General features: G+C 48.5%; 65 protein-coding genes and 1 tRNA gene (1 of these 66 only partly in view). 48 read left to right on the top strand and 18 right to left on the bottom strand.

Annotated elements, in window-relative coordinates; all coding sequences use genetic code 11:
• Positions 1–408, top strand: partial view of an FKBP-type peptidyl-prolyl cis-trans isomerase gene (locus HF324_RS27490; RefSeq protein ID WP_168806266.1) — the 3' portion only. Its footprint begins 21 nt before the window's first position; only the last 408 of its 429 coding nucleotides appear in the window; its start codon lies off the left edge, out of view; the stop codon is at positions 406–408.
• A gap of 126 nt (positions 409–534) precedes the next feature.
• Here HF324_RS27490 and HF324_RS27485 read toward each other — a convergent pair whose 3' ends face one another.
• Genes HF324_RS27485 through metE form a run of 3 tightly spaced genes read right to left on the bottom strand, consistent with a single transcriptional unit; the run spans position 535 to position 3,467 of the window.
• Positions 535–927, bottom strand: coding sequence for an acyl-CoA thioesterase (locus HF324_RS27485; protein ID WP_168806265.1), 393 nt, complete (start codon positions 925–927; stop codon positions 535–537).
• 8 nt (positions 928–935) lie between these two features.
• Positions 936–1,145, bottom strand: a complete 210-nt coding sequence (locus tag HF324_RS27480; RefSeq protein ID WP_168806263.1) for a cysteine-rich CWC family protein — start codon at positions 1,143–1,145, stop codon at positions 936–938.
• 33 nt (positions 1,146–1,178) lie between these two features.
• Entirely contained in the window at positions 1,179–3,467 is a 2,289-nt protein-coding gene (gene metE / locus HF324_RS27475) for a 5-methyltetrahydropteroyltriglutamate--homocysteine S-methyltransferase (RefSeq protein WP_168861361.1), read from the bottom strand.
• A gap of 196 nt (positions 3,468–3,663) precedes the next feature.
• Here metE and pepT point away from each other — a divergent pair, with 196 nt between their 5' ends.
• From pepT to HF324_RS27460, 3 genes are all read left to right on the top strand, one after another.
• The gene (gene pepT, locus HF324_RS27470; RefSeq protein WP_168806258.1) at positions 3,664–4,911 is read left to right on the top strand and encodes a peptidase T; all 1,248 of its coding nucleotides are present in this window, start codon (positions 3,664–3,666) and stop codon (positions 4,909–4,911) included.
• 157 nt (positions 4,912–5,068) lie between these two features.
• Complete coding sequence (locus HF324_RS27465) at positions 5,069–5,782, top strand: MotA/TolQ/ExbB proton channel family protein (protein WP_078667352.1); 714 nt, start codon at positions 5,069–5,071, stop codon at positions 5,780–5,782.
• An 11-nt stretch (positions 5,783–5,793) separates the two neighbouring features.
• Positions 5,794–6,189, top strand: a complete 396-nt coding sequence (locus HF324_RS27460) for an ExbD/TolR family protein (RefSeq protein ID WP_168861360.1) — start codon at positions 5,794–5,796, stop codon at positions 6,187–6,189.
• Between the two features lie 129 nt (positions 6,190–6,318).
• Here HF324_RS27460 and prmC read toward each other — a convergent pair whose 3' ends face one another.
• Positions 6,319–7,206: a peptide chain release factor N(5)-glutamine methyltransferase gene (gene prmC, locus HF324_RS27455; RefSeq protein ID WP_220100630.1), complete on the bottom strand. Its 888-nt coding sequence runs from the start codon at positions 7,204–7,206 to the stop codon at positions 6,319–6,321.
• A 106-nt stretch (positions 7,207–7,312) separates the two neighbouring features.
• Between prmC and ribD the strand changes: the two genes are divergently transcribed.
• Positions 7,313–8,353 carry a bifunctional diaminohydroxyphosphoribosylaminopyrimidine deaminase/5-amino-6-(5-phosphoribosylamino)uracil reductase RibD gene (gene ribD / locus HF324_RS27450; protein WP_168806254.1) on the top strand — a complete coding sequence of 347 codons (1,041 nt, stop codon included), beginning with the start codon at positions 7,313–7,315 and terminating at the stop codon, positions 8,351–8,353.
• Positions 8,354–8,386: 33 nt separating this feature from the next.
• The gene (locus tag HF324_RS27445; RefSeq protein WP_168806251.1) at positions 8,387–8,986 is read left to right on the top strand and encodes an IMPACT family protein; all 600 of its coding nucleotides are present in this window, start codon (positions 8,387–8,389) and stop codon (positions 8,984–8,986) included.
• Between the two features lie 408 nt (positions 8,987–9,394).
• Here HF324_RS27445 and HF324_RS27440 read toward each other — a convergent pair whose 3' ends face one another.
• Both HF324_RS27440 and HF324_RS27435 read right to left on the bottom strand, forming a co-directional pair.
• Positions 9,395–10,279 (bottom strand): 3-hydroxyacyl-CoA dehydrogenase family protein, encoded by an 885-nt coding sequence (locus HF324_RS27440; RefSeq protein ID WP_168806249.1) that lies wholly within the window; start codon positions 10,277–10,279, stop codon positions 9,395–9,397.
• 153 nt (positions 10,280–10,432) lie between these two features.
• Entirely contained in the window at positions 10,433–11,089 is a 657-nt protein-coding gene (locus tag HF324_RS27435; protein ID WP_168806247.1) for a carboxypeptidase-like regulatory domain-containing protein, read from the bottom strand.
• A 127-nt stretch (positions 11,090–11,216) separates the two neighbouring features.
• On the opposite strand from HF324_RS27435, the gene HF324_RS27430 reads away from it, so the two are divergent.
• Positions 11,217–12,314: an Mrp/NBP35 family ATP-binding protein gene (locus tag HF324_RS27430; protein ID WP_168806246.1), complete on the top strand. Its 1,098-nt coding sequence runs from the start codon at positions 11,217–11,219 to the stop codon at positions 12,312–12,314.
• A gap of 306 nt (positions 12,315–12,620) precedes the next feature.
• Entirely contained in the window at positions 12,621–13,442 is an 822-nt protein-coding gene (gene pyrF / locus HF324_RS27425; protein ID WP_078667360.1) for an orotidine-5'-phosphate decarboxylase, read from the top strand.
• Between the two features lie 83 nt (positions 13,443–13,525).
• Here pyrF and HF324_RS27420 read toward each other — a convergent pair whose 3' ends face one another.
• The gene (locus tag HF324_RS27420; protein ID WP_168861359.1) at positions 13,526–13,963 is read right to left on the bottom strand and encodes a YciI family protein; all 438 of its coding nucleotides are present in this window, start codon (positions 13,961–13,963) and stop codon (positions 13,526–13,528) included.
• A gap of 234 nt (positions 13,964–14,197) precedes the next feature.
• Here HF324_RS27420 and HF324_RS27415 point away from each other — a divergent pair, with 234 nt between their 5' ends.
• From HF324_RS27415 to HF324_RS27405, 3 genes are all read left to right on the top strand, one after another.
• Positions 14,198–15,376 (top strand): acyl-CoA dehydrogenase family protein, encoded by a 1,179-nt coding sequence (locus HF324_RS27415; RefSeq protein WP_168861358.1) that lies wholly within the window; start codon positions 14,198–14,200, stop codon positions 15,374–15,376.
• Positions 15,377–15,406: 30 nt separating this feature from the next.
• Complete coding sequence (locus HF324_RS27410) at positions 15,407–16,588, top strand: MFS transporter (protein WP_168861357.1); 1,182 nt, start codon at positions 15,407–15,409, stop codon at positions 16,586–16,588.
• Between the two features lie 68 nt (positions 16,589–16,656).
• Positions 16,657–17,673: an FAD:protein FMN transferase gene (locus tag HF324_RS27405; protein WP_168861356.1), complete on the top strand. Its 1,017-nt coding sequence runs from the start codon at positions 16,657–16,659 to the stop codon at positions 17,671–17,673.
• 178 nt (positions 17,674–17,851) lie between these two features.
• On the opposite strand, the gene HF324_RS27400 is transcribed toward HF324_RS27405, so the two are convergent.
• From HF324_RS27400 to HF324_RS27385, 4 genes are all read right to left on the bottom strand, one after another.
• On the bottom strand, positions 17,852–18,472 hold the full coding sequence (locus HF324_RS27400) for an outer membrane beta-barrel protein (protein WP_168806235.1): 621 nt from the start codon (positions 18,470–18,472) through the stop codon (positions 17,852–17,854).
• A 33-nt stretch (positions 18,473–18,505) separates the two neighbouring features.
• Positions 18,506–19,147, bottom strand: a complete 642-nt coding sequence (locus HF324_RS27395) for a DUF4136 domain-containing protein (protein WP_168806233.1) — start codon at positions 19,145–19,147, stop codon at positions 18,506–18,508.
• Between the two features lie 231 nt (positions 19,148–19,378).
• Positions 19,379–20,008, bottom strand: coding sequence for an HAD family hydrolase (locus HF324_RS27390; RefSeq protein ID WP_168861355.1), 630 nt, complete (start codon positions 20,006–20,008; stop codon positions 19,379–19,381).
• 32 nt (positions 20,009–20,040) lie between these two features.
• On the bottom strand, positions 20,041–21,294 hold the full coding sequence (locus HF324_RS27385) for a DUF2130 domain-containing protein (RefSeq protein WP_246269303.1): 1,254 nt from the start codon (positions 21,292–21,294) through the stop codon (positions 20,041–20,043).
• A 551-nt stretch (positions 21,295–21,845) separates the two neighbouring features.
• On the opposite strand from HF324_RS27385, the gene HF324_RS27380 reads away from it, so the two are divergent.
• Positions 21,846–22,583, top strand: a complete 738-nt coding sequence (locus HF324_RS27380; protein WP_168806226.1) for a hypothetical protein — start codon at positions 21,846–21,848, stop codon at positions 22,581–22,583.
• A gap of 164 nt (positions 22,584–22,747) precedes the next feature.
• On the opposite strand, the gene HF324_RS27375 is transcribed toward HF324_RS27380, so the two are convergent.
• The 3 genes from HF324_RS27375 to HF324_RS27365 are packed head-to-tail and all read right to left on the bottom strand — an operon-like array spanning position 22,748 to position 24,281.
• Positions 22,748–23,125 (bottom strand): helix-turn-helix domain-containing protein, encoded by a 378-nt coding sequence (locus HF324_RS27375; protein WP_168861354.1) that lies wholly within the window; start codon positions 23,123–23,125, stop codon positions 22,748–22,750.
• The gene (locus tag HF324_RS27370; RefSeq protein ID WP_168861353.1) at positions 23,125–23,634 is read right to left on the bottom strand and encodes a hypothetical protein; all 510 of its coding nucleotides are present in this window, start codon (positions 23,632–23,634) and stop codon (positions 23,125–23,127) included. Before HF324_RS27370 ends, HF324_RS27375 begins: the two co-directional genes overlap by 1 nt.
• 11 nt (positions 23,635–23,645) lie before the next feature.
• Positions 23,646–24,281, bottom strand: coding sequence for a S24 family peptidase (locus HF324_RS27365; protein ID WP_168861352.1), 636 nt, complete (start codon positions 24,279–24,281; stop codon positions 23,646–23,648).
• Between the two features lie 137 nt (positions 24,282–24,418).
• Between HF324_RS27365 and HF324_RS27360 the strand changes: the two genes are divergently transcribed.
• The 9 genes from HF324_RS27360 to HF324_RS27320 all read left to right on the top strand — a co-directional run bounded on the left by HF324_RS27360 (position 24,419) and on the right by HF324_RS27320 (position 28,788).
• Complete coding sequence (locus HF324_RS27360) at positions 24,419–24,664, top strand: hypothetical protein (protein ID WP_168861351.1); 246 nt, start codon at positions 24,419–24,421, stop codon at positions 24,662–24,664.
• Positions 24,665–24,915: 251 nt separating this feature from the next.
• The gene (locus HF324_RS27355) at positions 24,916–25,059 is read left to right on the top strand and encodes a hypothetical protein (RefSeq protein ID WP_168861350.1); all 144 of its coding nucleotides are present in this window, start codon (positions 24,916–24,918) and stop codon (positions 25,057–25,059) included.
• 519 nt (positions 25,060–25,578) lie between these two features.
• Positions 25,579–25,661: transfer RNA gene (locus HF324_RS27350), tRNA-Ser, on the top strand.
• Positions 25,662–25,810: 149 nt separating this feature from the next.
• Positions 25,811–26,098 carry a hypothetical protein gene (locus tag HF324_RS27345; RefSeq protein ID WP_168861349.1) on the top strand — a complete coding sequence of 96 codons (288 nt, stop codon included), beginning with the start codon at positions 25,811–25,813 and terminating at the stop codon, positions 26,096–26,098.
• 173 nt (positions 26,099–26,271) lie between these two features.
• Positions 26,272–26,763 carry a hypothetical protein gene (locus HF324_RS27340; protein WP_168861348.1) on the top strand — a complete coding sequence of 164 codons (492 nt, stop codon included), beginning with the start codon at positions 26,272–26,274 and terminating at the stop codon, positions 26,761–26,763.
• 3 nt (positions 26,764–26,766) lie between these two features.
• Positions 26,767–27,879 carry a PD-(D/E)XK nuclease-like domain-containing protein gene (locus HF324_RS27335; protein WP_168861347.1) on the top strand — a complete coding sequence of 371 codons (1,113 nt, stop codon included), beginning with the start codon at positions 26,767–26,769 and terminating at the stop codon, positions 27,877–27,879.
• A 10-nt stretch (positions 27,880–27,889) separates the two neighbouring features.
• Positions 27,890–28,195 carry a hypothetical protein gene (locus HF324_RS27330; protein WP_168861346.1) on the top strand — a complete coding sequence of 102 codons (306 nt, stop codon included), beginning with the start codon at positions 27,890–27,892 and terminating at the stop codon, positions 28,193–28,195.
• Positions 28,173–28,352: a hypothetical protein gene (locus HF324_RS27325; RefSeq protein WP_168861345.1), complete on the top strand. Its 180-nt coding sequence runs from the start codon at positions 28,173–28,175 to the stop codon at positions 28,350–28,352. The genes HF324_RS27330 and HF324_RS27325 overlap by 23 nt, the downstream gene beginning before the upstream one ends.
• Positions 28,353–28,365: 13 nt before the next feature.
• Positions 28,366–28,788 carry a recombination protein NinG gene (locus HF324_RS27320; protein ID WP_168861344.1) on the top strand — a complete coding sequence of 141 codons (423 nt, stop codon included), beginning with the start codon at positions 28,366–28,368 and terminating at the stop codon, positions 28,786–28,788.
• Here HF324_RS27320 and HF324_RS27315 read toward each other — a convergent pair.
• On the bottom strand, positions 28,779–29,024 hold the full coding sequence (locus HF324_RS27315) for a hypothetical protein (protein ID WP_168861343.1): 246 nt from the start codon (positions 29,022–29,024) through the stop codon (positions 28,779–28,781). The genes HF324_RS27320 and HF324_RS27315 overlap by 10 nt on opposite strands.
• 82 nt (positions 29,025–29,106) lie before the next feature.
• Positions 29,107–29,340 (bottom strand): hypothetical protein, encoded by a 234-nt coding sequence (locus HF324_RS27310; protein ID WP_168861342.1) that lies wholly within the window; start codon positions 29,338–29,340, stop codon positions 29,107–29,109.
• 113 nt (positions 29,341–29,453) lie between these two features.
• Here HF324_RS27310 and HF324_RS27305 point away from each other — a divergent pair, with 113 nt between their 5' ends.
• From HF324_RS27305 to HF324_RS27265, 9 genes are all read left to right on the top strand, one after another.
• Positions 29,454–29,870: a hypothetical protein gene (locus HF324_RS27305; RefSeq protein ID WP_168861341.1), complete on the top strand. Its 417-nt coding sequence runs from the start codon at positions 29,454–29,456 to the stop codon at positions 29,868–29,870.
• Positions 29,871–29,890: 20 nt separating this feature from the next.
• Positions 29,891–30,742: a hypothetical protein gene (locus HF324_RS27300; RefSeq protein ID WP_168861340.1), complete on the top strand. Its 852-nt coding sequence runs from the start codon at positions 29,891–29,893 to the stop codon at positions 30,740–30,742.
• Positions 30,660–31,472, top strand: coding sequence for a P-loop NTPase family protein (locus tag HF324_RS27295; protein WP_168861339.1), 813 nt, complete (start codon positions 30,660–30,662; stop codon positions 31,470–31,472). Before HF324_RS27300 ends, HF324_RS27295 begins: the two co-directional genes overlap by 83 nt.
• A 2,137-nt stretch (positions 31,473–33,609) precedes the next feature.
• The gene (locus HF324_RS27290) at positions 33,610–33,819 is read left to right on the top strand and encodes a hypothetical protein (protein ID WP_168861338.1); all 210 of its coding nucleotides are present in this window, start codon (positions 33,610–33,612) and stop codon (positions 33,817–33,819) included.
• Positions 33,803–34,291: a hypothetical protein gene (locus HF324_RS27285; protein ID WP_168861337.1), complete on the top strand. Its 489-nt coding sequence runs from the start codon at positions 33,803–33,805 to the stop codon at positions 34,289–34,291. The genes HF324_RS27290 and HF324_RS27285 overlap by 17 nt, the downstream gene beginning before the upstream one ends.
• Positions 34,224–35,648 carry a hypothetical protein gene (locus HF324_RS27280; RefSeq protein WP_168861336.1) on the top strand — a complete coding sequence of 475 codons (1,425 nt, stop codon included), beginning with the start codon at positions 34,224–34,226 and terminating at the stop codon, positions 35,646–35,648. Before HF324_RS27285 ends, HF324_RS27280 begins: the two co-directional genes overlap by 68 nt.
• The gene (locus HF324_RS27275) at positions 35,648–37,051 is read left to right on the top strand and encodes a phage portal protein (protein ID WP_168861335.1); all 1,404 of its coding nucleotides are present in this window, start codon (positions 35,648–35,650) and stop codon (positions 37,049–37,051) included. The genes HF324_RS27280 and HF324_RS27275 overlap by 1 nt, the downstream gene beginning before the upstream one ends.
• A 9-nt stretch (positions 37,052–37,060) precedes the next feature.
• The gene (locus tag HF324_RS27270) at positions 37,061–37,861 is read left to right on the top strand and encodes a phage minor head protein (RefSeq protein WP_168861334.1); all 801 of its coding nucleotides are present in this window, start codon (positions 37,061–37,063) and stop codon (positions 37,859–37,861) included.
• Positions 37,862–37,871: 10 nt separating this feature from the next.
• A complete protein-coding gene (locus tag HF324_RS27265; RefSeq protein ID WP_168861333.1) occupies positions 37,872–38,057 on the top strand; it encodes a hypothetical protein in 186 nt (61 codons plus the stop codon).
• 112 nt (positions 38,058–38,169) lie between these two features.
• Here HF324_RS27265 and HF324_RS33730 read toward each other — a convergent pair whose 3' ends face one another.
• Positions 38,170–38,418, bottom strand: coding sequence for a hypothetical protein (locus HF324_RS33730; protein WP_258539566.1), 249 nt, complete (start codon positions 38,416–38,418; stop codon positions 38,170–38,172).
• Between HF324_RS33730 and HF324_RS27260 the strand changes: the two genes are divergently transcribed.
• The 18 genes from HF324_RS27260 to HF324_RS27175 all read left to right on the top strand — a co-directional run bounded on the left by HF324_RS27260 (position 38,299) and on the right by HF324_RS27175 (position 54,503).
• The gene (locus HF324_RS27260; protein ID WP_258539561.1) at positions 38,299–38,955 is read left to right on the top strand and encodes an HK97 family phage prohead protease; all 657 of its coding nucleotides are present in this window, start codon (positions 38,299–38,301) and stop codon (positions 38,953–38,955) included. The genes HF324_RS33730 and HF324_RS27260 overlap by 120 nt on opposite strands.
• Before the next feature lie 3 nt (positions 38,956–38,958).
• Positions 38,959–40,188, top strand: a complete 1,230-nt coding sequence (locus HF324_RS27255) for a phage major capsid protein (RefSeq protein ID WP_168861331.1) — start codon at positions 38,959–38,961, stop codon at positions 40,186–40,188.
• Positions 40,189–40,229: 41 nt separating this feature from the next.
• Positions 40,230–40,763: a head-tail connector protein gene (locus HF324_RS27250; RefSeq protein WP_168861330.1), complete on the top strand. Its 534-nt coding sequence runs from the start codon at positions 40,230–40,232 to the stop codon at positions 40,761–40,763.
• Positions 40,760–41,092 carry a phage head closure protein gene (locus HF324_RS27245; RefSeq protein WP_168861329.1) on the top strand — a complete coding sequence of 111 codons (333 nt, stop codon included), beginning with the start codon at positions 40,760–40,762 and terminating at the stop codon, positions 41,090–41,092. Before HF324_RS27250 ends, HF324_RS27245 begins: the two co-directional genes overlap by 4 nt.
• Positions 41,085–41,657 (top strand): hypothetical protein, encoded by a 573-nt coding sequence (locus HF324_RS27240; protein WP_168861328.1) that lies wholly within the window; start codon positions 41,085–41,087, stop codon positions 41,655–41,657. The genes HF324_RS27245 and HF324_RS27240 overlap by 8 nt, the downstream gene beginning before the upstream one ends.
• Positions 41,654–42,103: a hypothetical protein gene (locus tag HF324_RS27235; protein WP_168861327.1), complete on the top strand. Its 450-nt coding sequence runs from the start codon at positions 41,654–41,656 to the stop codon at positions 42,101–42,103. The genes HF324_RS27240 and HF324_RS27235 overlap by 4 nt, the downstream gene beginning before the upstream one ends.
• Positions 42,104–42,553: a phage tail protein gene (locus HF324_RS27230; protein ID WP_168861326.1), complete on the top strand. Its 450-nt coding sequence runs from the start codon at positions 42,104–42,106 to the stop codon at positions 42,551–42,553.
• Between the two features lie 5 nt (positions 42,554–42,558).
• On the top strand, positions 42,559–42,942 hold the full coding sequence (locus tag HF324_RS27225) for a hypothetical protein (RefSeq protein WP_168861325.1): 384 nt from the start codon (positions 42,559–42,561) through the stop codon (positions 42,940–42,942).
• A gap of 64 nt (positions 42,943–43,006) precedes the next feature.
• Positions 43,007–43,264: a hypothetical protein gene (locus HF324_RS27220; RefSeq protein WP_168861324.1), complete on the top strand. Its 258-nt coding sequence runs from the start codon at positions 43,007–43,009 to the stop codon at positions 43,262–43,264.
• A gap of 2 nt (positions 43,265–43,266) precedes the next feature.
• On the top strand, positions 43,267–45,345 hold the full coding sequence (locus HF324_RS27215; protein WP_168861323.1) for a methyl-accepting chemotaxis protein: 2,079 nt from the start codon (positions 43,267–43,269) through the stop codon (positions 45,343–45,345).
• Positions 45,346–45,377: 32 nt separating this feature from the next.
• The gene (locus tag HF324_RS27210) at positions 45,378–47,282 is read left to right on the top strand and encodes a hypothetical protein (protein WP_168861322.1); all 1,905 of its coding nucleotides are present in this window, start codon (positions 45,378–45,380) and stop codon (positions 47,280–47,282) included.
• Positions 47,283–47,288: 6 nt separating this feature from the next.
• Entirely contained in the window at positions 47,289–48,035 is a 747-nt protein-coding gene (locus HF324_RS27205; RefSeq protein WP_168861321.1) for a phage tail protein, read from the top strand.
• Position 48,036: 1 nt separating this feature from the next.
• The gene (locus HF324_RS27200) at positions 48,037–49,416 is read left to right on the top strand and encodes a hypothetical protein (RefSeq protein ID WP_168861320.1); all 1,380 of its coding nucleotides are present in this window, start codon (positions 48,037–48,039) and stop codon (positions 49,414–49,416) included.
• A gap of 9 nt (positions 49,417–49,425) precedes the next feature.
• The gene (locus tag HF324_RS27195; protein ID WP_168861319.1) at positions 49,426–52,524 is read left to right on the top strand and encodes a beta strand repeat-containing protein; all 3,099 of its coding nucleotides are present in this window, start codon (positions 49,426–49,428) and stop codon (positions 52,522–52,524) included.
• A gap of 40 nt (positions 52,525–52,564) precedes the next feature.
• Positions 52,565–53,020: a phage holin family protein gene (locus HF324_RS27190; RefSeq protein WP_168861318.1), complete on the top strand. Its 456-nt coding sequence runs from the start codon at positions 52,565–52,567 to the stop codon at positions 53,018–53,020.
• Between the two features lie 103 nt (positions 53,021–53,123).
• A complete protein-coding gene (locus HF324_RS27185; protein WP_168861317.1) occupies positions 53,124–53,585 on the top strand; it encodes a hypothetical protein in 462 nt (153 codons plus the stop codon).
• Positions 53,566–54,096 (top strand): glycoside hydrolase family 73 protein, encoded by a 531-nt coding sequence (locus HF324_RS27180; RefSeq protein WP_168861316.1) that lies wholly within the window; start codon positions 53,566–53,568, stop codon positions 54,094–54,096. Before HF324_RS27185 ends, HF324_RS27180 begins: the two co-directional genes overlap by 20 nt.
• Before the next feature lie 140 nt (positions 54,097–54,236).
• Positions 54,237–54,503, top strand: a complete 267-nt coding sequence (locus HF324_RS27175) for a hypothetical protein (protein ID WP_168861315.1) — start codon at positions 54,237–54,239, stop codon at positions 54,501–54,503.
• Between the two features lie 522 nt (positions 54,504–55,025).
• On the opposite strand, the gene HF324_RS33910 is transcribed toward HF324_RS27175, so the two are convergent.
• Positions 55,026–55,358, bottom strand: coding sequence for a response regulator (locus HF324_RS33910; protein WP_373997310.1), 333 nt, complete (start codon positions 55,356–55,358; stop codon positions 55,026–55,028).
• Positions 55,359–55,565 lie beyond the last annotated feature (207 nt).

Raw genomic sequence — 55,565 nt, 5'->3', positions numbered from 1 at the left:
GATACTGTGAAGGTGCACTATCAGGGCCGTTTGACCGATGGTACCATGTTTGATTCCTCTGAGGGCAGAGCGCCGCTGGAGTTCAAAGTTGGTGCACACATGGTGATCAAAGGCTTTGAGAACGGTGTACTGGATATGAAGCCGGGCGATAAGAAAACAATTCATATCCCTGTTGATCAGGCATATGGTCCGAAGAATGATGAAATGATCATGGAATTTCCTAAAGCAAATATTCCTCCTGACCTGAACCCTGAAGTGGGCATGGAACTGCAGATGAGCAATCCTGAAGGCCAGGTTTTCCAGGTGAGGGTAGCTGCCGTAGGTACTGAGTTTATCACCCTGGATGCTAACCACCCGCTGGCTGGTCAGGACCTGGTGTTTGACCTGGAACTGGTGGAAATCGTATAGGATATTTACGGATTTTTTGATTTACGGATGTAGAAATTTATTTTTTGATTTTTGTCAATTGGCAATCACCAATGGTAAAATAACTACATAAATCCCAACATCCGTAAATCAAAAATTTATAAATTTTTAAGCCGGTACTTTAATAGGTATCGGCTTTTTATTTTCGTCTATCGCCACAAAGGTGAAAATACCGCTGATCGCATGTTCCCGGTGATCGACGTACATCTGCTCCACATAGATATCCACTCTTACTTTCAGACTGGTGTTGCCTACATGTATTACTGTACCGATCAATTCCACGATGGTGCCGTGCGGAATAGGTTTTTTGAAATCGATTCTGTCTGATGATACGGTGACGGTGCGCATTTTCGTGAAGCGGGTAGCAGTGATAAAGGCTACTTCGTCCATCATATGCATGGCGGTGCCGCCGAAAAGTGTGTCGTAATGGTTTACCGTGTTAGGAAATACCGCTTTGAAAATTCTGGTAACGGATTTCCCGATCTGTTCTTCGTATGCCATGGTTTGATTTATAGTGGAGCATCAGGCTGTTTTTGCAATGCAGCCCGTAATTCGCGTAAACAATTTTCGCAGAGGCAGCCCTGGTATTTTTCGCTTATTTTGAAACGTTCTTCCAGTGTGAGCGGTACCCCGCTGCACTGGCAGCGATGAATACTGTTGACCCGGCATTCAAAAGTCCGGTTGCAGCGGGGACAGGAGACGATTTCATGTTTCAGCATGTACCAAATGTACGAAATGCTGAAAGAATGAAATCACACCAGTTGTTTCCTCACTTCGCGGGCTGCCTGCACCATATTGCGCAACGACATTTCCGTTTCCGGCCATTTCCTTGTTTTAAGGCCGCAGTCGGGGTTTACCCAGAGATTGCGGGCAGGCAGCAGTTCAGCTGCACGCTGCAGCAATTTGCCCATTTCCGCTACGCCCGGCACACGGGGGGAGTGGATATCATATACGCCCGGCCCTGTCTCATTAGGATAACGGAACTGTGCAAAGGCTTCCAGCAGTTCCATCTGTGAGCGGGATGTTTCCATGGTGATCACATCTGCGTCCATAGCGGCGATGTGGGCAATGATATCATTGAACTCTGCGTAACACATGTGCGTGTGTATCTGTGTGGTGTCCTGCACTGGTGCTACCGACAGGCGGAAGGCGTCGACTGCCTGCTGCAGGTAGGCGTCCTGCTGACTTTTACGCAGGGGCAGTCCTTCGCGCAGCGCCGGTTCATCTACCTGTATGATGGCAATACCGGCATCTTCCAGGTCTTTCACTTCATCGCGGATGGCCAGCGCTATCTGGAGCGCTGTGTCCATGCGGGGTTGATCGTTTCTCACAAATGACCATTGCAGGATGGTGACAGGACCGGTCAGCATTCCTTTCACCGGCTTGCCGGTGAGTGATTGTGCATACCGGCTCCAGGCAACGGTCATCGGCTGCGGGCGCCATACATCGCCATAGATAACAGGCGGTTTTACACAGCGGGAGCCATAGCTCTGCACCCAGCCGTTTTGTGTGAAAGCGAAACCTTCCAGCTGTTCCCCGAAATATTCCACCATGTCGTTGCGCTCAAACTCGCCGTGCACCAGCACATCGAGGCCGAGTGATTCCTGCCACGAGATGGCTTCCCGGATGGCGGCGCTGATGTCCTGGTCATATTGCTCCGCGGTGATATGCCCCTTTTTGAGATTGGAGCGCAGTTGCCGTATTTCCACCGTCTGTGGGAACGAGCCGATGGTAGTGGTAGGCAGCAGCGGCAGTTGCAGCTTTTCCTGCTGCAGGGGCTGACGTTCGGTAAAGCTGTGCGCACGGGAAAAATCATCCGGGGTAACGCCTGCCAGCCGGGCTTTTACAGCAGATACGTGAATACCGGGCGCTGTTTTTCGTTGCTCCATTACCTGTTGATTCGCTGCCAGCAGCGCGGTATCCCCGGCAAGAATTTTTTTCAGGGAGATGACCTCCTGTACTTTCTGCCGTGCGAAGGCCATCCACTGTTTGACATCGGCGTTGAGGGCTGTTTCATCTTCCAGGTTGTAAGGCACATGCAGCAGCGAACAGGAAGTAGCCAGCATTACACGATCTGCACCCAGCGCCGCGGTGGCCCGGTTGATCAGCGCCAGCGAGGCGGCGTAGTCGTTTTTCCAGATGTTGCGGCCGTCTATCACGCCAAGTGACAACTGCATATTGTCAGGAAGCGCTTTCAGGATGCTGTCCAATTGTTCCGGTGCGCGGACGAGGTCTATATGCAATGCATTGACCGGTAGCTGTAAAGCCAGCTCTGTATTGTCTTCCAGCGCTCCGAAGTAGGTGGTGAGCAACAGTTTCAGGTCCGGGAACGCTTCGCGGATGGCGGTGTAGGCCAGCTGGTACAGTATTTTGTCAGCAGGTTCCAGGTCGGTCACCAGGGAAGGTTCATCGAGCTGTATCCAGTCGGCGCCGGCATCGCGGAGGGCGGCCAGCAGTTCAAGGTAGGCGGGCAACAGCTGTTGCAGTAAGGTCGCGCGGGTAACGCCGGCGCTCTTTATTTTGCCACAGAGGATATAAGTAACCGGGCCTATCAGCACGGGTTTGGTGCGGGTGCCCTGCTGCAGCGCCTCCTGGAACTCCTGTACGCTCTTGCGGGACTGCAGGCTGTAGGCCTGGCTGTGGTCAAATTCAGGTACCAGGTAGTGATAGTTGGTATCAAACCATTTGGTCATTTCCACCGCCGTGAGATCGAAGCCGTTCTTCTGGTAACCTCTTGCCATGGCGAAATACAGCTCCAGGCAGTGTGGGTTGGCGAAAGAGCGGCGCAGCTCCTGGAAGCGGGCGGGTATCACGCCCAGGGCCATGCTCATGTCGAGCATCTGATCATAAAATGAAAAGTCGTTGGAGGGTATCAGGTCTATCCCTGCCTGATGAAGGGTTTCCCAGTGTTCTTTTCGTAGGAGCCTGGCCGTTAGTTCCAGTTTCTCAAGAGAAATTTTACCTGCCCAGTAATTTTCACAGGCTTTCTTCAGTTCCCGCTGGCTGCCTATTCGGGGGTAGCCTGGAATATTGGTAATCATATACAGGATGGTTTTTTGTTCCCGGCAAACCTATCATTATTGTGTATTTGTTTTATGAAAATCGAAAAATTTGGTGTTTTGTAGTATAATAAATGTCTTTTGTAGAATATTTTACTGAAATGACTATTGTGAGCGGTGGTTAAACAGAAAAATTTACGGCAAAAGGGTGCACCGCTTTTTTCCTTACGTTTGCAATATGTTTACAAATTACTCATATACTGTTGATACGCGCTTCATTCGTTACGCGCAGATAGATACACAATCCGATCCGCAAAGCACCAGCTTTCCCTCCACAGAAAAGCAGAAGGACCTGTCCCGCCTGCTGGTAAAGGAATTGCACGAGATGGGCATCACCGATGCAGAACTCGATGAACATGGTTATGTATATGCCACTATTCCGGCCAATACCGATAAACAGGTGCCGGTCATCTGTTTCTGTTCCCATGTGGACACTTCTTCCGACAGCAGCGGCACCGGTGTAAAACCAATTGTGCACCGCGCATATGATGGCGGTGATATCGTATTGCCGGATGATAAGAGCGTGGTGATCAGCCCCAGGGAGCATCCTTACCTGGCCGGCAAAAAAGGAGATGACATCATCACGGCCAGCGGTACCACGCTGCTCGGCGCCGACGATAAAGCCGGCGTGGCGGAAATCATGGACGCCGCTCATTTCCTGATGACACATCCGGAAGTAAAGCATGGCGCTATCCGCATCCTGTTCACTCCTGATGAAGAAGTGGGCCGTGGTGTGGAAAAAGTAGATATGAAAAAACTTGCCGCACAATTTGGTTATACCATGGATGGCGGTGAACTGGGATCACTGGAAGACGAAAACTTCTCCGCCGACGGCGCTAAAATCACGGTATATGGTGTAAGCGCGCATCCCGGATCAGCGAAAGACAAGCTGGTCAGCGCTATCAAGATCGCCGGCGAAATCGTGGACGCCCTGCCGAAAGACAGTCTTTCTCCTGAGACAACGGAAGACAGGGAAGGTTTCATCCACCCGGTACGTATAAGCGGCACCGTAGAAAAAACAGAGATCGATTTTATCATCCGTGACTTCACCACTGCCCATCTGGAATCTCACGAGGCTTTCCTGCGCCGTCAGATGGAGAAAGTACTGGAGCGTTATCCCGGAGCCAGGGCCACGCTGAAAGTCACCGAGCAATACCGCAATATGAAAGAGGTGCTGGACCTGCATCCGGAAGTAACCGCCTATGCAGCGGAGGCTATCCGCCGCGCAGGCATACAGCCGCTGAAAATGAGCATCCGTGGCGGTACCGACGGTTCCCGCCTGTCCTTCATGGGATTGCCCTGCCCTAATATTTTTACCGGTGAAATGGCCCTCCACAGCAAACAGGAATATGTGAGCATACAGGACATGCAGAAAGCTGTGCAGACAATCGTATATCTGGCACAAGTTTGGGAGGAAAAGGCTTAGTCAATTACGAATTACAAATTACGAATTACGAATTAAGGGTTCGTTTTTGGAAAGGTTCTTAAGTATCCCCTGCTATAAAACAACCTCCAATTCGTAATTCGTAATTCGTAATTCGTAATTATTTTACTATTTTAACCGTTAATAGAAGAAAATCCACATGATACTAGGGCTTATCACATTATTGCAGGATACATTGCTTCCGAAGGCCGATTCTTTAGCGCAGGCCGCCAATGCAGCTGCAGCACCACCACAGGAGATACACCTGATCGACATGCTCATGAAAGGGGGCGTACTCATGATACCATTGGGCATTCTCTCGGTTATAGCGGTATTTGTGTTTGTAGAAAGATATCTGACCATTGCAAAGGCTGGCCGCCTGGAAGATAACTTTATGCCGATGATCCGCGATCAGATCACTACCGGCAATATCATGGGCGCCCGTTCCCTCGCCAAAAACACGCAGGGACCTATTGCCCGTATGATCGACAAAGGCCTGCAACGTATCGGTAAACCGATCGATTCCATTGAGAAGTCCATGGAAAATGTGGGTAAACTGGAGATCTACCGGATGGAAAAAAACCTGGTGATTCTCTCTATCATCGCCGGTATTGCACCGATGTTCGGGTTCCTGGGCACTATTGCGGGCATGATCCAGACGTTCTTTAACATCTCCATTACTTCCGATATTACCCTCGGTACTATTGCAGGTGGTATTTATGTGAAGATGATCACCTCCGCTACTGGTCTGATCATCGGTATTGTGGCCTTTATCGGTTACAGTTTCCTGAATGCACAGATAGACAAGGTTGTTAACAAGATGGAAGGAGCTGCAGCAGAGTTTACCGACATCCTGCAGGAACCCACCCGCTAAAACCACCACTCATGAATTTACGCAGGAGAAATAAGAAACATGTGGAGATGCACAACTCGGCACTGAATGACATCCTGTTCATTCTGCTGTTGTTCTTCCTGATTGTTTCCACGCTGGCCAATCCCAACGTCATCAAGCTGATGTTGCCGAAAGCCCAGAGCAATACCAAAGCCAAGCAGACTGTGGTGGTGAGCATCAACGAAAAGCATGAGTTTTTTGTAGGAACCACCAAAGTGCCTTTTGAAGGCCTCAAGCAGGCGCTGGCCCCCGCTGTCGCCAACGAGAAAATAGATCCTACCATCGTGATCAATGCGGAGAAATCAGTGCCGATAGAAGATGTGGTGAATGTGATGGAGATAGCGAAGCAGATAGGGGCGAAAGTAGTGCTGGCAACGGCTAAGCAATAGTCACGCAAAGCCGTCACACAAAGGCGCAAAGCAGCAAAGACGCAAAGGACTGATAAGAATTATAAGAAAGCAAAGGAGCGAAGATCAAGTTTGATCTTCGCTCCTTTGCTTTCTCTGCCCGCTTATATTTTATTCTTTGCGTCTTTGCTGCTTTGCGTCTTTGCGTGACGTGAGGGCCTTAACCATCCGGTCTTTGCCGAACATATCCTGCCGGAGCGTCACCTCATCGAAGCCGAGCGACTGCAGCAGTTCGACCACCTCTTTGCCCAGTGATTCATTGATCTCGAAATAGAGGGCGCCGCCCGGGTTCAGCTTCTGCAGCGCCGTGTGGGCGATGTGCCGGTAAAACAACAGGGCGTCGTTGTCGGGCACAAACAGCGCGATAGACGGTTCGAAGCCCCATACCTGTTGCTGCATGGTGGCTTGTTCGCGTTGCGTGATGTAAGGCGGGTTGCTGACGATCACGTCAAACGAAGGCAGCGTAGCCATCTGTTGTTCATCGAGGGCGCTGCGCTGCAGGAAGTCCACTTCCAGCCGCAGCCGTGCGGCGTTGCCTTTCGCGACTGCCAGCGCTTCTTCACTGACATCTATGGCCATTACCACTGCGGAGGGGATATGTTGTTTTAATGCCAGCGGGATGCAGCCGCTGCCGGTGCCGATGTCCAGCAGATGCGGGCGGGAATGGCCGGCGAGGTCCTGCAGGACCCAGGCTACCAGTTCCTCCGTTTCCGGGCGCGGAATCAGCACATGGCGGTTGACGGTCAGTTCCATGCCGTAAAACCAGCCGGAGCCGGTCACATACTGCACGGGTTCCAGGCGTTGTAGCGCTTCTATGGCGGTTTTCAACCGGGCGTTCTGGTCCGGCGACAGCAACCTGGCTTTATGCACCAGGCGGTCCAGTTTATTCATGCCCGTTATATGTTCCAGTACGATATGCGCTATATTGGCGGCTTCGCGCGGATCATATACATCGCCGATGGCGCCGGTGATATAGGTAAAGGCTGTTTGTATAGTCAAATTTGATAATTTAAGAATCAGCCGGAAAATACAAACCGGGGAATGGTTGGCATTTTCCGTCGGCTAAAAACGTAATTTTGGCAAAAATATTACTTAACAGGGTATCATGAATAGCACAGACCATGAAATTTTTATGCGGCGATGCCTGGAGCTGGCGGCCATGGGTCGCGGCCATGCGGCGCCCAATCCGGTGGTAGGGGCGGTGCTGGTGCATCAGGGCCGTATCATCGGGGAAGGCTTCCACCGGCAATATGGTCAGGCGCATGCGGAAGTGAACTGTGTGAACAGTGTAACGCCGGAAGACAGGCCGCTCATTCAGCGGGCTACCATGTATGTAAGCCTTGAGCCCTGTGCGCATCATGGTAAAACACCGCCCTGTGCCGATCTGATCGTGTCAGAAAAAATTCCGGAGGTGGTGATCGGTTGTGTGGACACCTTCTCGGCGGTAGCCGGAAAAGGTATCGGGAAGTTAAAAAAAGCCGGTATCAATGTACATACGGGCGTGCTGGAAAAGGAATGCAGGGCCATCAACCGCCGCTTCTTCACTTTTCATGAACAGCAGCGGCCCTATATCATTCTCAAATGGGCCCAGAGCCGCAATGGCTTTATGGCCGGTCCGGACGGGGCGCCGGTACGTATCTCCAACCGCTGGAGCGACCGCCTCGTACACCGCTGGCGCAGCGAAGAGATGGCTATCCTGGTAGGCACCCGTACCGCTATCCTCGATAACCCCAGGCTCAATACCCGTTTGTGGCCCGGCAAGCACCCGGTGCGACTGGTCATCGACCGGACGCTGGCTGTGCCCCGCACGCATCACCTGTGGGATGGCAGTATCCCCACTGTCTTTATTACGGCGCAGGAAGGAGAAGCCGGAAAAGCAGCGTTGATGCAGCTCGACTTTACCGTACCGCTGCTGCCGCAGTTGATGCAAAGCCTTTACCAGCGACAGATACAGAGTGTGCTGGTAGAAGGAGGCCCCTATGTGCTGCAGCGTTTCCTCGAAACAGACCTGTGGGACGAAGCCCGCGTGATAACGGGAACGGATACACTGCCGGACGGGCTGCCGGCACCGGCCCTGCGCCAGGCGGCAGCCACAGAAAGCCTGTTCCTTGACGGGGACCGTATCGACATTTACCGTCGCGGATAAAACAAGAATATCTGGTTTTTCTAAAATATATAGATGGAGGTTTATTTTACAGTTGACAAAACTGCTGTCGCTGAGTTCAAAGACAGGGGCAGCAAATTTCTGGGATATGTATTTCCTGTGAAGAGCCCTGAAGCGGTGAAAGAATGTCTGATGGAAGTGAAGAAGGAACACCCCAAGGCCACCCACCATTGTTACGCTTACCGGCTGGGCACCGACGGGATGCAGTTCCGCGCCAATGACGACGGAGAGCCTTCCGGTTCAGCGGGTAAACCAATCCTCGGGCAGATAGACAGTAAACAGTTGACAGATGTGCTGGTAGTGGTAGTGCGGTATTTTGGCGGTACCCTGCTGGGGGTGCCTGGACTGATCAATGCTTATAAGGTGAGTGCTTCCATGGTGCTGCAGCTGGTGCCGGCCGTCCAGAAAAACATAGAGTCAAAATATCATCTCACTTTCGACTATACCATTATGAACGATGTGATGATCGTGGTGAAACAAAATAATTGCACGGTGCTGTCGCAGGAACTGCAACTTTTCTGTACTATGGACATAGGAGTTCCAAAGACGAACGAGGAGCTGTGCCTTTTGCGGCTCCGGGACATTCATGGACTGGAGATAAAACCGTTGAAGTAGCGGCTGTTGGTTTCGCGGTGAAGTGAAAATTGGTAAACAGTTCCAAACAAAGGTAAGGTGACCGGGAAGCTTCCGGTATGTCCATTCTAACGCATGCTCTTTTTAATAACAGCACCATAGCCACCGCGGCTGCTGCAATTAAAAAGAATCGATAACGTTTCAACATAGTGGTAATATTTCAGGGTGATAACGAGGACGATAAAGAAATATGCCAGAAAAATATTTGTTGAAAATGAATAAGTTATACAGTAAATAGGTGGATGAGATTGTCCGAACACGAAAGCCGAACGTCCAAAACCGGACAATCAATTACAAATTACGAATTACGAATTACGAATGGAGGACTTTCTTATAAAACGGTTATTTATTAACATTTCTATAAGAAAGTCCTCCATTCGTAATTCGTAATTAAAACCGGGGGCTTACCACGAGGTCTTTGCTGCCAGGGGTGTATTTGTAGAAGCCTTCCCCGCTTTTTACACCGAGGTAACCTGCGGTGACCATGTTTACCAGCAGGGGGCAGGGGGCATATTTGGGATTGCCGAACCCATCATGTAGTACGTTGAGGATGGAGAGGCATACATCCAGCCCGATGAAATCGGCCAACTGTAAGGGCCCCATGGGATGGGCCATCCCGAGTTTCATGACAGTATCTATTTCCGCTACGCCGGCTACGCCTTCGAAGAGGGAGTAGATCGCTTCGTTGATCATGGGCATCAGGATGCGGTTGGCAATGAATCCGGGATAGTCGTTGACTACACAGGGGACTTTGCCCAGTTTCTCAGAGAGTGCTGTGATTTCCCGGGTGACGCTTTTATCGGTGGCGTAACCGTTGATGATCTCCACCAGTTTCATCACCGGCACGGGGTTCATGAAGTGCATGCCGATGACTTTTGCCGGCCGTTTGGTGGCTGCGGCAATTTTGGTAATGGAGATAGAGGAGGTGTTGGTAGCCAGGATGGCGTCCGGATGGGCGTGTTGATCGAGGTCCTGGAATATTTTGAGCTTCAGCGCTACATTTTCGGTAGCAGCTTCCACCACCAGTGCCGCTTCTTTTACCCCATCGGGAATAGTGGTCACCGTCGTGATATTAGCGAGCGTCTGTGCTTTTTGTTCTTCGGTGACAGTGCCTTTAGCCACCTGTCTGTCGAGATTTTTGCCGATGGTCTGTATAGCCTTTTCGAGGGCTGCCGCTGATACGTCTATGAGGTTCACCGTATAGCCGTTCTGGGCAAATACGTGCGCGATACCGTTGCCCATGGTGCCTGCGCCTATAACCGCTACTTTTTGCATGGAGATTATTTTGGTTCTGATAATTAGGCAAGATAATCAATTACGAATTACGGATTACGAATTACGAATTGAGGGCTCCCTTGCAGAGAGGTTATTAAGTAACCTTCCTATAAAAGAGCCCTCAATTCGTAATTCGTAATCCGTAATTCGTAATTAATAATCGTCTTTTCGTTTGTAGTCGCCCCGTTTCCAGGCCTGGATGAACTGTGCCCAGGCGAGCGGGTTGAAGATATTCTGCGGTGGCGGTTGTCCGGCGTAGTACAGGGACTGTGCCTGTTTATTGAGGTACATGCTGGTGCCTTCCGCGCCGTCGATGGGCGTATAGCGGGTCATGGCTCTCAGCCTTGCGTTTTCTGTATTTTTGCGGGCTATCTCATAGGCATCGTCGGGGATGTCCATGGTAGCGAAAGCTCTTTCAAACTCCTGCCGGCTGAGGTAGGGTTTGATGATGGTTACCGGAAGATAGGTGGTATCCTCGACCATGAGCTGTATCAGGGAGAAGTTATTGCCTTTGAGGGTAGTCGGGATTTTGTAGTCCTTCTTTTTAAAGCCTACGGCGCTGAAGGTGAGGGTGTCACCTTTAAACACCACGATGGAAAATACACCCGCGGCATTGGAGATAGTACCGCGGCCCTGGCCTCTGACAATGACACTGACTGCCGGAACTGCCCGGAGGCTGTCCGCTGTCATGGTAATACCTGAAATCTGTATGACACTGTCCCTGAAATCCGCGATTTGGGCCTTCAACAGGAAAGGAGATAAAAGGAACACCAGGATGAGTGACAGTATGTAGGATCTTTTGTGATGCATGCCGGCCCTAAGATATAGAAATTTAATTACTTGTCTCCCAGCGATGGATGAACGCGAAGAAGAAGTTGTAAATTAACTTCCAATTGGGTTAACTTTGCAGTCAGGAATCGAATTTTAACAACAATTTATGATGACGAAAGAGCAGATTTTACAGGCCCTGAGCAACGTCGAAGAGCCCGATCTGGGTAAGGATCTGGTGACGCTGAACATGGTCAAAGATATAGAGATAAACGGCAACAAGGTGAAGTTTACGGTAGTGCTGACAACACCGGCCTGCCCGCTGAAAGATCTTATCAGGAACGCATGTGTCAATGCTATTCATATGATGGTGAGCAAAGACGCGGAAGTGGAAGTGGTAATGACAGCCAATGTGAGCTCGCGTCGTACGGAAGGGAAAGGTGTACTGGCTGGCGTAAAAAATATTATTGTCGTGGCCTCCGGTAAAGGCGGCGTGGGCAAATCCACCGTAGCGGCCAACCTGGCGCTGGCGCTGGGCCGTGATGGCGCCCGTGTGGGCCTGATGGACGCCGATATCTACGGACCGTCCGTTCCTATTATGTTTGGCCTCCGTGGCGAAAGACCAATGATGGTGAACGTGGAAGGCAAAGGCATGATCCAGCCCATCGAAAAATATGGCATTAAAGTGATGTCCATCGGCCTGCTGATCGATGAAAGACAGGCGGTGGTCTGGCGAGGCCCCATGGCCAGCAGCGCCCTCCGGCAGTTCCTGACAGATGTGTACTGGGGCGAACTGGACTACCTGGTGATTGATATGCCTCCCGGCACCGGCGATATTCACCTGACGCTGGTACAGACCGTGCCGGTAACCGGCGCCGTTATGGTGACTACCCCGCAGGACGTGGCCCTGGCAGACGTACAGAAAGGTATCGCTATGTTCAACGGGCAGCAGATCAATGTGCCTATCCTCGGACTGGTAGAAAATATGGCTTATTTCACACCGGCAGAACTGCCTGAAAATAAATACTACATCTTCGGGAAAGAGGGCGGCCGTAAACTGGCGGAAGACCTCGAAATACCATTCCTCGGCGAAATTCCGCTGGTCCAGAGCATCCGCGAAGGTGGCGACAGCGGCGAGCCTGCCATGACCGGCGATGACAAAATTACCCGCAAAGCCTTCCTGGACGTGGCCGGCGCCGCTGCCAGAAGCATCGCGATGCGGAATGCCAACATCGCCCCCACTAAAATTGTGGATGTGATCGTATAATTATTGGGTTATTTAGATATTTGGTTATTTACATATTTAATGATTAAATTTTAAAATAACCAAATAGCAAAATATTACAGCGAAGATGAGGCGGTAAAATCCGCAGCATCTTCGCTGTTTTTTTAAAAAATCTTCATTCTTTTTTTCCTTATCTTTAATTGAATCTTCCTCCAAAATGATTGTCGGTAAACCATAACGGCCACAACAAATACACCACAGTAAAATATTTTAGAGGTAATCGTAATATGTTTAAACTGCCGCAATGCTTAAGTTTTACTTAACTTTGCGCCCCAAATAAAACCGACTATGAATCGACAGGAATTGGTGAATCTTATTAAGGAAAAACAATCTTATCTGTGCGTAGGATTGGATACAGACATGCAAAAGATTCCGAAACACCTGCTGTCTCACGCAGATCCGGTGTTTGCCTTTAACAAGGCAATAATAGACGCTACCAAAGACCTTTGCGTGGCGTATAAAATCAATACTGCCTTTTACGAATGTATGGGCATCCGCGGATGGGAAAGTCTGCAGCGTACCGTAGAATACATCCCTTCCGGTATCTTTACCATCGCCGATGCAAAACGTGGCGATATCGGCAATACTTCCACCCAATACGCTAAAACTTTTTTTGATACGTATAAGTTTGATTCCGTTACGGTAGCTCCTTATATGGGAAAAGACAGCGTATTGCCCTTCCTCCAGTTCCCTGAAAAATGGACCATCCTGCTGGGACTGACGTCCAATGAAGGCAGCCAGGACTTCCAGCTGCAACAGGCAGGTGATGAACTGCTGTTTGAAAGAGTGATGAAAACAGCCATGGAATGGGGTACGCCGGACAACCTGATGTTTGTAGTGGGCGCTACACAGTCCGCTCAACTGGGATATATCCGTAAAATGGTGCCGGACCACTTTTTCCTGGTACCGGGCGTCGGCGCCCAGGGAGGCAGCCTGCAGGACATCTCCACACAGGCCATGAACAAAGACTGCGGCCTGCTGGTAAATGTCAGCCGTGGTATCATCTACGCCGGCAACGGTGAAGACTTTGCCACTGATGCCCGTAACGCCGCCCTGCAATACCAGCAGGAGATGGCCACTTACCTGAACCAGACCACTGTCAGCCTCTGATAATGACAATTGCCGTTGGCGTTAGCTTTCAGCCGGCCCTGAAGAACTTCCGGAAGGTTGAAAGTTAACCGCCGCCCCGGCAGCTACTTAAACACGCAGTTTTTTTCCGTCCACCACGGCAGCACCTCAAAACGTAACCGCCCCGCACGCACCGCCGGATCTTCCTTTACCAGTTGTACCGCTTCCAGGCTATCGCGGCAATCCAGGATAAATATCCCTTTCAGGTCACCGTCATTACCAAAAGGACCCGCTACCAGCAGTTTGCCGCTTTGCGCCAGCTGCCGTATATGCTGCATATGCGCTGTCTGAATATTGGCTGCCGCAGCCGCGGTCTGATCGCGGTGAGGACCTCCTTTGAGAAACACCATCCAGTAACATTTCATGCCCCCGTCGGCAACAGGCGGCCGATGACCGCTAAGGACAGCGGAAGAAATTGATTGCAGCGCAGCAGGATGAAAAGATACTGTCACGATAACCAGAAATGCGAGCAGAAAAAGCGCAGGAATAACTTTGCTTGCCATAACGTTTCAATTACGAATTACGAATTACGAATTACGAATTACGTTTTCCAATTACCAATCACAATTTACGCATTACCCATCACATGATAAGAGCGACGGATTGACTATGAATGACTTAACAAGGCCATCCGTTTGTTGCAGCTACTGAATAACGGCACCATGGGGGAATCTGTCATTCGTAATTCGTCATTCGTAATTCGTAATTGGTTATATTGGGGTATTAAACCCGAACAGATGTCTAAAGATTTATTCCAGTCACCGGATTATTATGCTGTAGATGGTTTGTTGACAGAAGAACACCTGTTGATCCGCGATACAGTAAGGCAGTGGGTAAAGAAAGAAATTTCGCCCATCATTGAAGATTATTGCCAGCGCGCTGCTTTCCCTTCGCACATTCTGAAAGGGCTCGGCGAACTGGGTTGTTTTGGTCCCACTGTACCGCAGGAATATGGCGGTGGCGGCATGGACCATATTGCCTACGGGCTGATGATGCAGGAGCTGGAACGCGGCGACAGCGGCATCCGCTCCACCGCTTCGGTGCAGGGCTCCCTGGTGATGTATCCTATTTTTACTTTCGGCAGCGAAGCGCAGAAAAAGAAATATCTGCCTAAACTGGCTACCGGTGAATGGATGGGCTGCTTCGGCCTTACAGAACCGGACCACGGTTCCAACCCGGCCGGCATGATCACCAACTTCCGCGAAGACGGCGACCATGTAATTCTCAACGGCGCTAAAATGTGGATATCCAATGCACCTTTCGCGCAGATCGCCGTGGTATGGGCCAAAGATCCTGAAGGCGTTATCCGTGGCATCATTGTGGAACGGGGCATGGAAGGTTTTACCACGCCGGAAACGAAAGGCAAATGGAGCCTCCGTGCCAGCGCTACCGGAGAGCTGGTATTCGATAATGTAAGAGTTCCCAAAGAAAATATACTGCCGCTGGCCAAAGGACTTAAAGGACCGCTCAGCTGCCTTTCTTCCGCCCGCTATGGTATCGCCTGGGGCGTTATCGGCGCAGCGATGGACTGTTACGATACCGCACTGCGTTATTCAAAAGAACGCAGCCAGTTCGGCCGTCCTATCGGTGGTTTTCAGCTTACCCAGAAGAAACTGGCGGAAATGGTAACGGAGATCACTAAAGCGCAACTGCTCAACTGGCGCCTGGGTGTCCTGAAAAATGAAGGCAAAGCTACGCCGGCACAGATTTCCATGGCTAAACGCAATTCCTGCGAAGTGGCTACCAAAATTGCCCGCGACGCCCGCTCCATCCTGGGTGGTATGGGCATCACCGGCGAATTCCCTGTCATGCGGCATATGATGAACCTCGAAAGTGTGCTCACCTATGAGGGCACGCACGAGATCCATCTGCTGATCACCGGCATGGACGTTACCGGCTTCGACGCTTTCAAATAACGTTTTTTGCGGGCGGGTAAACCAAGTGCTATGACCTACCTGACGCGTACCATCTGGCTGCTTTCCTGGATTAGCCTGGTGACTGACATCGCCAGTGAGATGCTTTATCCCGTGATGCCGATATACCTGCAAAGTATCGGGTTTTCGGTATGGATAATTGGTGTGCTGGAAGGTTTTGCGGAAGCTATCGCCGGTTTAAGCAAGGGATATTTCGGAAAACTGTCGGACCAGACCGGCAGACGTACTCCCTTTATACGGCTGGGATACGGGTTGAGCGCAGTATCCAAGCCAATGATAGCAGTATTTGTTTACCCGCTCTGGATATTTTTTGCCCGCACGGTCGACAGGCTCGGAAAAGGCATCCGGACAGGGGCGAGGGATGCCCTGTTGTCTGATGAAGCTACCACAGAAACCAAAGGCCGTGTGTTTGGTTTCCATCGGTCCATGGATACATTGGGCGCTGTGGTGGGACCTTCCCTGGCGCTGCTGTTCCTTTATTATTTTCCGGGCAGTTACCGCAATATGTTCCTGATTGCCTTCGTTCCCGGTTTGCTGGCTATCCTATTATCGTTATACCTGAAGGAACACACAATCTCCCCCGCAAAAGATAAGGCGCCGCCTGTCCGTTTTTTTGCTTTTTTAAATTACTGGAAAGATAGTCCCCCCGCATACCGCAGGCTGGTGACGGGATTACTGGTATTTACCCTGTGTAACAGTTCAGATGTTTTTCTACTGCTTCGGATTAAGCAGGCAGGGTTGAGCGATACCGCTACGATCGGCATCTATATTTTTTATAATCTCATATATGCGCTGGCGGCTTTCCCGTTGGGAATACTGGCAGACCGCATCGGCCTGAAAAAAATATTCCTTGCAGGACTGGTGTTGTTTGTGATGGTGTATACAGGCATGAGTGTAACGGGAAGCTGGCTTTGGTATGCCAGCCTGTTGTTGTTATATGGATTATATGCTGCCGCTACCGAGGGCATTTCCAAAGCATGGATCAGCACCATCACAGATAAAGCGGATACGGCCACAGCAATTGGCACTTTCACCGGTTTGCAGAGTATCTGCACCATGATGGCCAGCATGCTCACCGGCTGGATATGGTACCATTTCGGGGCGGCGACAGCTTTTCTCCTGACCGCCTGTATCGCTTTTATGGTAGTGGTTTATTTGCTGGTCAGGGTGCCGGCGCCTGATACCCATGCCTGACTGTTTTTACAGAAAACCCCGGCACAAAATATTATCTTACCTGCCCGTCACTCTTGTTATCTTTTTTTATGAAGACGTTTTTATTGCTATTGATGAGCGCGTGTACCCTGACTGCGGCAACGGCGCAGGAACAGCCGCTGAAGCTCGTGACCTGTGAAGGAAAGGCGCAGGGTACTTATTACATTGTAAAATATCTCGCTGCAGATACTGCGTCGATGCGGGACCGTATAGACTCCGTGTTTGCGGTGATCGACCATTCGTTGTCATTATATAAGCCCGGCTCCCTGATCAATCAGTTCAATGCCACCGGTGATGTGAAGATGGACGAACATATGCGGACAGTGGTGGAAAAGGCGATCTACACCAGCAAGGCCACGCGTGGTATTTTTGATATTACCGTGAAGCCGCTGGTTTATCTCTGGGGCTTTGGTGTTACCAAACCTTCCTTCCGGGGCGTGCCGCCGGCAGATAGCATTAAAAAGGCTTTATCGTATGTGGGTTACCGTTATCTGTCCATAAAAGGGGATCATCTTACTACTGCTAAAAGAGGCGTACAAATAGATTGTAATGGTATAGCGCAGGGCTATACGGTAGATGTGCTGGGGAAATTCCTGGAGCAGCAGGGTATTCAGCACTATCTCGTGGACGTGGGAGGGGAGCTGTGCGCCAAAGGTGTGAACCAGCAGGGTAAAAGCTGGCGTGTCGGCATTGAGCGGCCGGCGCCCGGCGATACAGCGTATGAACCGATACAGGCCATGGTGGAGCTGCAAAATAAAGGCATTGCCACCAGTGGCAACTACCGCCGTTTCTTTGACCAGGGACGCACCCGTTTTGCTCATACCATCGACCCGGTGACAGGCGTGGCGTTGCATAACCAGATCATCAGTGTGACGGTGACGGCGAAGGATTGTTTTACGGCTGATGCCTTTGATAATCCGCTGATATTGATGGGGGTGGAGAAGGGATTGAAGTTTATAGCGCAGCATCCTGCATACGGACTGGAAGCGCTGTACATCTACAAAGCGGCGGATGGCAGCATTAAGGAGGCGCGCAGCCCGGGCTTTCGGTATTTAGAGATTTTTTGATTTACGATTTTTTGATTTCAGGATCACCGAAAACAAGTTGGCTAATGTCTTCGCGTAATAATTCGCAAAATCAAAAAATCGTAACTCAAAAATCCCTCAATAAAAAAGCCCCGCTTCGCATAAACGAGCGGGGCGCATCCTCACTATTCCTCTTTCATGAATATGGATAAAAAATGTTTTAGTGTATGTGTACTTTAATACCAACGTTGGCCTGGACGGTGTTGTAGTTGGTAATGTCGTTGTACTTGTACGGTGAATAGTTGTACCGCACGTTAGCGTTGAACATCACCGGGGAGTAGCGGCCGAAGGGCACGTTGATACCCACTTCGGGGCTGACCATAAACTGCCAGCTGTTTTTCTTTTCCACAAACTCGCCCCAGTATTTTTCGTAGTTCATATTGGCGGCGCCTACACCCAGCACACCGTAAGGAATCACGGGGCTGGTAGCCGGCGTGAAAGCGTAACCCACAGTGGCCTGGAGGGGTATTACCTGCAGGGTGCGGGACTGTACGGCAGATACGTCTCCCTGTTTATCGGGGTATACCGCACGCGGTATTCTCTCGTAAAAATCCTGGTAGCCACTGCGAACGCCTACAGAGAGGCGGTCGTTCAACATATAGGACAGACCGGCGCTCCAGCCACGGAAGCTGGTTTTGTCGGCGTAATCTTTCAGGGAGCCGAGGGGTTGGGCAATGGAATAATTGATGTCTATAGACAAAGGCGGACGGCTTTGCGCAGACACGGCCTGTGCAGCGATACATCCCGCGAAAATCAACAGCCAGTTTTTTATCTTTTTCATCTCTCTATCAATTTAAAATTTTCGGAATGGGCGTTATTTGCTTTTGCTCAGATAGGCTGATTGTGCAAAGGAAGCCTGTACCATTGGGTCCACGTTGCTGGTGGTCCATACGCCGGAGCCGCGCCACAGCGCATTCCATACAACGTTGAATTTGTCGTTCTTCGCGTTTTTCAGATCGAAGAGGTCGATAGCGGTCTGTCTTTCGTTGACCTGGTATACCGTGTAGTAAGAAGGCCAGTACCAGCCACCGCCGGGATAACCCCACCATCCCGGGTCCCAGTAGCCAGGACCACCCCACCAGCCTGGGTTCCAGTTGATGCTGGTATAGGAATTGTCGATGCGGGTAAGGTTGATGCCCAGATCGGGTTTGGCGGATTTGTCCACCTGGGTATACCCTCTCTGTTTCATGGCAGCCGCCACAGACGCAATGAGTTGTTTGTCGTAGGCCGTCAGGGCTTTTTTAGCGGAATCGCTGTTCCTGCTGAGTACGACCACGGAGTCAACGATACTGAAGGTAGTATAGGACTTAAAATCAGCCGTATTGTCGTGGTTGGTGATATAAATCCGGGACTCCTCGTCTGTCATATCCTTCAAGGGGTCTTTACGGCAGCTGCTGATGGAAATCATTGCCACGAGAGCGGCAACAGCACTGAGTAAATACATTGTTCTTTTCATATCCTCGCGTATTTATTTTTCATGATTGGTCTCTTCCGTAAAGGTTAACAGCAGAGCGCGTGTCAAATGTTAACATATAACGCCGGCTGGCACGCGGCTGTAGGGAAGTTTCCGTTATCCAGTTATTCAACGCTTTGGATAGAAAGAAGTTACAGGAGGTTTATCGGATAATTGTTAAGGTAATCCTAAAATGAAAATTGGGTTAACAAAATGAGCTTTTAACAAAGATGATTAGTTTAATATGTTTTTGGAAACTAATACATCTTTTAACTGTTCCGGATGAACGAAATGGACGCTGTCGATACCCTGCTCTTCCGCGGCTTTTACATTGCGGAGATTGTCATCGATGAACAGGGCGTGTTCAGCATCTACCTGGTAACGGTTGAGGAGGAGCTGATAGAAAGAGGGGAAGGGTTTGCGTTGTCTTTCCCGGCCAGACACCACGATGCCGTCAAACCATTGCAGGAAGGGGAATTCCACCAGGGCGAGCGGAAATGTTTCGTTAGACCAGTTGGTGAGTGCGTATAATCTGTATTTACCACTGTCTTTCAGCTGGCGGAGCAATTGTACTGATCCGGGGATTTCGCCTCCCAGCATTTCTTTCCAGCGGCCGTAGTAAGCGCGGATCTGCGCTTCGTGTGCGGGATAGCTGCTGACCAGCATTTCGGTAGCCTCCTGCAGGCTTCTGCCGGCGTCCTGTTCTTCGTTCCAGTCAGACGTGCAGATGTTCTGCAGAAAGTTGTCGATTTCTGCTTCCGTCGCAAATATTTTGCGGTACAGGTAACGGGGATTCCAGTCGATCAGTACCGATCCCAGGTCAAAAATAATAGTGTCGTACACGTTATTCGTTTGGCTTTTCATAGGTTAATGAGACAATTAGAAAGCGATTGAGTTTAAAGGCTGTCCGGTATTTCGTCGGCGGCGTCTTCCAGTAGTTTGAGATCTACGGAGTCGCTACCGGCAATACCTTCGATAGAGCCTTTGATATGTGCAGCGTTGAGTAATACTTTTTCCAGTTGTTTTTCGCGGGCTTTCCACAGTTTTTCCATGGCGTCGCGTTCGCGTTGTATGGAGAGCTTCATGGACATAAAGCCTTCGCGGATAGCCTTCCATTGCTCTGCGAATTCGGTGCTGGTGAGGTATCCGTAGAGCATATGCATTTTATCCCCTTTATTTTCCTGGGTGCGGATACTGCCGGCGATTTTGATGATGCCGTCGCGCAGTACATAGGCGAGCGATTTAACTTCTGCGAAGGTGCAGATCCAGACGCCTTCTTTTTCACCGAAGCGTTCCATATCACGGGGCATGGCCTGGGTCACGAGGATGGCCACGTCGATGCCCTGGCTGCGCATGTCGGCTTTCAGCTTTTCTATCCAGTCGCGCGTAAATTCTTTGGTCCTTTTGCTTTCGTAGATAATACGGCCGCACTCCTGGCCAAAGGAGTTACGGATCAGCTGTATGCAGTCGGCCCCGCGCACACCTTTGCCCACAGGCGTTACCTCGTCAAACGGGAACGTGCTGCGGAGCATTTCCTCCAGAACAATTTCCTGTATTTCGCCCTGTAACTGGGTAGAACCCTGCTCGGCGCGGCGTTTCATCTCTTCCGCCAGTTTACGCTGGTCTTCCAGTTGTTTTTCCAGTTCGCGCATGCGCAGCTGGTATTCGGTATCTTTCAGTGTATTGCGTTCTGCTTCTTCCTTGCGGATTTTTTCTGCCAGCTCGCCGCGGGCTTCCATCAGCTTCTTCTGCAGGTCCAGTTCCAGCTCCTGCTCTTTATTTTTCAGTTCCTGCTCTTTCCGGAGGAATTCCAGTTCCTGTTTGCGGGCTTCCCGGAGACGGGCTTCCTGCTCCTGGTTGGCTTCCCGGAGGGTGGACAGCTGGTTGTCATAATCGGCTGTGATGGACTTGCGCAGCTCTTCCGCCAGGCTTTCCTGTAACCGCTTTTTTTCTGCCTGCAGCCGTTGGGCCACTTCCTGTTCCTGCTGCTGACGGAGTGTTTCTATCTGCTGGCGTTCCTGCGCCATGCGGTTTTTCTCCGTCTGCAGGCTGTTTTTTTCGGCCTGCAGGGAATCGAGGCGTTTACGCCATTCAGATTCCATTTTCCCCCTCATTTCCTTTTCAATGTCTGCGGCAAATGCATCCTCCATGACAAATTGGTGTCTGCAATTGGGACAGGTAATAGATGTTCCCATAATTTCAGTACAAAAATTACGTAAAGATAGGGTTTAAGCAAGTTCGCCGGAAACGAATAAAAAAAGGAAGGAACATGACTTCCTTCCGCTCAACATAAACGGCACAAACAATAGTAAATAGGTTTAACAATAAGATAGTGCAATTTCCTGTCTGGGGGTTATTGCTAAATTCTTCTTTTATTATTAGCTGAGCGTTAAGGAAGGATGAAGGAATTGTTAAGAAACCGGAGGTAATATTTTTATATTATTTATTATTTATATGCGAATAACGTGCATCAGCGCCCGGTGAACATTGGCTACCTGGTATCAGGGTAAACCCTGAGGAAAAAAGTAAAGTTTTCCCCCATTGACCGGATAAAATGTTACACTTTATTTTGCCGGTGACAGACAGGTCAAATACCACACTGACGGAACGAATAAAAATATATTGTAAGAAATTATTATTAGTAATGTCGGGTGATGCTCCGGCAGTAGTTTTCCGGATGCACCGCCATTAAACCTTTTTTATGCTAAAACCATTTTATTTAATTCCCGTTTTCTGCCTGTTACAACTGAGCAGTTACAGCCAGTACGACCCCGGGGCCACCATGATGCTCGCCCAGAATAACATGCTGTATAACAATACGATTCAGTCGTTCGTGAACCAAAATATCATCAATGACCTGGCTTATTCCAATACCCCAAAAGCAGGCGGGACAAGGCGCTCTAAAGCCACTGCGCCGGCGGATGCAGCGACTTTCCTGATTTCGCCCGGCAGCAGCACTTCTGTTAAGGTAAAACAGTCCATTATCAACCGCCTGAAAAGCAGGAATCCCACTGCCGGTAAAAATCTGGAAAATGCCCTGAACCAATATGATCCTTTTAACGCTTATCTGCGGCTTTTAACATCACTGGGACTGGATGTACATCATAATTACGCGGATGCTTTCACTGCCTACATCTTAGGCATGTGGCGCATTGCCAATGGCATGAGTGGCAATCCGACCTTAACGCAGATCAATGCTGTGCGCAGCCAGGTAAGATCGAACGTCCGTGTTGCCGGTTGGAGCAATCAGCAAAAGCAGGAGGCTGTGGAATATATGATCTACGACCTCATTTTTGCCAACGAGCCCTACGAAAGCTCCCGGAAAGCAAGAGACAAAAAGCAGATGGCGCTGGATGCTGATATGGTCTATCAACGGTTCCTGAAACAGCATAAAATGGACCTGAGAAACATGCGGCTTACCGACAAGGGACTGATATAAGCAGGCTGCAATATTATCCGAAACACGGACGGTTTTGGGCAAAAAAAAACGTCATAATAACACTGTTATTATGACGTTTGGTGCGAAGGAGGAGATTTCACACGTTTGTTCTAAAAAGGGAATTGTAAGTTAATTGTCAATTCTTTACGTATGCGTCAATTTTTTTATTTAGTGCCGGTTTCCCGGGTTTTGTTACCCTTTTTGTTACCCCCTGTTTCCTGCTCTAAATCCAGCCTGGTATTTATTTTTGCCAATTGCTCCTGAATGGCTGCCAGTTTTTTCTCTACTGAAGGGGTGGCAGGTTCGTTTCTCCTGTCACCGGTACCGGTAAGCAACCAGGTTCCAGAGTAATGGTAATGCTTTACCAAATTTGTCAGATGATCAACTGTCGGGTACCGATTCCCTGCTTTTATGTGGGAAAACTGGCTGGATGAAATCCCTACTTTATCCCAGATGTCTGGATGCTCTTTTTTAAGTAGCTCCATTTCCGACACAAACCTGCCGGCAACATCATCTCCGTGCTGTTGCTTTTTGTAGGGCATTATTTTTCAAAATGGATTTTCTGAGGAGAGGTCGACTGAGCGAATTTTATCATTTCGTCGAAGACATCTCTTGTTACATACATTTTTGATGTGAATTTCACGTCTGAAGCTGTTTGCTCGGTTTTAACGTTACCAAATTGAAAGCCCACAGCAGACTTGTAAAGAGCATTTAGTTTTACCTGTTGCCCTTTAACAATGACCCGCATCGTATAGACGAGGTGTTTTACCGGTTTTTCCCCGGTGGTTAGATAAAAGAGATCCGAATCCTTTTTGTCAATGGAGTAGCCAAATGCAAGTAAATCACCGGATATCTTTTTGAATAGACTATCAGCGGGCAGCGTATAGTCGCAAATAATGAACTGATCACCCTTGGAAGGGGTTGGCTCATTCGCACTTAAAGCAACTTTCTTTTTTTTATCAAATAGCCCCCGCGGCTCTTCATCACTGCGATTTTGAGAGTAGGCCTGAAATGCAGAGATACATAAGACTAAAAGCAAAAATCTTTTCATTAGAGTGCTTTTTAATATCCTTTGATTACTCCTTTTACTTTATAAAACTTTTTGATTTTGGCCTTCTCAATCGGCGTTGCAGGCACGTCCTTGTTGCTTGGGACCAATGTCACGTAGTCCGGGTTTTCGTGCGGATGTACGTGCTTGACCGTCTCTTGACCATCTTCTGTTACCACGAGGTATATATCCCCATACACAAATAGGCTGACCTCCTTACAGATTACAAAGTCACCATTACGAATTTCCGGATACATGCTGTCCCCGCTTACACGGGCGCCGAACTTACAATCCCGAAAACCAGGAATCGGCAAGTAGTAAATGGGTTCGCTGGGTTGCTCGTCACGTATCAGAGAAAGTAGACCTCCAGTAACCTCTGTATCATAAATAGGCACGCCACGCCACTGGACCTTCGTTCCATATAATACCGAGGGCTCATTAACTGTTAACGGGTTGTCGTTATTTGAGTCCAGATCCGGAAAATGCTTTCGTAACGATTGCAACGTTTTAAGACTCGGATTCCCGCTCGGATTATTAATTATCGAAGAGAGAGTAGAGTGTGGGATGCCCGTTTTCTTCTTTACGTCTGTTAACGAAAGATCGTTTTTGTCGAAATATGCCTTGATTTTTTTATTCTGACCTTCATACATTTACAAATGATTAAATAAAATATTAACGAATATCCGTTTCAAAACTTGTTTTTAACGAAAAATCGTTATAACATTGCTTTGTAAACGCAAAATTACAACACGCAACAATATGTAACATGCGTGAAAATACGCAAAATATGGAACGTACAAATACTGAATGGGCGACGGCCGAACAAATGACCCAGTTCAAAACTGCCTACAAGCATGTAAACATTACGGCCGTGGCAAAGAAGTACGGCACCACCCGGCATAAGGTATACAAGTTCCTCTCGGGGAAGCTCCAAAAAGTGACTCATGTGGCACCGGTAATGCTTGCTCTTTCCGATGCAGTAGCTGAATATCAGCGCGCATGTAAGACCATTCAGGAAGCAACCCAACAGTAAACATGGACACCGCATCACTCGAAGAGCTTGCAGATATAAAGGCCACCTTATTGGCGCTCCGCAAAATCGCCGACCAAGGATTGCTTATTGTGGAGAAGCTGGAGTTAAAAGCCGCTTCTCCACGGAAGCAACCCAAGACCCGGCAGCCGCGGGTAAAGTATACCACACTTATCCTGTCCGGAAGGAGGGCCACTAAGCAGAATATAAATCGCCCCGCGAGGGGGTAGTCATTCACCCTTCAAAACTCCATCATGGAACTTATCTACACTAACGTAGCTGCCTGGCTGATTGCTGGCGTCATGCTACAGAATGCGTACATCGCCATTGCCGGCGTTCTGTTGAATGCTGTTGCTGGCGGCATTATTTGCCTGAAAAATGCGCAGCCATGGAGATGAGTAGTATGCAACTGCTGCATATCCAGGCAGCCAAAGAATTGTGATCGCTTGCAGGTATGGTAAAACAAATCAAATGGCATACGCAATTAGCAACGCAGGGAAACACTGAGTATCATCTCGCACAGGCGGCAGCTTACCGGGAGGGTGTGAAAGGGTGCCGGGAGAGATACCGGCAGGCAACCAATTCTGTCATCAACGCAACATTGGACTTATGACCAAGATATTATCCCTTTTCATCGTAGCGGCGGGCTTTCTGATGGTGATCATTATACTGGCCTGCGCGGCCCTGATGTTTCCAGCGGCCAGCACTAACGGCTAAAAGTTCTTTTCGCACCATTTGTTCCTGGTGTAGAGGTGCTCTTTAAAGATATTTTAGGTACAGGGACAAAGCTTAGGACTCGACCCGGCAGGTTTCCACCTGCTGGAATTTTTCTGAAATCTTTTTGTATGTCAAAATTATCTGTTCAGCCACCCCGCTGGCTTCGTAGATGGGCCCCGCTGCCTGGGTTATAGCAGCATGGAGAGATGACAGAGCGGTAATGTAGCCCGTTGCTAACCGGTAAACTGTAACAGGTTCCAGGGTTCGATTCCCTGTCTCTCCGCAATATTACCAGCAACATAGAGTATAATAATCAGCCCGGTAAGATGTAAAGGCGGCCGCCGCCGGGCAGTACGGAAAAAGGCTTGTCGGGCAGCTACCCGAGCGCGCCGGCGACTTCCGGCATTCTTTCACAATCAAAACTAACCAAACATGCAATCTGTACAAATTGATGCTACCAAACCGCGGCTCAGCGAGGCGCTCGGTATTTCTGATGAACGGTGGACTATCATTACCACCAGCTGTAACAAGGAGAGGGACCGGATTCTCGCAGAAAATGGCGGCGGCCTTTTAAATGTTGCTCTTTGGCTTCGGGCCTGTATTGCCTTTTGCAATACAGGGGAGGAAGTGATTTTTATGTCCAATTATATCGGATATGCCATTGCGTCGACTACGCAGCCTTTAGGTAGAGTAGTTGCCGGTATACGGTTCGTATCATGAACAGAACGCATGCCTTCATCCAGTTCCTGCGACTGGTTATCGTTTGCCTGATTGCATGGGCTTTATACACCGGTGTTGAGCTTATCCACAACCTGCAATAAAAAGGGGCACCAGCGGTCACTGGCGCCCCATGGCAAAAAGTAAATTTTTCAATTCACTCTCAAAACAAATGTATGGCAAAAACTAACAGAAACAATACCTCCTCCGGAACTCAGCCTGCGGCCGTTGTCGCCATCACCGGCGGCGTTAAGGATGTAGCGGTGGCACAGGTTTCCCCTTTTCCTACTGTTGATATCAACAAAGGTTTCCCGGATCTGGTTACCGCCAGGGCGATGCCGTTCGACCTCATGGCAGACTACTGGACGCCCGAAGAAGAAGGAGAGGAGAAGCGTATTGTTTTCTACTGTCTCAAAACGCGTCCTGTGCAGGACATGAACGATACCACCATAATTATGGATCTGTTGTGTGCTTTCTTCTGGGAAAAGACCGCTGGTGGTATCCGTAGTATCAGCAATGGCAGTAAGCGACTGGTTGGTGCCCTGAAGGAAAATAACGTACAGTCAGGCACGCCGCTGCTGGTCACATATCTAGGTAAGAAGAAGAACAAAAACAATAATTACCAGTCTGATCTCTGGTCTGTTAAACCACTCCTTATTAAAGTCTAAGCCATGGCAGAGTTTTACATGCCGGACCTGGACTCGGCAGAAATAGCAGACCAGGAGCTCAACCGGTTCGCATATGATCTACATGATTATGCAGACCTGCAGGACATTCTCAGTAGTCCTCAATTCAACTCTCCGGAGGTGTACACCATCGACCTGCTGGCGCTGAGTAAAAATGGTATTCTGTTGCGCGACGAGATGCAGAAGTATCTGGATAGCCACCACAATAGCAGTTCTGCGCTGAAGGAGGTATTAAAAACACCTTTCCACTACAAGTTTTATACTGAGATGCGCCAGAAGGCGCCGGATAAAGACCACTTCGAGCTGGGCACGTTTTGCCACATGGCCTTTCTGGAGCCTGAAAGATTTGATAAAGTGATCATTGAGCCGGACCACCCTCTCAATACCACTGAAGGCGTTACCAATATGGTCCGTTGGTACGAAAAGGTGAACCAGTGTGGTAACGCCGACCTGTCCGGGTATAAAATCGCCGACCTACGAGGCTACCTGCAGGAGCTTAAAGCTGCCTGCCCCTACCAGCGCATCAAACGGGAGCATCAGGACATCATCGATATCGTACGGTACAATTATAAAACCTACGGCGGGGGCATTATTCCGCGCCTGTTGAAAGGTGCCGTGGCTGAAGTTAGCCTTTACGGAACTGATCAGGAGACAGGTCTGCCGGTAAAGATCCGCCCGGACTACTTCAATCTGGAGGAGAATATAGGCGCCAACGCTATCATCTCCTTTAAGACCACCTCCGCGCAGAGTCTCGGCAAATTCTTCTACGATTCCGCAAAATACGCCTACGAGATTTCAGAAGGTATGTATCTGCAGGTGGGATCGGAGGTAACGGAACGGAAGTTCACAGCGGTGTTCACCATCATGCTGCAGACAGTTCCTCCCTATCTGGTGGCGGTGTTTTTCTGGGCGCCTGATGATCTGGCCAACGGCAAGTATAAATACCGGACCGCGCTTCTCACAGTCAAAGAGTGTCAGGAAAAACTTTTTTGGCCTGGCTTCGATGCTGCCGCGGAATCCGGCGACTGTGGTATCATTCACATGAAACAGCCTGAGTGGAGCTTCAAGGAGCTGCACCCGGTAGACATTGACGAGTAAAATTATTGCCATGAACAGAAGCATCAAACAGATCAGCGCTATCGGTACCATCACCCAGTTGTGTCTCGAAATTCAGAATAAAGGCATAGGTACGGCTTTCGTGGAGTTTACTGGACATACTGGCACCCTCTTCGGGCGATTCTATGTTCCTCAATGGAAGGGCGGCGCTCAGGCTGAACATACCTTTCAGCTGCAATTTGACGAAAAGCACTACGATCCGCAACCGGTTATCCTGCTGATCACCAATTTGCAGGACGTGGTCATCACCGGTGTGTTCCCGAAAGATTTTAACCATGTCAACGTATCTGCTGGCTGACGCCTTTTCTGCTTTCTATCAGGACAAGGTACGATTACACTACGGGAAGGCCGGCGACCGTGTAAAGATCATATCTGAACACGGCGCCGTCCTGATCGTAGAAGACAAGAATGGTAACCGTTTCCCGGTGGCAGCAGAGAATGTGTCCGGCAGGTAATAATTTTTTCAGTATGGAATTGAGCGAAAAACAGATCAAAAAATACAAAGGGATGTCCGTGCCACAGCTGTTGAAGCTGGCCACGGACCATTTCAATAGGTATATCCGCCAGCGGGATTCAGACGGCAATATCTTCCGGTGTATCTCCTGCGGTAAAATCAAACCTGTTGCTCAGATGGATGCCGGTCACTTTATGGCGGCAAGCCTCTACACTGCGATCCGGTTTGACGAGAATAACGTCCATGGGCAGTGTGTCCACTGCAACCGACATATGGACGGTAACCTATCAACCTACCGTGATAATCTGGTTCGGAAGATCGGACAGGAGGAGGTGGACCGGTTGATGGCCGTCTGCAGGAATACTACAAAGCTGGACCGCGGGTGGTTGATTGAGATTATTTTTAGATTTAAGCCAAATGCAGACGATCAGCCATGAGTGATGTGGTTAAATATTGCGTCAGCAGCGACAGCTAAGTATTCAAAATACTCATTGGTCACACCGCACTGTAGTTTGCCGTCAGTCATTTTATATACAGTGCCGCCAACATATACCGCATAGGCCGGATCTTTAGGATGGATTGTAAAAAACTCATCAACATGTAGGACATCGACTTCTTGTTTGGTATCGGCGAAATCAAATGTTACAGTGAACTGGGAGTCGTTAATTGACATGGTGTTAGGTTTAAGAATTTAAGCTGAGAAATGACTAGTAGGCGCCAACACAAACCCTTGTCTGTTGGCGCCAAATGAAAGATTAATTAAGATGTCCAGCCATTATCTGGAACAGTCCGACTAATGCTTCATGTTGCTTGAAAGACCAGAAAACATGGCCGTCCTTCACGTTTGGGGAGACTTCTTCTGAAAAAATAATCTCCTCTGACTGTTGGCCTGGGATCAGAATTTCAAGTTTTACTGCTTTCTCTGAAAGCTGGTGGATTAACACCTGGTCCCCACTTCTCGTTGTGAAGCTTTTAGGTAATTTATTCATAAAGTAAAAAGTTATAACAATAAGACAACGATCTAAAGCTATGATGGTATACAGATGTTAAATAGTTTTTTCTAAAAAATTTAAGTAAACCGACCCGGAAGGGTGCAAATGACATGAACTTAAAAAAATACGATGCTATCAACACCGTATCCGCGGGCCGTAGCAAAATGACAGTTTCCTTTAACCGTAACGGAGTTATCTCCCTATCTGGATTGGTCGTTGAGATATTGGGGTTGTCGAAGGGCGTTGCGAAGGCTGTACATCTTTATAGAGATGAAGAATCCCCCGGTGACTGGTATGTAGGGGCCGCCTCAGAAAAGGACGGTTTATTGCTTCGGAAAAACGCTGGGCGGGGCGCGATTGGGTACTGTTTTAATTCCACAACTATTGCCCGCATGGTACTGGAAGATCTTGACTGGAGTGAAAAAGGGGCTGCTATCTGCCGTGTCGTTCCGAATCCCGTAGAAGTAGAAGGTATCGGCTGGCTGTTTCCAATTTTAATTTCATCAGCCCGGAAGCCGGAGCTATAGCTGCATTTAAATCTTATAATATGGCGAAAGATCCAACTTTTCCGTTTTATGCGTCCGACTACCTGGTGGATACCATCAGGTGGTCCCGTGGCATGAAGTCCCTTCATGTCGATTTGTTGGCAGAAAGCTGGATTAACGGAGGATTAGAAGACGTTGGCGGTCACCCCCGTGGTTTGGAGGGTGAAGATCTGGAGCTCTGGGGGCGGATAAAACATAAATGGGAAAAAAGGGTTGGGTTTTGGGTTAATGCAAAGTTGGAGGAAACCCGCACGAAGCGTGAACGTTTCCGCGCTAAGCAAACAGAATCCGGGAAAAAGGGTGGTCGGCCGAAAAAAGCCGCTGTGGCTAATTTAGAAGGAAATGATGAAGCTAACCCTTTTTTTGAAGAAAACCCAGAAGAAACCCAACCCTTTTTATTTCAAAACCCAAATGAAAGCCTTTTAGAAAAGGAAAATGAAAATGAAAAAGAAATTGAAAAAAAGGAAGGGGTTGTAGGGGAAACCGTACCGACGCGGTACCTGATTCCGGAAATGCTGGCGGCGTGGAAGAAGCACTCTCCCGATTACCCGGAAGATCGGCAGAAGGATTTCGAAGCTTTAAGGGCTTTGGCGGAATTCCTGTGTAATCGCCTTGAGATGCCGTATAATCCTCGCGATGGGGATGTGGTGGTAGGGGTGCTTGCTGAGTGGGAAAAGATGGCGGAATTCGCCTGTAAACACGATTTTTTCAAAAACTACAGTTTGCAGCAGGTGAAAACGCATTCACAGAACATTTTTCAATCGTTGCGCAATGGAAGAAAAACGAACCAACAGAACCTCCAGCCTGGAGGACTTGTTATACCAGCGGGTCCCCGCGAATACGGAAAGCTTTGAGCTTACTCCGGAAGAACGAGAGGCTGCGATCCGGGATGCGCAGCGCCGCAAGGAGGATCGAATAAAGTACGAGCAGGATAAGGAACGGCGTCGCCTATGGGAGACTGAGTTGCTCCGCCCATGGACCCCGACTGAGATGATGATGTTCGTGGAGTGGAAGGCCGCTCAGCGGGGATTGAATCTGGTGAAAGATGCCGACAATCACGCAGTGCTGAAAGCTCTTTGCCATTACTTCACCCGTTCGGAGAAGTTCTGTACTGCAGGTGAGGGGTTTTCCCTTCAAAAGGGCATCATGCTGTGTGGTCCGGTTGGCACTGGCAAAACCACAGTTATGGAATTGTTCCAGGCAAATCAGTATCAGTCATACCGTATTTTCGCCTGCCGGGATATCGCAAACAGTTTTAAGGAGGAAGGCGAGGGGGCCTTACAAATTTTTTCGCGTCCATTTACCACTCCTGCCCACCCTTCGACGTTTTATCAAAACACCCTTGGCGTTTGCCTGGATGACGTCGGTACTGAAGGGTTAAAACACAATTTTGGGGACCAAGTAAACGTTGTAGCGGATGTGGTCCTGAACCGATATGGTAAAAAGATCCCATTTAATCTTACCCATATCACAACGAATCTAACTGTTGAAGAGATCACGCAATGTTACAGCGAGAGGGTGCGGAGCAGAATGAGAGAGATGTTTAATATGCTCGTATTAAATGGTACGGATAGACGAAAATAACAAATAATTTGCCCTTAAGTATCGATAGTTTAATTTATTCCTCAATGTAAATAGTTGATATTGAGTTTATATAGCAAAGAATACAAGATGTTGATCGTTTGTGAAAAAAAATGAATAATTTGATCTTCCGAGTTTCAGCTTATTATCCATCGCCTTTAAACCTTAGATCGTATTCTTATTCGTCTTTCTATGTGATTATGTATTGATTATTCCTTATGTTTATTCATTTCATTATACATCTGCTTCTAAGATGTAATTTAAGCCTATTAAAAAGAAAAGAAGGACAGCCTGTCATGCTGCCCTTCTTGATAGTGGCCTATCCCAATATTGCCTTAGCGGGTCAAAAGGAGCTTAATAAGCTCCTGTAGTATTGGGGCCAGTGCTGCCACGATGGCTGCTATCCCCAAGAGGAGATAGTAAATGAACGGTATTCTACGCCTGTTCATAAAACCGAGTTTTAGATTGTTAATAAAAACTCTTTAGGCCCGCTTCAGCCATCGGAAGCGGGTCTTTTTAATAAATTCAAGATCTCTTTTTATAGGGATATGAGATAACTGGCCTGTATGGTTAGTACTGGCAATTGTAGGTTTCTCGGAGGAATGGTCGATGAAGTGATAGGCTGGGTACAAAGTACTGCCTTACAAAAACGATCGCAATACAAACACAGTTGTAAAGCGTTTGTTAATGGTTGTTTTTTGTCATATGAAAACTATCGCTGACACGTTTTTCTGACGCCCACTTATATGTAATACGTGGTAGTTGGGCCCGGGTTGTATCTAAAAATATTTTTTTGTTTTGTTTTTACGTTTTATATGTTATCGATTTAGCATGGTGAAAGATGGGCACTGCTGATACACTGGCAACCTACCATCTAAAGATGACAATCAAAAAAAATCTTCTGGCCTAGCAATCAAGAATTTTATTGACATTGTTGTTTTATTCATGTTGCCACCTTCTTTTTTTGATGTTTATGTCCATCTTCCAATAATATTAACGCAGAACAAAAGCTTTGGTAGAAGGTAGAGTGATAAATTCTTTAACATTTGTAAACAATGCTATTTGTTTTTACAAACTGTTAACGATTTGAATAAACGCGGGTGAAAATTTTGTTGCAGATCATACTGGCCGTTTATCCGTTGTGTGGCCGTCATTGGTAAATGAATTCATCAAGTTGCTATCATATGTGATTAATATTTCATTCATCTTTGCGTGTATACGAATATTTAAATTCGTTATACTAAAATAGTTCTTGGTTAAAAGCTCAAAAGTGTGTTACTTTGAATTCTGGAATTCGGAGAAAAAGGAAGCCAGGCTGCTGCTAACAACCTGGCCTCTGATTAAAGTCTTTCCGATAATACTAAGATTATTGGTTTAAGACTAGCAACAACACTTAGAACTTCTAATACAAGTTTTAAGACTTTAAGGAATACCTTTTTTCGGGATCCTTTGGAGATGTTGCCTCTCCTTTTTCTTGATAAACGATACTTCACATTGTCCATCTTAAAATGATGGGCCCTTCTTGGAATCCGGATCACATAGTGGCCCGGATTTTTAATTTCTTCACGTGTCTGCTTACAAAGATATAGGCATTCTTTTGTGCAAAACAAATTTCTAATGTTTTGCGGATAGATCATTTTATTCACTCGTTCGTTTATGAAAAATAGCTATATGTTCTCGCCTGATAAATCATAAACGCACCAGCTAAAATAACGACCGTCTGATGCCTCTACACAAAGGTCGGAAAGTATTTTTTATGAATTTTAAAAGTTGTCTACACTTTTTGCGCAAAACACTGTGGATAACCGCATATACAATGCGCACTAACCCCGTAGCTTCTGTCAGCCAAACCTATTTGTCATGTACCAAAAAAGAAGAATGCGAGGCGAAATTGGGAAGGTTATGATAGTAGAGAACCTCGAAACACGCGAATTCAGCGTGTTCCTAACAACCGACCCTTACAACATTAAAACCTCAAAAGATTTGAAAGAGGCAATTATTAACCTGATTTTAAGTCTGAAGTACACCAACCGCGACACATCTGTCTCATAACCTGATAACTTGGGTTGGGATGGATTCGGTGTTGCCGTTTTATGAAATTGTACAAAAATAAAATAAATTTGTACAAAGATAAATTACTATGAGTCTGAAGGGAATTAATGCGAAAGAGTCGCACGGAGAAATTAACCTCGGTATTAATGTGGACCAGTTTATCTCCCAACTCAAAGAGCTCCCATCTGAAACGGGATGGGTGAACATTATTCTGGTCCCCCTCTCCACTCCACACCCGAACGGGTACACACACTTTATCCGTAAACAAAAGCCAAAGAAAGATGAAAGGAAGGGATGAACTAGGCAGGTTCCTGCCGGAGAATACCTTTTCCAAAACACCGCCGGAAGAGATGGAGGTGTTGGTGGAGGAGTACTGTAAACACCGTGCGCTCGGACTGGATAAAGAAAGCTTCGTGCGGGCGGACTACCGGACAATAGAAAAAAATGCTTCGGATTTGCAGGCGGAAAAAATACGGGAGGCGGAAGCCCACGGGTGGCATATCTGGGAGAACATTCTCCGTCTGGTTACTCTGGGCCAAAACGTCACCCTGCCAGATGGTACTTCGATCATGGCGGCGAACTGTAATCCGACCCTCTTAATCTTCACCGTCAAAAGCAAGATGCGGCAGGTCTACGGTGACAAGCTGGATGCCGCGGTGAAGGTTGACGATTACGAAAAGCTGGATTATACAAAACTATCTGATGGAGCACTCGAAGAAATTGCCGCGCTTAGATCCAATGGAGGCGCTGGGGGAGCTTTGCCGGCGTAGTTTCTACCGGTTCTTTTTGGAGTTCTGGGGGACGATAGAGGCGGTACCGCTGGTGGATAACTGGCATATCCGCTATATCTGTGATCAGCTACAGGAAGTAACTGAGTCGTGGGAGCGGGGGGAATCACAACCGGATGTTCTTATCAATGTACCACCAGGATCCAGCAAGAGCACTATGGTGACGCAGCTGTTTCCCGCCTGGCTATGGGTGCGCTCTCCATCTATCCGTGTCATTAGCAGCAGCTACGCTGCCGATCTGTCAACCAGCCACGCGGTCAAGTCGCGTGACTGTCTTAAATCTGAGAAGTTTCAGGCTTGTTTTCCGGAACTCATCGAATTTAAGGATGACCAGGATGGGAAGACACACTATAAAAACACAAAAAAGGGAGAGCGCTTTGTAACCTCCACCGGCGGCCGGGTTACTGGGATGCATGCCGATTTTATAATTGTGGACGACCCCATCAATCCCGAGGCAGCCGTCAGCGAGAAGGAGCTGAAGCGCGCCACCCGGTTTGTGTCTCGCACACTCTCCACCCGAAAAACGGATAAAAAGCGTACCGTGACCATAATGGTCATGCAGAGGCTTCACGAAGCTGACCCCGCAGGCGAATGGATTCGTAAGAAGAAGTTAAGATGGATTTGCTTGCCGGCGGAGTTGAGCAATGATGTACATCCTGTTGAGCTGAAAAGTTTTTATGTCGAGGGACTTCTGGATGTAAAAAGATTAGGAAGAGAGGCTGTTGAAAAGATGAAAGTTGATTTAGGGAGCTATGGTTATGCTGGACAGGGGCAACAACGACCAGCTCCGGAAGGTGGTGGTATCTGGAAAAAATGGTTTATCCCAATTCCGGATAACGCTTTCCCTTCTCCTGACCAGCTGGAAGACTATGGCACCGACTGGGACACCGCATATACGAAAGATCAGGAGAACGACGCCAGTGCGTACTGTACCTCTGGTATTGTCCGGTTGTCGGATGGCTTCCGCATGTACATTGACAAACTGGGCTTTGATAAATTGGAATTCCCGGATCTGATACGTTTCATAAAGCTGCGACCGGGACCACACTACATCGAGGCTAAAGCATCCGGAAAGAGCTCGCAGCAGACGTTGGTTTCCTCCGGTATTCCCGCAATCGAGGTGCAGGTTACCGGAGGGGATAAGATCGCACGAACGAAGATGGCGACGCCGTATCCAGAGGCCGGATTGGTCTTCATACGAGAGTCACTGTTGGAAATGCTGTACAACGATCCGGAACAGGGAATACTTGCCTTTCCCAATGGCCTGTACGATGACCTCAACGACGCCATCGTACAGGCTATACACAGACATTCACAACCACAAAAAGAATGGGAGTAATGAACATTATTCAACGTTTTAAGTATGCCCTCACCGGCAGGTTGCCGCAAGGCAACACCAGCTTATTCCCCATGGGTGGACAGCTGATAAATGATTTCCAGAAACAGCATGAGTTTGTAAAGAACGGCTACATGGGTAACGCCATTATCTACAGTATCATCAGCCAGTCTTCGCGGAAGTTTTCTACGGTGCCGCGGCATTTGTACCAGATCAAGGATAAACAGGCGTTTTCGCAGTATAAGGCGCTTCTGGGTGATGGCACGCCTACTACAGGAAAGGCCATTGCGACAGCGCTTAATTTCCGGAGAAAAGCCATGGTGCCCGTGGAAAAGCATCCAATCATTGATTTGCTGAACAGGCCAAATCCTACACAGGGAGGCGCGGCCTTCTTTGAAAACCTATATGGTTTCAAACAAATCAACGGTGCCGGTTCTGCTTGGGCGAACCGTGGAGGTAACCCCACGGGTGAGCCGGTGGAGTTATGGTGTCTACCCAGCGCGGATATCGTCATTGTCATCGGCAAAAATCCTGATGGCAGCTATGACTATCTGGAACCTGCTGGATATCAGCTTCAGAACGGGTGGGTGTCGAATCTGCGTAAGGAGGATGTGCTCTACTGGAAATATTTTAATCCGTACTGGTCATCATCCGGATCGCATTTATACGGCCTGGCACCTTTGGAGGCAGGCGGCATGGTTGCGAACGAGAGAAATAAAGCAGATAAAACCAGTGCCACCATTATGCAGAATCAGGGGAGCAAAGGGGTGTTATACAGTACGGATCCGAAAGGTATGTCTGTTGATACCCGTGACAAGCTGCAGAATAGACTGGATCAAGAGGTTAATGGCCTGCGCAATAACGGCCGGGTGGCCTTAGCCAATAGTCCATTGGGGTACGTTGATCTCGGACGTACTACTGTTGAATTGTCCATTGATGCCATAAAACGCAGCAGCAAAGAAGACTTATGTAATGTCTTCAGTTTTCCGCCGGTGCTGCTGGATCCTTCTAAGGGGACACTTGCCAATCTTGAAGCCAGCATAAAATTTTACGTTGTCAATAAGGTCATCCCGGAATGGTGCGGCCTGCGTGATGACCTCAACGCGTGGCTGTTGCCCATGTACAAGGGCGCCGTCGGGAATCTATGGATAGAGCCAGATTTCGCCAGTCTGCCGGAGCTGCAGGAAGATCTGGAGAAACAGGTAAATGCTGTTATGAAGATATGGCCGCTCACGCCCAATCAGATGTTAGAATTCCTCGGTTGGGAGACAGATCCTAACAATCCGGAAATGAACAAGCGGTATATACCGGCGAACCTGGTTCCTCTTGATCAGGTTAATCAGCCCGCAACAGACATCAGCGGTGATGTGAGCGGTCTTCAGAAGTACGGATTACTGGATTATTAAAATCAGGCCATGACAGACAGGGAGATATGGTATCAGTTCAATGCCTTCCAGCAGCGGAAGGAAGCCCAATATCAGAAGCTGTTTTATAACCTCATCCGCCGGCAGGCGATGCGGGTGGCGGATTATGTTGTTCAGCATGGCGCCGATGCTGCTGCGGTGAATATCAACCTGCTTGTTCCAACTGTGGAGGTACAGTCATTACTGCGGCGACTGTATACTGATGTTGGCGTGAACTGGGCTAACATCGAATATGCCAATATTGAAGAGCATACGAAGTCTTGGGCGCAGCCGGTCCGGTGTAAACGCTTCGGCTTCAATGCTATCTGGGAAGGTATTTTGAACCTGTTTTTTACCCAAAAAGCAGGTGAGAAGATTACCAAGATCACCGAAACCACCCGCAAATGGTTGATCGGTATGATATCCGCAGGGCGTGCTGCTGGTATGGGTGCTGAGCAAATTGCCCGCAGCATGCGCGATGATAAACAGGTTCCTCTGGCCCGCGCTCGTGTTATCTCTCGTACAGAAACCGTGGCAGCGGCGAACTTTGGAGGCATGACCGCGGCGCGGCAGAGTAAACTGAAGATGAACAAACGATGGGTGAACAGCCAGGATAAGCGTGTGCGTGAGACTCACCGGGATGAGGACGAAGGTGGTGTCGGTGGTGAGGTGCGTCCACTGGAGGAGCCGTTCAGCAACGGCCTTATGCACCCCGGTGATCCCAGCGGTTCAGCTGAGGAGGTTATCCAATGCAGATGTATTGTCAGCATGCGGCCTGCACGTGATGAACAGGGCATGCCGATGGCGGCGTAAATTATTTTGTATGACACTTGATGATATTTTAGTGAAACACATTCCCATACCACCACGGATTTGTATGATCAAACGCATGCACCTGGAACGGCAGCGGTGGGAGATCAAACAACGCATCGCACTGCAGCGTGATCTGGATCTGGTTCCGGAAAAAATTTTGTTGGATGTTGAAAAAACATTTGGCAAGTTGAAATAAACTGTATTTTTGTATCGTATGGCAGACAAGCGCACATTACTGTGTGAAAAAGCCAGAACCAATTTTCCCACCAATTTATCTGACTCTTCCACCTTCAAGGAGAAATCCGTTATTAACGCACCTGTTCCGCAGGTAAAGACACGCCATGCGCATTTACCCACAGCGCATGAAAAAAATCATCCAGTACAAAGACATAACTGATGGCCTGCAGGATGTCGACCGTAAAGGGCGCACCCTGAAAATTGCAATAGCCTCTTTTGGGGATCGTAATCTCGACAGGGATGGCGATGTTATTCTGCATAGTGCTGTAACAAAAACCATCAAAGAGCGTGGGCCTAAAGGCAGTAATGAGATCTGGCATCTCACCGATCATTGGTATGCTATGGATCACGCCCTCGGTAAGTTCAAAGAACTCTATGTTGAAGGGGATTATCTCGTCGGCATATCATGCCCCAGCAGGACCAAACTGGGAAACGATGTAATGGAGCTTTACGCCGATGGCCATATCAACCAGCACAGTATTGGATTTACGCCTCTCGCAGAAGAGAGCTCTAAAGGCGGTTACAATGTTATCAAAGAGCTGGCACTGTGGGAAGGCTCCTCTGTCCTTTGGGGTGCGAACCCTAATACCCCTACGTTGGATGTGATAAAATCCCTCACCAAGGGAAAGGCTGCCAGCATGCTGGAGCGTACTATCAAAAGTCTCCGCAACGGCTCCTATTCTGACGAAACTTTCTCCTTACTCGAACTACAACTCAAACAAATACAGCAATTCATACTCGATATGGACGAGAAAGCCACTGCGCCGGCGCTGACCACGCAGCCGGATGTAGACCAGGTTGACTATGTCAAAGTAGCTGCAGGACTGAGTTCTATCACTAATCTTTTTAAAAACTAGGCGATGCGTTTGAATTATGCAAATAGCTTTTATCGTAAAGATACACCGGAAGATGGCGGCGGTGTAGAGCTGATCACCCGTCAGGTTGGTGAGCTGAAAACGCTTATACAAAGTGGTCAGCAGAAGACTGCGACCGATATTCAGTCTGTTCAATCCTCTGTGACAGAAGTGAAAACCTCTGTGACAGAGATGAAGTCGGAGCAGGAAGAGCTCCGCAAAGAAATCAACATTATCAAGGCTAAATCAGGCCGGTCCAGCATCATCCAGAAGGCTGCTGATGTCAACTTCAATGACCGTGTTAAAGAACTGGTTATTGAAAATGGCGAACAGCTGAAGGCCATGGCGGCCGGTAGCCTGAAAAGTCACAGCTTCCGCATTCAGGTCAAGGATGTCGCTGATACCACCGCACCGAACAGCCTTACAGGTAATTATCCGAAGGAATACGCGCAGGATATTATCAGCATGCCCTCCAGAAAAACTCACTTACGCTCGTTGTTTGGCGTTGGTCCTACAAGCGAGCGTACCTATACTTACTATCGCGAAAAGCCGGTTGAAGGAGGTGTTGCATCACAGAATCCGGAAGGCGCTGTAAAATCAAAAATTAAATTCAACCTGGAAGAGGTTGACGCCAATGTTAAAACCATTGCGGGTTTTACGGTTATTAGCCGCCAGCTACTCAACAATCTCCCGGGCACATGGTCATTCCTGCAAAAACGAATGCCCGAACTGTATTACAGGGAGGAAGACCGGCAGTTGTTTTCGGGTACGGGTTTGAACGGGGAGTTGTCTGGCCTGCTGGCCGCAATTGCTACCGGTGCCTCAACTAAAACAGACTTGTTGTTGAAGGTGATGGCCACTATCGCCGAAATTGAGGACACAGACGAGGATGTGAATACTTTGTTATTCCGCCCTACGGACTACATGAATCTGCTGGAAACAGCCACTCTGAATAAACCGGACGTGATTGTCATTGACCCGACAACTGGCCGCCTCACTGTTGCAGGTGTGCCCGCTTACAAGTCCACTGCAGTGCCAGCTGGAACTGGTGTCATCGGTGACTTCAATATGGGTGCAGACATCCTGCAGTTGACGGCGCTGAACGTAGCCATCTCATTGGAAGATGACAACAACTTCCAGAAGAATGCTGCCACCGTTCGTGTGGAAGCAGAGGTTGCCTTCCCGATCTTCCGCCCCGGCGCGTTCCGCAAAATTTCCATGACAACCACACCGTGATAACCTGACCGGCCAGCATGCTGGCCGGTAAATCTTCCAGTATGCTGAGAAACAGAATCGTCGATAAAAAAGCTACCACCACCGGAACGACAGAGCCGGTGGCCCTGCAGGATGCTAAAAATTTCCTGCGGGTGAGCTTTGATGATGACGATAACCTCATTCAGAACCAGTTGAAGGCCGCCCGTGAGCTGCTGGAGAAGCATCTGAACATCAGTATAATCTCGAAAGAGGTTACAGTGGTGTTTTCTCATGATGGCTACAATTTTCAGCTGCCTGCTGGTCCAGTGGGAGAGGTCTCATCTGCCTCATTCGGTTATGAGCCGGATGATGTGGTGATCACCTCTTCCAACTACAGGGTCATTGGTCAGGAATTTAAATCTTTTCGCGGGACACCCGGTTACTGGACGGTGAAGTATACAGCCGGTTATAGTGAGGTGCCTGAAGCCATCCGGCAGGGTATCCTCAAGCAGGTGGCATGGATGTACGAAAACCGTGGCGACGTCTCGACAACAGGTCAGATCAACACAGATGTGCTTTACCTGCTTTCAGCTTACAATAAAAATACCTGGCTATGATCGGAGGTATGCAGCAACGGATCACCTTTCTGGCCCCGGTAAGTACCGCAGTAGGAGGTGGTGGAAGCGAAACAACCTACACTGATGTGTTGACTGACTGGTGTAGAGCGAAGCCGCTAAAGGCCAGCCGGGAGCTGGTGGAATACCAGACCGCACTAAAAACCGGTTACCGCTTCACCATCCGGCAATGGAAAGGCTGGCAGCCTGATAAAAGCATGCTGATATCCTATAATGGTCAGAAATATACGATAAACAGTATTCTGCCAGACACGGACAAGGGTGTTTGGTTCTGGCATATTGTAGGTGTTGAACAACAGCAAAATGGATAGGATCAAATTTGAGCTACAGGGAATGAAGGAGCTAAATAATGCTCTGGAGAAGGCCAAGAACAAAGGCCCTGAACTGGTTATGCTCGTTGAGGCTGCGGCATATGACACCAATGACGACGCCATCTCCAATATCCAGTCAGCCGGCTCCATTGACCTCGGTGGTGGCGGGGGGTTACTGTCCCACCAAGCTGTTACTCCTGTTACAGAGAGTAGCTGGGAGGTGTCAAACAGCGCGAAACATGCGCCATTCATCGAATGGGGTACTGGTAAGCAAACGGACGTCCCGGACGAATTCAGGCAGTATGCAGAAGAGTTTAAAGGACCGTATCCGGGTACCTGGGATGAATTTGAACAGAACATTAAGGCATGGATGCGCCGCCACGGTATCCCGGAGCAGCGGGTGGAGATTTCAGCCGACGGCACGGAGACGCATATCAACGTTGCCTACTATCTGATGATTTCCATTTTAGACCGTGGTCTCCCAGCACGTCCTTTTCTGTTTCCAGCCTACGTAAAGAACCGGGAAACGCTCAAACAAAAGGCACTTGAACTTCTGAAATCATGACAGATCCATCATTTACAATCCGCGATATGTACGGCCGTCTCCTCGATGGCGCTGTGCTCCACAAGGGGCAACCTGTTGGTGTGTTCGACGGTTTTGCGCCAAAAGATACACCTACGCCTTACATCATTTTGGGCAACCAGACGTTTGTTCCGCGTGACGGCGGCGCCAGCAGGTGCTTTGTGATGTCTGATTGTGCCATTGTCGTTATCGTCGTGACGTCCTTCCCCGGTGCTGAACAGGGGAATAAAAAGTACATGGACGATATCAGCAGCCAGGTGATGAGCATTATGATGCCGGCACCGGGAGCTGTTATCTCTTTTGAGTCACCAGCATTCATCAACATGCAGACGAAACTGGCTGGTACCACCACAACCAACAGCCAGGACGCCACCCGGAAGCACCACGAAAAAGCAATCCGTTTTACTCATCTCGTAAAAGAACAATAAATGGAAAGAGAGATTATCGGCACATATGCCTTATCTATCAAAACCACGACCCTGTTTTTAATGCTGGTCTGTCAGACAGACCTGAAATTTTCACGGAGCCGTGGCACCATCAATGCACCCAGTAAGTGCGACCCCAATAAGAAAATCCCCAACCCGGCAGCGGATTACGAAATCACCGGCAGCCTGCAGGTGTTGCTTCCGGATGGTGTCGCTTTCACCGATCCGAAAGCAAGTGAGGCCGAACTGGACAAACTTTTCCGCGACGCAACAATATTTGACTGGAAGATCGGCCCTATGTCCGGTACACCTGTTCCCGGAGATGTAATCTACTCCGGCAAAGGATGGTTTAGTAATCTGGATACCGATTACCCGACCACCGATCTGGCCAAAAGCGATTTTACGCTGGCTGTAACCGGCGAATATGAACAAGATCGTACACCAACCCCTTGATTTTTATGAGCAACATCATCGAAGTACAGCTCGGCGGCGCCTTGCGTACGCTGCGCTTTAACAACTGGCAGAAAGAAGCACTCGGTAGCATTCTCGGTAAAGACCCGCTTGTAGCAGGTAAAACACTGGCTAAAAAAGCCAAAGAAAGCCCGCTGGATGCGCTTTGTGATCTGGTATACACTGGTCTTGTTGGGAACTACCGCATACAGCGGAAGAACCTGGACTTTACCCCGTCACGGTGGCGGAGTGGCTGGGGAATGCCGATATCAACGAACTCGGTACCGTCTTTACTGTGTGGTTGGATTCTTCCGGCCTGCGGAAGCTCATTCCTACCCAACCGGAAGAGAAGGCAAAGCCGGGAGAGAAGAAACCACGTAAAAAAAAAGTAAGTGGGAAGACATAAAAGATTTTGCCATTGGGGAGATGGGCCTGTCGCCTGATGAATTCTACGCAATGTCGTGGAAAGACTACGGTCGGGCAGCAGAAGGGTACTGGATTCGTCACTCCCGTTTTATGCAGGGGATACGTCGGTTAAGCTTCTATGTGGTCCGCATGGCCTGTGATCCGAAACACGCCAACAAGGTAAAGGAAGAAAAGCTCTTTCGTGTTATTACGGACCCTCCCGTACAAAAAGCTCAACCTGTTCGCATCCCGAAAGAGCAATTTCAGGCTATCGCGGACTTCTATTTCAACAGCTTCAATAAGAATTAACCATGGATGTCGTTGGCCTTAAACTCATTTTGTCCGCAGAAATAAAAAATCTGGAGAAGGCGATGCAGGAGATCGAAAGATCTACCGGAAGAATAAACGGTGCCCTCGGTAATCTTACCGCTACCACTGAAAATTTTACTGGTACCGTCAATCAGGCCGCGCCGGCCACCAATACCGCGACGGAAAGCATTAACAATATGGGTACCGCTGCACAGAGCAGCCAGGAGAGTCTGGAAAATCTTTCCGCTTCCACCTCCCAGGTCGGCGAGGCTGCCGCAGAGGTGAGTTCCGCATCTGAAGAGACGGCAGACTCCTTAGACGATACATCTGAAGCGCTTTCCGGAGCAACAGGGAGCGCCGAAGATTTTGTAGGTGGTTTGTTGGGTGCTGCAGGCCTCGCGGTGGCCACCGCCATCGCTACGGATCTGGTTATGAAATTCGCTTTCAGTGGCCTGGAACTGCAGGATGTACTGGAAGGTCATGTGGTTGCCTTTAGTGATGCGGAGAAAGCACAGTTTGCGTGGAGTCAGGAGATGGCCAGCAGCAACGCTAAGGCGCAGGCTGAAATCAACACACTGGAAACCCTCATTGATATTGTGAAAGATACCGCCAGCAGTAAACAGCAGCAGGCTGACGCGATCAAGGTAATAAACGATAAGTACCCGGAATACCTGACCAATCTGAAAGCTGAAAAAATCAATTCAGAGTCAGCCACCACGGCTATTGGTAAACAGGTTGAGTTAATGCTTGTCCGTAGTAAAGTGATGGGCGCTCAGCAGGCCTACGAAAAAGCATTGGGGAAACAGGCAGATGCTGCTGTGGAAGTTGAGCAGAAAAAGCTCGAAGCCCAACGGGAGGCTGCTGAATTGGCCAGCGGTCAAAGTAATTTCCTGAAAGAACAGGTGAAGTTGTTCCGTGATGTCGGAAACGCCGTTAGGGAATACGGCATTGCTCCTAGCAAAGGGTTCTCTATCGTTGAAAAAGCTGAGAAGGATCTGAATGATGCGAACACTCTTGTAGGTGTTTTCAAAAAAAACCTTGATGACATTATCAATGAAGCCAGTGATAAGGGCTTGTTGGATAAGATATTGGGAAAAGATGGAGGTAGTGATACTGTTGCCAAGATTCGCTCCGTATCCGACGTTCTGAAAGACCTACAGGCGGAAATGAAAACTATTCAGAACCGCGCCGCGCTGGTAGGCACTGGCGTCGACGAATTGGCCAATCAACGGCTGCAGGCGCTCAACAAAGCTTTCGATGAGCTGTCCAAAATGTCCGGCCCTGCTGCCCGTAAGGCACTGGAGGATGTCGCCCGGCAGATAAATATTGTATCCGCCGCTATTCTTGGTGTCGAAAAAATAGATACCAAACAGATTTTTACTTTTTCGAAGCAGAAAGTCCACGATAATGAAATTGTTGGTGGTAGGGCCAAAGATGTAATTGCGCTGGATTTGCCAGTCAGAGTTACTTTGTCGGAACTGGAGCCGGGTATTAAAGCGGCACAACAGAGGCTCACTGATGGCATTAAAGCCCTTACTGATACTGCACAGTCAGCGTGGGATAATGGTCTATCTAAATTGAATGAAAGAATAAACCAGATTTTAAAAGATGTCATTATCGGTATCGGTGTTGCCGAATTAGAGGCTGCCGGTGCGGCACTTGCAGGAGGATCTACTGATTTCGTAGGTGCATTTTTGTTCACTGTTGCTGGTGGTTTAGAGCAGCTGGGTAAGCTGTTGGTTGAATATGGACTTGCATTATTGGCTTTCAACGTATCACTTAAATCCTTAAATCCATATTTAGCTATAGCGGCCGGTGGTGCTGCTTATTTGGCTGCAGGAGCGCTTAAAGCAAAGGCGAAAGGGGGAATCAAAAGTTACGCGGTGGGTGGCATAACAGATGGCCCGACGCTGGCGATGGTGGGAGACAACCCCTCCGGCCGTGAGGCGATGATCCCGGAAGAACTCTGGCCATATCTGGGCGGCGGCGGTGCGCCCATCTATATCGAAAACCATATCGACGCCCAAGGGCTTGTTACAATCGTTAAGCGTGGCATGCGTGAGGAGGGCAGGGTAAGGTAATGGCCTACGTCCTGAAATATCGCATGGAATTCGTGGACCTCCACTTTAGAACTCCGGCCGCCTGGCGGGTGGAGATCTGGCCCCGGGAAGGTTCCCCGGCGATCAATCCTCAGGTGCTTGCTCCTGCTGAGGTGCCGTTGGTTTTGGAATACATGAACTCCGACGAAAGTAAACGCAGCTGGATAGTGGGCCGGAAGGCTACTATTCGGTATGCGTATTCAGGTGAACCGGGTGTGCCGTCTCCTGCGGAATTCTTTGATCGAGATGAGCGTTATCACCAGGTCCGTATTTACAAAAACAACCGGCTCGACGGCATTTACTACATTAAGCCTGATTCCAGCCGGCGCCCATACGCTTTTCCTCCGTACGAGGTAGAGTTGGCTGCCGTGGATGGGCTGGCCTTTGCTAAAGGAACGAACTTCGGTATCTACGACGGCGGGAAAGTACGGTACGATCACGTTACCCTACACGAAACGCTGGTTACACGCTCGCTGAATAAGGCGGTAGGCTACCCTGTCGCACTAAACGTGGTAAATACCCTCCGCCCTGAGAATCTACCAGTAGACAGCAGATTACTGACAGGGATGTTCGCTCACACTGATATGTTCTACGACTTTGTAGATGGCCCGAAGTCGATCTATGAAGTATTTGGGGGATTTTGTAAAAGTTTCTACGCTCGGTTGTTTCTCGCGGCAGGACAGGCGTGGTTTATCCGAACACCCGATTTGTACCAGAACAGTATTTCAGCCGATCAGTACGCGCCGGACGGCGCCGGTACTATGATTCCGATCCCTGGTATATTGAAGCGGATAGGCCCGAACCCGGACAACGCCCACGGCATTCCTATACGCGGAAACGCAGATTTAAACCGCATGCCCGCAGTGAAAAAGGCAACGTTCAACGTTACCTATAAGGCCATCAATCAGCTGCAGAATTATGACTGGAGCGACTTCTCCAACGGCGACTTTGCCCACTGGGAAAGACCGAACCCGGATATGATCGTACAGCGGGCCGGTACCGGTACAATACAGAATCCCTACAGGTTGTTTATGCCATACCCACAGCCATCCAGTGTGACAATGTCTATCCAGCAGTACACGCCCGCTGACAGCGTAAGCCAGGGTGATATTGTTACATGTAGCTTCCGGTATAAATGGGGCAACACCACCAGTTTCAATATTATTATCAAAGCCGGGGAACTTGGTTCTGTTGGCGGCGGTGAATACTGGACACTGGACCAGTCTGGCGACTGGAAATACACCGAAGGTGTTGAGCCTGGTTATATCACTATTTCCCGCAGCGGCAAAAAGCAAGAGGGGAGCTTTGATATTAAGAGCAAACCAATCCCGTATCTGATCAATCGCCCGTTTCCAATCGGTCGTGTGCGTATTCAGATCCTTCCGGCGGAGTCTCCGCCGCCACTTAACCCCGGTGACCATCCGTTAGATCCCGGTGAACCTACTGGCGTTTCCGTATACCTTATCAAGCTGGGTATTTCCCCGCTTTCTGCCACAGGTAGGGAGTTGACCATTACCAACAACGCGGAATATTCCCACATACAGGAAAGAGACGACTTCAAATTCATTGACACCGGTGTGAAAACGCTTTCCAATACGCTGTTTGTTGGAACAGCGCCAGCAAGGAACTGGAGAAGCAGTAAAGTGGGAATTATCCCGCGCGACATTGAGCAGCACATGGCGCAGGCTAACGTCGACGAATATGCAAAAAGCGTGGACACCTTCGAGGGAACGGTGTACAGTAATAGTATAGAGTTCTACAACATTTTTACAGTTGACGGCCTACAGGGGCGGTTTATGCAGCTGCGCGACAAGTACGATGTGCGTAAATGTGAGCATGCTTTGCTCCTCGAGGAGATTTTACCGGAGCAGGGAGCTGGTAGTACCTATAAGGAAAAAGACACTGACGATGAAAACTGATGAAAAATGATTTTAGGCATTGATCTCATATTGAGCATGGGCACAGGGACGCCGGTACCGGTATGTCACAGCAAAAGCTGTACGTTATCCCGGAGCCGTGACTACCTCACGATTACCGATCCGACCGGGCCGGATGAGAAATACCTGCCAAGCATCAAGCGAGGCACAGTGGCGGCTGAAGGGCTTATGGTCTATAAAGAGAGTATAAACGGGATTTCAGTACTGGAATGGCTGGAAAATGGGTCTTTGGTGGGATTCAGTTTCCGGACATCGGCCAGTGGCGGCTTGATCATTTCTGGTAAAATGTATATAGATCATTGGGAGGAAACCGGGGATTACAGTTCTGCTCTGAGCTATAGCTTTACCGGGAAGATCAACGGTCCCATGCAGATCGTGAAAAGCACTGTTCAGAAAACTGTATACCTCGCTGATGTCACCGGGGTACGCCTGCCTCAATGTCCAAATCCTTATCCTGCAAATATCTTCTGGTACGACGGCACCCTTCTGGGTATAGCCTACGACGTACCAGATGTGATCAGTCTGTTCAATTCTTATCCAGTGAATAAGGATCTGCGCCTTACAGGTTTTTCATCCGGGTGCGACTTCACCCTCTCCGTAGGATGGACTGCTGAGACAAGCCCGGACTGGATCGTGGCGGAAAATATTTCCGACAGAATGGCGATTGCTGCCAGTGAGTTAAACATTATCGGCGACGGCGATGTGGCCGGCCTTTCACCAACAGAAATTGTATAAAATGGCTGACGAGATCTTACTCATACCAATACCTGAGTTACCGCCGGCGCCAGCCAGCTGGACGCTGGACTGGCCGTTGGCTATTGGTAACCCTACGACAAAGAGAAGTCACCGGGCAACGGCAACGGAGTTTGCTGAGCGTCTTGTGGAGCAGGGTGCCTTTGCAGATATCCGCAATACAAAATTTTATGTGGCCGGCCGGGAGAACCCCGGAGATCCAGCTGTAGGAGATAGCCAAATAACTGACGCCTCCTTACAGGGATATTCTCTCCAACAGGTAGATCTCCGTGGTATTGGCCCATTGATACCGGGGCAGGACTATTTGTTTAACGGGATTGATACTGTGACGTTCAACTCATTAGACCCTGAAAATCCCGGCCCTTACAGCTTTAATAGCGGTGATGTGATCGCCGTAAGTTTTGAGCCACGGATAAGCAGTATTGTGGCTGCTCCCGGCAGCATCGGCAAAGGGTATACGGCTGAAAAAAGACACACATCATCTGGAAACATTTTACCTGATGATTTCTTCAAAATGCACGTCATTGTCGCGACAGGAGCACCGGTAAACCTGGTCCTGCCTCCTGGTAGTAACTACCCACAAGGTGTGCGGCTTACAATCGTGACCAATATGGTGAATACTTGCCAGTCCACTATCAGGACAGCGCCTGGGGATATTGTGTTCCTTACGCCGACCGGAGTAGACGAATTCATCCTCGGCTTCGATGAACAGGCAACGCTCGTTTGGTTTGATGACGGTAATGGTACAAAAGGCTGGCAGGTAGACTACATCAGCCCTTCATATAAAGACGTCGGCCTCTGGTTTCTCTCGTACTTACCCGTTCCCAACAGCATCCCTTTTGACGGGAGAACTATTTCTAAACTCCAGTACCCACGCGCCAAAAAACTCGTTGCGAAGCTGCAGGAGCTGTACCTCGATGCAGTTGTTGATTTCGCAACATGGGAAAGCGATCCGTTTGAGCATCGAACCAAGTGGGCTACAGAAGAGGATTCCGACAATATAATCGTTCCCGACTGGCAGGGGCTTTTTGCTCGCGTCTTACCCGGTGCCCGTTCCGGGATTGATCAGGACCGCGGTGATAACAAAAGTGTTCCGGGTAGTTTTGAAGGGTTCGCCATGAAAAAGCATAACCACACTAGTGACACACGGTTTAATAAACTCGGTGCCCGGGCCTCTGACGTGGACGGTACCGGTACGCCAACTGCTATTGATAATGTCAATCCTGATTCCGAGTACCGCGTTGGGATTATGCAATGGCCAGGTGGAACTCTGTGGAATGCCGCCACGATAAAAGATGTGGGCGAAAGTGAATTTGAAACAAGAAGTATTAACGGCGGCCTGCCTGCGTATGGCTGCATTTGAAGTAACAGTATGAAAAAGTATTTATTGTTTTTAACGGCAGTGCTGTTTGCAATAGTTGTAGACGCACAGAGCTGGACACGAGGTCAATATACACAGAACAAGGGGATAATTGCCGATAGTGCATTCGCTCCTCCTCGTATGGACACTATATGGAAAGGAGGAGAAAAGGATAGTATTGGCGCTATTTTATTTAGACCAATAGACAACGAGTTGTATGTAAAGAAGCCATCGAAGTGGGAACGTATAGCCACCGGGTTTGGGTTGGCGTTAGATTCTGCCTCCTATGCTCCTTCAACTGGTATGTTCTTCTTTCGGCGGACAGATGGCAGTGTGCTCGCTGTTCCTACTGGGTTAGTAGATAGCCTGCGTATCAGGTATACGGCGGCGCAGGCTGACGCCCGCTTCATCCTTTTAACGCAGAAGGGTACTGCAAATGGTGTCGCAGGTTTGGATGCGGGCGGTAAGGTGAGTATGAACCAGATACCGGACGCGTTATTGGGTGCTGTAACATATATGGGCGGCTATAATGCTGCTACCAATACGCCGGCGCTTGCGGCAGCTGCTGCTGGAAACAAAGGTTGTTACTGGGTTGTGAGCACCGCAGGCTCACAGTTCGGGTTATCGCTTGCTGTTGGAGATTGGATTATCTCAAATGGTTCTGTCTACCAGAAGGTAGACAATAACAATGCTGTAACTTCCGTCGCCGGGCGCACCGGTGCGGTGGTTATAGATTCGGCGGATATATCGAGCTTTTATACTAAAGTAAGAGGGCTGCTTTCTGCCAGTAGTCCGCTTACATACAATAGTGTAACTGGTATTTTGACACATGTCAATAGCGGTGTGGCTGCTGGCACATACAACAATGTTTCGGTTAATACAACAGGACACATCACGTCGGGAAGCAATGTGGCTTATCTGACAGGCAATCAACCCATCAATTTATCTGGTGATATAACTGGATCCGGAACTACGGCAATTTCGACTACATTAAAGAACACCGGTACCGCTGGTACGTACATGAAAGTAACTACTGACGCACAAGGGCGGGTCATTTCTGGAGGTACATTGTCAGCAAGCGATATGCCAGCAGGTAGTGGAAACTATATCCAGAATCAGTCTGTTGCTGATCAACCAGCAAGTGGTAGAATCTCCGGAGATTTTATCGCTAACAAACTTCATTCATATGGCCCCACAGGCTCAGTAGATTTTACACTGCATACTTCAACTGGATATAGTGACGGTACTGCTAATAGGCGGTGGGGATTGGGCAAATTAAATACCGAAGCAACTGGGAATGTCGGCAACGATTTTGTTATTACCCGGTTCGACAACTCTGGTAGCCCAATGTCTGCTACCACGCCACCGTTAAAAATAGCCAGAAACACGGGAGAAATTACTTTGGGAACAATAAACAACGAATCTGGCAATGTAGACAAGTTTTTAGTAAGCAATGCTGGTGCTATAAGGTACAGGACCGGTACGCAACTGCTGTCCGATATAGGCGCAGCCCCCGGTTCCGGGTCTGGAAACTATATACGGAATGGTACAGGTGCGCAAACAGCTGACTTCAACATTACGGGCGGCGCTTCCGTTGGCGGGGGCATAAACCTTACCAATTCAACGTCAAACTTAATCAGTTATCCGTCTACTGGAATAGGTGCCCCATCGTTCACTACGCGCAGCGCCGGTACCAGGATGGTTTTATGGCCTAATTTATCAGCCGCCGCGGTTGATTATGGTATGGGCATTGGGAATCCATACATGTGGCTCTCTGTTCCGCAACGAACGAATGCTTATAGTTTTAGGTGGTTTGCAGGAACTGACCAGGTCGGCCGACTGGATGGATTGGGCAGTATGGAATTGACTGGACAGGGACGTTTTGGAGGATGGTATACGGCTAACGGAATAGGTCCGGCCGCTGAAGTTGGCTATTCGGGTGGCTATGCTCTGCTTTACGGTTTTGATCGTACCGCAAGTTCATATTTACCTGTAAGGCTCGCAGGTGGTAACTCAAACGTTAATTTTAGGGTTTTTGACATTGACGGCATCGGATATAAATTTGCCAGCTTGGCCAATGCAAGCCTATTAGGAACTGACGCATTGGGATATTTAACAGATAACTCATCGAGTTTCATAAAGAACGGTACTTCCGTTCAAACTGCACAATTCAGCATAAACGGAACCGGCAACGCAGGACAATTTACTGCACCTGTTTTATCTACAGGAGTATCTACGGGAACACTGAATATTCTTGGTGGAGCAGCTAATGCGGGAAGTTTCAGAGGAGCTGAAATAGCATTGCGAGGCGGCAGCGCTGCTACTTCCCCTGGAGAAATGACTTTTCATACCGGTACCATTGGGAGTAATGCTGTGCAGCCAGAAAGAATGCGTATTAATGCTGCCGGTAATGTAGGTGTTGGGACTGCATCTCCTGCAAATAAATTGGAAGTCGCAGGCGGCGACGGATTAGATCCTGTTGCTGGTACATGGTCCGGTGCCTTCGGTATTAGTAATTCTCCCAACGCTTACGGGCTGAATTTTGGCGTCAAAGGTAACGGAACAAGCTTTGTCCAAGCACAGAGGAAAGACGGCACCGCTACGTTATATCCCATTCTTTTAAATCCAATCGGAGGAAATATAGGTATTAACACCACCTCAAACCCCACGAGTACATTATTTGTCTCTGGTACTTTTACAAATACCGGTGCTGCCGTGTTTGCGTCTGGTGGCGTTCCGATGACTGTAAACGGGTTGGGTCAGGTAAGTGTAGGGTCAACCTTAACTGTATCTGGCACATCAAATTTTACGGGAGCCCTTACAGCCAGCGGTGGTGTTAATGCTAAATCATATGCAGTAAAAACAGGAACGCCTGATGCGGTAGCTGGCATTGTTGAAATACCCGCTAATCAAGGTGAAGTCACTATTAATACAACAGCTGCGACAGCAAACAGCCTCATCTTTTTAACAATAAATGGTTATAGTGATGTTTTAGGCAATATTTCAGCGCCACGGGTATCGTATAAAGGGGCAAATCGTTTTGATATTGCTATGAATAAACCTAGCGGGGTTTCGGCCTCAATAGCCTGGATGATCGTTGAACCTTATTAATGCTATTCTTTATTCCTGAAGTTGATTTTAATCTATAATTATGAAGACGAAGATATCTTTCGAGTTGCTGATGGCCAGCGGAGTGCTGGCTGGGTTTAAGTTTTCGTTTATTCCCTCCGTTAATTTGTTGGGTTGGGTGTTTCTGGCCATGGTGCTGGATCTTGTTACTGGAGTAATTAAAGCTATTGTATTGAAGGAGGCCAGGACTTCCAGCGGTTATCGGAAGACAGTAGTTAAATTCACGCAGTACGCGGGTGCGATTCTGGTGGGAATAATTATGGGAAATTCACTGAGTCATGACGACGTAGTACAGTATGTAAATGATGGACTGTTGGTGCTGCTTATTTACATCGAGACAACCTCCATCTTTGAAAATCTTTATGCCATTGACAACAGTAGTCCTTTTTCGCGCTACTTCATAGCACCCATGCTGAAATTGTTAACCTTGGCCATCCAGAAAAGCCGGTTGGTACAAAATACCGAAAATGAAAAATAGAGTTTTGATACTTGGTCTATTTACAGTCGTGTGTGGCTGTTCCTGTGTGAAGAAGTTCAGCAACCGGCATGAATTAACTGGCCAGCACACAGGTAGTAGTTCTGTGCAGAAGCAACACGCCAAATTGACAACGATCACGGAGATCGCTGATGTGCCGGTGACCACGCGGTCGGATTCCGTCGGTTTTAGCGGATACATGCCTGCTGATGATACCGTCTGCTTTTCTCAGCAGGTAACCGCCGGCGCTGTGTGGTTGAATACCACTGTAAGGCCACAACGAAACAGCTACGGGAAGACTACCGGCTACACTATTACCAGCAGCGCAACTAAGGCTGCAGAGGTGCTCGCCGCACCGGTAAACCGGCAGATTGCCATTGCAGAAACCGGCAAAGAACGTCAACAGACAGCCGTAAGAAATGCGACCATGGAGAAATCGGCTACCTCCTATAAATCCGTCTTCCGGCTCAATGTAGCTGGCGTGATTACGATAGTGCTGGCCCTAGCCTTGTATCTTATTTACCGATACCTTAAAAAAAAGCAAAAAAATGAGGAACGAAGAGATTAAAAAGAGTTTTTTCAACCTATACTACCACAGCGCGGTAAAAAGCGAACGAGAAACCGGTGTTCCCGCGCTGGTTACCTTATCTCAGGCCGCCCTAGAAAGCGGTTGGGGCAATCATGCACCGGGTAACATGTTCTTTGGTGTAAAGGCCGGCCCATCGTGGACTGGTAAGCGTCAATTGTTGAAAACCAAGGAGGTCCATGTAACCAGAGGGGTAAAGTACCCTGAGGTGATAGGTGTTACCTGTCGGCAGGATGGAAAATTTGAATACGTTGTCAAAGACTGGTTTCGCGCCTATGATAACGCTGAAGAAAGTTTCCGAGACCATGGCTTCACGCTCAAAAACGCAAGATGGAAAAAGGGTGGGGAATTGATATACGCTGAAGCCTTTGAACACATCGATGATCCGGTGGCGTTTGTAGAGGCTATGGCGAAGCACTATGCTACAGATCCTACTTATGCAAAGAAGCTGAAAGGCCTTATAACAGATTTTTCTCAGTTTGTTCCGAAGTAACTATGTGAATAATTTTCTGAAGCTAAGCTGTGGGACGGCTGGATTTTTTTATGCTAATTCTTATGAAATTAAATTAAAAAAAAACGCTGGAAACTTGTTTTTTATCTTGTTCACCCTTACATTCCCAGAAAATGGTTTCTATGACGTATTATGTTACTTTTTATACGAAAAGACAAGGAAATTTTGAGTATACTGAAGTCTTTAAGGTGATTAATTGCCCAGATGATATTGTGCCCTCTGATGGGACGGACGTTAATAATCAATTTGCCATCGCAGTTGCGACAAATGCAGGGTATCTTGAAGACTTTCAACTTCCAGATTCTGAAGAAGGGTTGGTGTTTGCGATAACTGATAGCACAACAGAAGAGGTGGCAGGAGAAATTAATTTCGTTGAGCTGCATATTTAGTTAACGCATATACACTGTTGGACGCATACCTTTACGTTGGTCGAAATTTAAGTCTCCCTTTTTTCTGGGGTTTCTTGCACTAAGATAAAACCTGCCCATCTGAGCAGATTTTATTATTGCCGTATAGTCATCCGGTATTTTTCGTTCTGAACAAAATGAATAACCCATTCCTTGTGAATAAAATGGATAAAGAGGTCTTCCCGTGTGTGGCTATATTGCAGTGGGTTAACAAAATTATGTCAGATACCTCGGCCGCTCTCTTCAGGGCGGCTTTTTATTTGCCGGGGATCAATATCCCCGGCGTTTTTTATTCATTTATGGTTAGGATGAATACTAGAGCCAGCCATGCTCCTTCCCAATGGCTATAAGCCATATGAGAAATGGTAGCACGAATAATATAGCAAATAGGTATAACATTTTTTCTTCGTCGTGGTCGTGGTGCATGTTTGAGGGAGCTTTTCTAAGGGTTAATTCCGCACGGGGAATTAAGGAGACACGGGCATCGTAGACTGCTTCTTCCAGTTATCGCGCTGCGGCGTGGTTCCGGCCGGAGGTTAATATGTCAATTTTTGCGGACAATATATTAAGGTTCATGTCTTTTTTAAAAAAGAATGAGTTCGCCCCAGCGTTTCTAACATCCCGTAATATTTTAGGATTGAACCGAGCGGAAACCACTACAATGGGAATCTGTTTGTTAAACTCTCGAATTAGTTTAATAAATTCTATACCATCAGGCTGCGGCATAATTAGGTTGGTAAGTACAATGTCTGGAGGGAAGTCCCGAATCTGTATTAACGCTAGAGTAGAAGTATTGAATTCTTTTATAATAAGATGCTTTCCCGCAATCTTATACATTTCAGGAAGAAGCCATTTCAGGTAAAAGTTATCATCATCTACCCAGACGGCGCGGATTGTTCTTTTTTGGGTGCTTGCTTTGTGGACTCGGGACATGAGTTTGGGTCTTTATTCTTAATAAAAACCGCGCTGGAAGAAGAAAAAAAGGCGCGGAACTCAACTTGCCACCCAGACCCGGCGAGGTTGGAAATGGACAAGAAGAGCCCG

It is taken from the genome of Chitinophaga oryzae (assembly GCF_012516375.2).
GTDB lineage: Bacteria > Bacteroidota > Bacteroidia > Chitinophagales > Chitinophagaceae > Chitinophaga > Chitinophaga oryzae.
This window is presented reverse-complemented; position numbering and strand designations above follow the sequence as displayed.

Excerpts from the sequence above, each read along its gene's own strand:
- HF324_RS27485 (WP_168806265.1), bottom strand. The coding sequence starts at position 927 with ATGGCATACGAAGAACAGATCGGGAAATCCGTTACCAGAATTTTCAAA.
- HF324_RS27480 (WP_168806263.1), bottom strand. The coding sequence starts at position 1,145 with ATGCTGAAACATGAAATCGTCTCCTGTCCCCGCTGCAACCGGACTTTT.
- metE (WP_168861361.1), bottom strand. The coding sequence starts at position 3,467 with ATGATTACCAATATTCCAGGCTACCCCCGAATAGGCAGCCAGCGGGAA.
- pepT (WP_168806258.1), top strand. The coding sequence starts at position 3,664 with ATGTTTACAAATTACTCATATACTGTTGATACGCGCTTCATTCGTTAC.
- HF324_RS27465 (WP_078667352.1), top strand. The coding sequence starts at position 5,069 with ATGATACTAGGGCTTATCACATTATTGCAGGATACATTGCTTCCGAAG.
- HF324_RS27460 (WP_168861360.1), top strand. The coding sequence starts at position 5,794 with ATGAATTTACGCAGGAGAAATAAGAAACATGTGGAGATGCACAACTCG.
- ribD (WP_168806254.1), top strand. The coding sequence starts at position 7,313 with ATGAATAGCACAGACCATGAAATTTTTATGCGGCGATGCCTGGAGCTG.
- HF324_RS27445 (WP_168806251.1), top strand. The coding sequence starts at position 8,387 with ATGGAGGTTTATTTTACAGTTGACAAAACTGCTGTCGCTGAGTTCAAA.
- HF324_RS27440 (WP_168806249.1), bottom strand. The coding sequence starts at position 10,279 with ATGCAAAAAGTAGCGGTTATAGGCGCAGGCACCATGGGCAACGGTATC.
- HF324_RS27435 (WP_168806247.1), bottom strand. The coding sequence starts at position 11,089 with ATGCATCACAAAAGATCCTACATACTGTCACTCATCCTGGTGTTCCTT.
- HF324_RS27430 (WP_168806246.1), top strand. The coding sequence starts at position 11,217 with ATGATGACGAAAGAGCAGATTTTACAGGCCCTGAGCAACGTCGAAGAG.
- pyrF (WP_078667360.1), top strand. The coding sequence starts at position 12,621 with ATGAATCGACAGGAATTGGTGAATCTTATTAAGGAAAAACAATCTTAT.
- HF324_RS27420 (WP_168861359.1), bottom strand. The coding sequence starts at position 13,963 with ATGGCAAGCAAAGTTATTCCTGCGCTTTTTCTGCTCGCATTTCTGGTT.
- HF324_RS27415 (WP_168861358.1), top strand. The coding sequence starts at position 14,198 with ATGTCTAAAGATTTATTCCAGTCACCGGATTATTATGCTGTAGATGGT.
- HF324_RS27410 (WP_168861357.1), top strand. The coding sequence starts at position 15,407 with ATGACCTACCTGACGCGTACCATCTGGCTGCTTTCCTGGATTAGCCTG.
- HF324_RS27405 (WP_168861356.1), top strand. The coding sequence starts at position 16,657 with ATGAAGACGTTTTTATTGCTATTGATGAGCGCGTGTACCCTGACTGCG.
- HF324_RS27400 (WP_168806235.1), bottom strand. The coding sequence starts at position 18,472 with ATGAAAAAGATAAAAAACTGGCTGTTGATTTTCGCGGGATGTATCGCT.
- HF324_RS27395 (WP_168806233.1), bottom strand. The coding sequence starts at position 19,147 with ATGAAAAGAACAATGTATTTACTCAGTGCTGTTGCCGCTCTCGTGGCA.
- HF324_RS27390 (WP_168861355.1), bottom strand. The coding sequence starts at position 20,008 with ATGAAAAGCCAAACGAATAACGTGTACGACACTATTATTTTTGACCTG.
- HF324_RS27385 (WP_246269303.1), bottom strand. The coding sequence starts at position 21,294 with ATGGAGGATGCATTTGCCGCAGACATTGAAAAGGAAATGAGGGGGAAA.
- HF324_RS27380 (WP_168806226.1), top strand. The coding sequence starts at position 21,846 with ATGCTAAAACCATTTTATTTAATTCCCGTTTTCTGCCTGTTACAACTG.
- HF324_RS27375 (WP_168861354.1), bottom strand. The coding sequence starts at position 23,125 with ATGCCCTACAAAAAGCAACAGCACGGAGATGATGTTGCCGGCAGGTTT.
- HF324_RS27370 (WP_168861353.1), bottom strand. The coding sequence starts at position 23,634 with ATGAAAAGATTTTTGCTTTTAGTCTTATGTATCTCTGCATTTCAGGCC.
- HF324_RS27365 (WP_168861352.1), bottom strand. The coding sequence starts at position 24,281 with ATGTATGAAGGTCAGAATAAAAAAATCAAGGCATATTTCGACAAAAAC.
- HF324_RS27360 (WP_168861351.1), top strand. The coding sequence starts at position 24,419 with ATGGAACGTACAAATACTGAATGGGCGACGGCCGAACAAATGACCCAG.
- HF324_RS27355 (WP_168861350.1), top strand. The coding sequence starts at position 24,916 with ATGGAACTTATCTACACTAACGTAGCTGCCTGGCTGATTGCTGGCGTC.
- HF324_RS27345 (WP_168861349.1), top strand. The coding sequence starts at position 25,811 with ATGCAATCTGTACAAATTGATGCTACCAAACCGCGGCTCAGCGAGGCG.
- HF324_RS27340 (WP_168861348.1), top strand. The coding sequence starts at position 26,272 with ATGGCAAAAACTAACAGAAACAATACCTCCTCCGGAACTCAGCCTGCG.
- HF324_RS27335 (WP_168861347.1), top strand. The coding sequence starts at position 26,767 with ATGGCAGAGTTTTACATGCCGGACCTGGACTCGGCAGAAATAGCAGAC.
- HF324_RS27330 (WP_168861346.1), top strand. The coding sequence starts at position 27,890 with ATGAACAGAAGCATCAAACAGATCAGCGCTATCGGTACCATCACCCAG.
- HF324_RS27325 (WP_168861345.1), top strand. The coding sequence starts at position 28,173 with ATGTCAACGTATCTGCTGGCTGACGCCTTTTCTGCTTTCTATCAGGAC.
- HF324_RS27320 (WP_168861344.1), top strand. The coding sequence starts at position 28,366 with ATGGAATTGAGCGAAAAACAGATCAAAAAATACAAAGGGATGTCCGTG.
- HF324_RS27315 (WP_168861343.1), bottom strand. The coding sequence starts at position 29,024 with ATGTCAATTAACGACTCCCAGTTCACTGTAACATTTGATTTCGCCGAT.
- HF324_RS27310 (WP_168861342.1), bottom strand. The coding sequence starts at position 29,340 with ATGAATAAATTACCTAAAAGCTTCACAACGAGAAGTGGGGACCAGGTG.
- HF324_RS27305 (WP_168861341.1), top strand. The coding sequence starts at position 29,454 with ATGAACTTAAAAAAATACGATGCTATCAACACCGTATCCGCGGGCCGT.
- HF324_RS27300 (WP_168861340.1), top strand. The coding sequence starts at position 29,891 with ATGGCGAAAGATCCAACTTTTCCGTTTTATGCGTCCGACTACCTGGTG.
- HF324_RS27295 (WP_168861339.1), top strand. The coding sequence starts at position 30,660 with ATGGAAGAAAAACGAACCAACAGAACCTCCAGCCTGGAGGACTTGTTA.
- HF324_RS27290 (WP_168861338.1), top strand. The coding sequence starts at position 33,610 with ATGAGTCTGAAGGGAATTAATGCGAAAGAGTCGCACGGAGAAATTAAC.
- HF324_RS27285 (WP_168861337.1), top strand. The coding sequence starts at position 33,803 with ATGAAAGGAAGGGATGAACTAGGCAGGTTCCTGCCGGAGAATACCTTT.
- HF324_RS27280 (WP_168861336.1), top strand. The coding sequence starts at position 34,224 with ATGGAGCACTCGAAGAAATTGCCGCGCTTAGATCCAATGGAGGCGCTG.
- HF324_RS27275 (WP_168861335.1), top strand. The coding sequence starts at position 35,648 with ATGAACATTATTCAACGTTTTAAGTATGCCCTCACCGGCAGGTTGCCG.
- HF324_RS27270 (WP_168861334.1), top strand. The coding sequence starts at position 37,061 with ATGACAGACAGGGAGATATGGTATCAGTTCAATGCCTTCCAGCAGCGG.
- HF324_RS27265 (WP_168861333.1), top strand. The coding sequence starts at position 37,872 with ATGACACTTGATGATATTTTAGTGAAACACATTCCCATACCACCACGG.
- HF324_RS33730 (WP_258539566.1), bottom strand. The coding sequence starts at position 38,418 with ATGCCAGATCTCATTACTGCCTTTAGGCCCACGCTCTTTGATGGTTTT.
- HF324_RS27255 (WP_168861331.1), top strand. The coding sequence starts at position 38,959 with ATGCGTTTGAATTATGCAAATAGCTTTTATCGTAAAGATACACCGGAA.
- HF324_RS27250 (WP_168861330.1), top strand. The coding sequence starts at position 40,230 with ATGCTGAGAAACAGAATCGTCGATAAAAAAGCTACCACCACCGGAACG.
- HF324_RS27245 (WP_168861329.1), top strand. The coding sequence starts at position 40,760 with ATGATCGGAGGTATGCAGCAACGGATCACCTTTCTGGCCCCGGTAAGT.
- HF324_RS27240 (WP_168861328.1), top strand. The coding sequence starts at position 41,085 with ATGGATAGGATCAAATTTGAGCTACAGGGAATGAAGGAGCTAAATAAT.
- HF324_RS27235 (WP_168861327.1), top strand. The coding sequence starts at position 41,654 with ATGACAGATCCATCATTTACAATCCGCGATATGTACGGCCGTCTCCTC.
- HF324_RS27230 (WP_168861326.1), top strand. The coding sequence starts at position 42,104 with ATGGAAAGAGAGATTATCGGCACATATGCCTTATCTATCAAAACCACG.
- HF324_RS27225 (WP_168861325.1), top strand. The coding sequence starts at position 42,559 with ATGAGCAACATCATCGAAGTACAGCTCGGCGGCGCCTTGCGTACGCTG.
- HF324_RS27220 (WP_168861324.1), top strand. The coding sequence starts at position 43,007 with ATGTCGTGGAAAGACTACGGTCGGGCAGCAGAAGGGTACTGGATTCGT.
- HF324_RS27215 (WP_168861323.1), top strand. The coding sequence starts at position 43,267 with ATGGATGTCGTTGGCCTTAAACTCATTTTGTCCGCAGAAATAAAAAAT.
- HF324_RS27205 (WP_168861321.1), top strand. The coding sequence starts at position 47,289 with ATGATTTTAGGCATTGATCTCATATTGAGCATGGGCACAGGGACGCCG.
- HF324_RS27200 (WP_168861320.1), top strand. The coding sequence starts at position 48,037 with ATGGCTGACGAGATCTTACTCATACCAATACCTGAGTTACCGCCGGCG.
- HF324_RS27195 (WP_168861319.1), top strand. The coding sequence starts at position 49,426 with ATGAAAAAGTATTTATTGTTTTTAACGGCAGTGCTGTTTGCAATAGTT.
- HF324_RS27190 (WP_168861318.1), top strand. The coding sequence starts at position 52,565 with ATGAAGACGAAGATATCTTTCGAGTTGCTGATGGCCAGCGGAGTGCTG.
- HF324_RS27180 (WP_168861316.1), top strand. The coding sequence starts at position 53,566 with ATGAGGAACGAAGAGATTAAAAAGAGTTTTTTCAACCTATACTACCAC.
- HF324_RS27175 (WP_168861315.1), top strand. The coding sequence starts at position 54,237 with ATGACGTATTATGTTACTTTTTATACGAAAAGACAAGGAAATTTTGAG.
- HF324_RS33910 (WP_373997310.1), bottom strand. The coding sequence starts at position 55,358 with ATGTATAAGATTGCGGGAAAGCATCTTATTATAAAAGAATTCAATACT.